General features: G+C 41.7%; 49 protein-coding genes and 1 pseudogene (1 of these 50 running past the window's edge). 31 read left to right on the forward strand and 19 right to left on the reverse strand.

The features are described 5' to 3' along the window. Nucleotides 1–3679: acyl-CoA dehydratase activase-related protein (locus NTX75_05030; GenBank protein MCX5815593.1), on the forward strand; the 3679-nt coding region annotated here is incomplete at its 5' end. Here NTX75_05030 and NTX75_05035 read toward each other — a convergent pair. From NTX75_05035 to guaB, 4 genes are all read right to left on the reverse strand, one after another. Further along, complete coding sequence (locus NTX75_05035) at nucleotides 3676–4635, reverse strand: acetyl-CoA carboxylase carboxyltransferase subunit alpha (GenBank protein MCX5815594.1); 960 nt, start codon at nucleotides 4633–4635, stop codon at nucleotides 3676–3678. The genes NTX75_05030 and NTX75_05035 overlap by 4 nt on opposite strands. Beyond that, nucleotides 4619–8077, reverse strand: coding sequence for a DNA polymerase III subunit alpha (gene dnaE, locus NTX75_05040; protein MCX5815595.1), 3459 nt, complete (start codon nucleotides 8075–8077; stop codon nucleotides 4619–4621). Before dnaE ends, NTX75_05035 begins: the two co-directional genes overlap by 17 nt. Next, the gene (gene guaA / locus NTX75_05045; GenBank protein ID MCX5815596.1) at nucleotides 8078–9622 is read right to left on the reverse strand and encodes a glutamine-hydrolyzing GMP synthase; all 1545 of its coding nucleotides are present in this window, start codon (nucleotides 9620–9622) and stop codon (nucleotides 8078–8080) included. 76 nt (nucleotides 9623–9698) lie between these two features. After that, entirely contained in the window at nucleotides 9699–11165 is a 1467-nt protein-coding gene (gene guaB / locus NTX75_05050) for an IMP dehydrogenase (protein MCX5815597.1), read from the reverse strand. A gap of 160 nt (nucleotides 11166–11325) precedes the next feature. Between guaB and NTX75_05055 the strand changes: the two genes are divergently transcribed. Both NTX75_05055 and NTX75_05060 read left to right on the forward strand, forming a co-directional pair. Further along, the gene (locus tag NTX75_05055) at nucleotides 11326–12294 is read left to right on the forward strand and encodes an ABC transporter ATP-binding protein (protein ID MCX5815598.1); all 969 of its coding nucleotides are present in this window, start codon (nucleotides 11326–11328) and stop codon (nucleotides 12292–12294) included. Further along, a complete protein-coding gene (locus NTX75_05060; protein ID MCX5815599.1) occupies nucleotides 12264–13190 on the forward strand; it encodes an ATP-binding cassette domain-containing protein in 927 nt (308 codons plus the stop codon). The genes NTX75_05055 and NTX75_05060 overlap by 31 nt, the downstream gene beginning before the upstream one ends. On the opposite strand, the gene NTX75_05065 is transcribed toward NTX75_05060, so the two are convergent. After that, the gene (locus NTX75_05065) at nucleotides 13187–14917 is read right to left on the reverse strand and encodes a GspE/PulE family protein (protein MCX5815600.1); all 1731 of its coding nucleotides are present in this window, start codon (nucleotides 14915–14917) and stop codon (nucleotides 13187–13189) included. The two genes, NTX75_05060 and NTX75_05065, sit on opposite strands and share 4 nt — an antisense overlap. Before the next feature lie 313 nt (nucleotides 14918–15230). On the opposite strand from NTX75_05065, the gene NTX75_05070 reads away from it, so the two are divergent. The 11 genes and pseudogenes from NTX75_05070 to NTX75_05120 all read left to right on the forward strand — a co-directional run bounded on the left by NTX75_05070 (nucleotide 15231) and on the right by NTX75_05120 (nucleotide 28648). Next, nucleotides 15231–17375, forward strand: coding sequence for a tetratricopeptide repeat protein (locus NTX75_05070; protein ID MCX5815601.1), 2145 nt, complete (start codon nucleotides 15231–15233; stop codon nucleotides 17373–17375). Nucleotides 17376–17546: 171 nt separating this feature from the next. Next, nucleotides 17547–17672: pseudogene (locus NTX75_05075) on the forward strand (prepilin-type N-terminal cleavage/methylation domain-containing protein). 438 nt (nucleotides 17673–18110) lie between these two features. Beyond that, nucleotides 18111–18878, forward strand: a complete 768-nt coding sequence (locus NTX75_05080) for a prepilin peptidase (protein MCX5815602.1) — start codon at nucleotides 18111–18113, stop codon at nucleotides 18876–18878. 22 nt (nucleotides 18879–18900) lie between these two features. Next, nucleotides 18901–22689, forward strand: coding sequence for a PilC/PilY family type IV pilus protein (locus NTX75_05085; protein MCX5815603.1), 3789 nt, complete (start codon nucleotides 18901–18903; stop codon nucleotides 22687–22689). 10 nt (nucleotides 22690–22699) lie between these two features. Further along, nucleotides 22700–23203, forward strand: coding sequence for a prepilin-type N-terminal cleavage/methylation domain-containing protein (locus NTX75_05090; protein MCX5815604.1), 504 nt, complete (start codon nucleotides 22700–22702; stop codon nucleotides 23201–23203). Beyond that, entirely contained in the window at nucleotides 23178–23576 is a 399-nt protein-coding gene (locus tag NTX75_05095) for a prepilin-type N-terminal cleavage/methylation domain-containing protein (GenBank protein ID MCX5815605.1), read from the forward strand. Before NTX75_05090 ends, NTX75_05095 begins: the two co-directional genes overlap by 26 nt. Nucleotides 23577–23584: 8 nt before the next feature. Then, the gene (locus tag NTX75_05100) at nucleotides 23585–24676 is read left to right on the forward strand and encodes a prepilin-type N-terminal cleavage/methylation domain-containing protein (protein ID MCX5815606.1); all 1092 of its coding nucleotides are present in this window, start codon (nucleotides 23585–23587) and stop codon (nucleotides 24674–24676) included. A 15-nt stretch (nucleotides 24677–24691) separates the two neighbouring features. Beyond that, entirely contained in the window at nucleotides 24692–25333 is a 642-nt protein-coding gene (locus tag NTX75_05105) for a hypothetical protein (GenBank protein ID MCX5815607.1), read from the forward strand. An 88-nt stretch (nucleotides 25334–25421) separates the two neighbouring features. Continuing rightward, complete coding sequence (locus NTX75_05110) at nucleotides 25422–26114, forward strand: hypothetical protein (protein MCX5815608.1); 693 nt, start codon at nucleotides 25422–25424, stop codon at nucleotides 26112–26114. 63 nt (nucleotides 26115–26177) lie between these two features. Next, complete coding sequence (locus NTX75_05115; protein MCX5815609.1) at nucleotides 26178–26579, forward strand: four helix bundle protein; 402 nt, start codon at nucleotides 26178–26180, stop codon at nucleotides 26577–26579. Continuing rightward, on the forward strand, nucleotides 26576–28648 hold the full coding sequence (locus tag NTX75_05120) for an O-antigen ligase family protein (GenBank protein MCX5815610.1): 2073 nt from the start codon (nucleotides 26576–26578) through the stop codon (nucleotides 28646–28648). Before NTX75_05115 ends, NTX75_05120 begins: the two co-directional genes overlap by 4 nt. A 33-nt stretch (nucleotides 28649–28681) precedes the next feature. Here the strand turns inward: NTX75_05120 and NTX75_05125 are convergent, their stop codons facing one another. Beyond that, the gene (locus NTX75_05125; protein ID MCX5815611.1) at nucleotides 28682–29017 is read right to left on the reverse strand and encodes a type II toxin-antitoxin system PemK/MazF family toxin; all 336 of its coding nucleotides are present in this window, start codon (nucleotides 29015–29017) and stop codon (nucleotides 28682–28684) included. After that, nucleotides 29002–29244, reverse strand: coding sequence for a ribbon-helix-helix domain-containing protein (locus tag NTX75_05130; protein ID MCX5815612.1), 243 nt, complete (start codon nucleotides 29242–29244; stop codon nucleotides 29002–29004). Before NTX75_05130 ends, NTX75_05125 begins: the two co-directional genes overlap by 16 nt. A 300-nt stretch (nucleotides 29245–29544) precedes the next feature. Between NTX75_05130 and NTX75_05135 the strand changes: the two genes are divergently transcribed. The 16 genes from NTX75_05135 to NTX75_05210 all read left to right on the forward strand — a co-directional run bounded on the left by NTX75_05135 (nucleotide 29545) and on the right by NTX75_05210 (nucleotide 43818). Beyond that, on the forward strand, nucleotides 29545–29733 hold the full coding sequence (locus NTX75_05135; GenBank protein ID MCX5815613.1) for a hypothetical protein: 189 nt from the start codon (nucleotides 29545–29547) through the stop codon (nucleotides 29731–29733). 18 nt (nucleotides 29734–29751) lie between these two features. Next, nucleotides 29752–30687: a glycosyltransferase gene (locus tag NTX75_05140; GenBank protein MCX5815614.1), complete on the forward strand. Its 936-nt coding sequence runs from the start codon at nucleotides 29752–29754 to the stop codon at nucleotides 30685–30687. Between the two features lie 17 nt (nucleotides 30688–30704). Continuing rightward, on the forward strand, nucleotides 30705–31958 hold the full coding sequence (locus NTX75_05145; GenBank protein ID MCX5815615.1) for a glycosyltransferase family 4 protein: 1254 nt from the start codon (nucleotides 30705–30707) through the stop codon (nucleotides 31956–31958). Then, the gene (locus NTX75_05150) at nucleotides 31924–32952 is read left to right on the forward strand and encodes a class I SAM-dependent methyltransferase (GenBank protein ID MCX5815616.1); all 1029 of its coding nucleotides are present in this window, start codon (nucleotides 31924–31926) and stop codon (nucleotides 32950–32952) included. Before NTX75_05145 ends, NTX75_05150 begins: the two co-directional genes overlap by 35 nt. Further along, entirely contained in the window at nucleotides 32949–33695 is a 747-nt protein-coding gene (locus NTX75_05155) for a hypothetical protein (GenBank protein ID MCX5815617.1), read from the forward strand. The genes NTX75_05150 and NTX75_05155 overlap by 4 nt, the downstream gene beginning before the upstream one ends. Before the next feature lie 8 nt (nucleotides 33696–33703). Next, complete coding sequence (locus tag NTX75_05160) at nucleotides 33704–34702, forward strand: glycosyltransferase family 2 protein (protein MCX5815618.1); 999 nt, start codon at nucleotides 33704–33706, stop codon at nucleotides 34700–34702. Beyond that, nucleotides 34695–35582 carry a glycosyltransferase gene (locus tag NTX75_05165; GenBank protein MCX5815619.1) on the forward strand — a complete coding sequence of 296 codons (888 nt, stop codon included), beginning with the start codon at nucleotides 34695–34697 and terminating at the stop codon, nucleotides 35580–35582. The genes NTX75_05160 and NTX75_05165 overlap by 8 nt, the downstream gene beginning before the upstream one ends. After that, nucleotides 35575–36933: an exopolysaccharide biosynthesis polyprenyl glycosylphosphotransferase gene (locus NTX75_05170; protein MCX5815620.1), complete on the forward strand. Its 1359-nt coding sequence runs from the start codon at nucleotides 35575–35577 to the stop codon at nucleotides 36931–36933. Before NTX75_05165 ends, NTX75_05170 begins: the two co-directional genes overlap by 8 nt. A 128-nt stretch (nucleotides 36934–37061) precedes the next feature. After that, nucleotides 37062–38210 (forward strand): type IV pilus assembly protein PilM, encoded by a 1149-nt coding sequence (gene pilM, locus NTX75_05175; GenBank protein MCX5815621.1) that lies wholly within the window; start codon nucleotides 37062–37064, stop codon nucleotides 38208–38210. Then, nucleotides 38207–38740: a PilN domain-containing protein gene (locus tag NTX75_05180; GenBank protein ID MCX5815622.1), complete on the forward strand. Its 534-nt coding sequence runs from the start codon at nucleotides 38207–38209 to the stop codon at nucleotides 38738–38740. The genes pilM and NTX75_05180 overlap by 4 nt, the downstream gene beginning before the upstream one ends. After that, nucleotides 38737–39402 (forward strand): type 4a pilus biogenesis protein PilO, encoded by a 666-nt coding sequence (pilO, locus tag NTX75_05185; GenBank protein MCX5815623.1) that lies wholly within the window; start codon nucleotides 38737–38739, stop codon nucleotides 39400–39402. Before NTX75_05180 ends, pilO begins: the two co-directional genes overlap by 4 nt. Continuing rightward, a complete protein-coding gene (locus NTX75_05190; GenBank protein MCX5815624.1) occupies nucleotides 39374–39940 on the forward strand; it encodes a pilus assembly protein PilP in 567 nt (188 codons plus the stop codon). Before pilO ends, NTX75_05190 begins: the two co-directional genes overlap by 29 nt. 2 nt (nucleotides 39941–39942) lie before the next feature. Beyond that, a complete protein-coding gene (gene pilQ / locus NTX75_05195) occupies nucleotides 39943–41301 on the forward strand; it encodes a type IV pilus secretin PilQ (GenBank protein ID MCX5815625.1) in 1359 nt (452 codons plus the stop codon). Nucleotides 41302–41305: 4 nt separating this feature from the next. Beyond that, a complete protein-coding gene (locus NTX75_05200) occupies nucleotides 41306–42631 on the forward strand; it encodes a hypothetical protein (GenBank protein MCX5815626.1) in 1326 nt (441 codons plus the stop codon). 16 nt (nucleotides 42632–42647) lie between these two features. Next, nucleotides 42648–43088, forward strand: a complete 441-nt coding sequence (locus tag NTX75_05205; GenBank protein MCX5815627.1) for a hypothetical protein — start codon at nucleotides 42648–42650, stop codon at nucleotides 43086–43088. Between the two features lie 4 nt (nucleotides 43089–43092). Then, nucleotides 43093–43818 (forward strand): pseudouridine synthase, encoded by a 726-nt coding sequence (locus NTX75_05210; protein ID MCX5815628.1) that lies wholly within the window; start codon nucleotides 43093–43095, stop codon nucleotides 43816–43818. Between the two features lie 251 nt (nucleotides 43819–44069). Here NTX75_05210 and NTX75_05215 read toward each other — a convergent pair whose 3' ends face one another. The 11 genes from NTX75_05215 to NTX75_05265 form a co-directional block, all read right to left on the reverse strand. After that, a complete protein-coding gene (locus NTX75_05215; protein ID MCX5815629.1) occupies nucleotides 44070–45842 on the reverse strand; it encodes an FAD-dependent oxidoreductase in 1773 nt (590 codons plus the stop codon). After that, nucleotides 45839–46519: a heterodisulfide reductase-related iron-sulfur binding cluster gene (locus NTX75_05220; GenBank protein ID MCX5815630.1), complete on the reverse strand. Its 681-nt coding sequence runs from the start codon at nucleotides 46517–46519 to the stop codon at nucleotides 45839–45841. Before NTX75_05220 ends, NTX75_05215 begins: the two co-directional genes overlap by 4 nt. Then, the gene (locus NTX75_05225) at nucleotides 46519–47034 is read right to left on the reverse strand and encodes a 4Fe-4S dicluster domain-containing protein (protein MCX5815631.1); all 516 of its coding nucleotides are present in this window, start codon (nucleotides 47032–47034) and stop codon (nucleotides 46519–46521) included. Before NTX75_05225 ends, NTX75_05220 begins: the two co-directional genes overlap by 1 nt. 88 nt (nucleotides 47035–47122) lie before the next feature. After that, nucleotides 47123–48133: a 4Fe-4S binding protein gene (locus tag NTX75_05230; GenBank protein MCX5815632.1), complete on the reverse strand. Its 1011-nt coding sequence runs from the start codon at nucleotides 48131–48133 to the stop codon at nucleotides 47123–47125. Then, nucleotides 48114–48533 carry a hydrogenase iron-sulfur subunit gene (locus tag NTX75_05235; protein MCX5815633.1) on the reverse strand — a complete coding sequence of 140 codons (420 nt, stop codon included), beginning with the start codon at nucleotides 48531–48533 and terminating at the stop codon, nucleotides 48114–48116. Before NTX75_05235 ends, NTX75_05230 begins: the two co-directional genes overlap by 20 nt. 88 nt (nucleotides 48534–48621) lie before the next feature. Continuing rightward, nucleotides 48622–50295, reverse strand: a complete 1674-nt coding sequence (locus NTX75_05240; GenBank protein ID MCX5815634.1) for a CoB--CoM heterodisulfide reductase iron-sulfur subunit A family protein — start codon at nucleotides 50293–50295, stop codon at nucleotides 48622–48624. A gap of 94 nt (nucleotides 50296–50389) precedes the next feature. After that, nucleotides 50390–53164, reverse strand: coding sequence for an FAD-dependent oxidoreductase (locus tag NTX75_05245; protein MCX5815635.1), 2775 nt, complete (start codon nucleotides 53162–53164; stop codon nucleotides 50390–50392). Between the two features lie 54 nt (nucleotides 53165–53218). Then, entirely contained in the window at nucleotides 53219–53380 is a 162-nt protein-coding gene (locus NTX75_05250) for a hypothetical protein (protein ID MCX5815636.1), read from the reverse strand. Nucleotides 53381–53419: 39 nt separating this feature from the next. Further along, complete coding sequence (locus tag NTX75_05255; GenBank protein MCX5815637.1) at nucleotides 53420–54361, reverse strand: electron transfer flavoprotein subunit alpha/FixB family protein; 942 nt, start codon at nucleotides 54359–54361, stop codon at nucleotides 53420–53422. Next, nucleotides 54361–55137, reverse strand: a complete 777-nt coding sequence (locus tag NTX75_05260) for an electron transfer flavoprotein subunit beta/FixA family protein (protein MCX5815638.1) — start codon at nucleotides 55135–55137, stop codon at nucleotides 54361–54363. Before NTX75_05260 ends, NTX75_05255 begins: the two co-directional genes overlap by 1 nt. Before the next feature lies 1 nt (nucleotide 55138). After that, nucleotides 55139–56233 carry a (Fe-S)-binding protein gene (locus NTX75_05265; protein ID MCX5815639.1) on the reverse strand — a complete coding sequence of 365 codons (1095 nt, stop codon included), beginning with the start codon at nucleotides 56231–56233 and terminating at the stop codon, nucleotides 55139–55141. Between the two features lie 237 nt (nucleotides 56234–56470). Here NTX75_05265 and NTX75_05270 point away from each other — a divergent pair, with 237 nt between their 5' ends. After that, nucleotides 56471–56728, forward strand: coding sequence for a hypothetical protein (locus NTX75_05270; GenBank protein ID MCX5815640.1), 258 nt, complete (start codon nucleotides 56471–56473; stop codon nucleotides 56726–56728). Nucleotides 56729–56825: 97 nt separating this feature from the next. Here NTX75_05270 and NTX75_05275 read toward each other — a convergent pair whose 3' ends face one another. Beyond that, on the reverse strand, nucleotides 56826–57671 hold the 3' portion of the coding sequence (locus NTX75_05275) for a TRAP transporter large permease (protein ID MCX5815641.1). 456 nt of this gene lie beyond the right edge of the window; the window shows 846 of its 1302 coding nt (coding positions 457–1302); its start codon lies beyond the right edge, outside the window; its stop codon occupies nucleotides 56826–56828.

Genomic DNA, 57671 nt, shown 5'->3' on the forward strand with positions numbered 1-57671 from the left:
AAATCCGCCAAGGATTGCAGGAAGATGTACGGTATTTGCCAAGTCCGATATGATTCATCTCCAGCAGATTGCAACCCCTGATTATGAGATTGTAGCAGGTCTGTGCTATGCGCTTGCGAGAAATTTCAAGAGTAATATTGCCAAAGGCAAGGACATCCAAAACCCTGTGGCATTCGTAGGAGGTGTTGCGGCAAATGCAGGCATGAAAAGGGCAATCAGAGACGTTTTTGCCTTGCAGGATGGGGAATTTATCGTTCCTGAATATTTTACCTCTATGGGGGCTGTCGGGGCTATATACACAGTGCTCGATGATCCGACACTGAAACACACATTTACCGGATTCGAAAAACTGAATGACTTCCTGGCAAAGAAAGAAGCCGAAGAAGGGCATGAACCTTTATCGCTTTCAAAAGAAAACCTCCATGTTTCCTATGAAATGGTGAGCGTCTATACAAAAACAAGGGCATATCTCGGTGTTGATGTGGGATCTATCAGTACAAACCTTGTTTTGATCGATGAAAACAAAAATGTCCTTGCAAAAAGGTACCTTATGACTGAAGGAAGGCCCCTTGAGGCAGTGAAGAGGGGCTTTGCCGAACTTGGAGAAGAGATAGGCGATTGTGTAGAGATCATCGGCGCCGGAACAACAGGGTCAGGAAGATACCTCACCGCCGATTTTATTGGCGCCGATATCGTGAGGAATGAAATAACTGCCCAGGCAGAGGCAGCAATAAATATTGACCCTGAAGTGGATACGATTTTCGAGATCGGTGGTCAGGATTCAAAATATATAAGCATTGACAACGGTGTTATTATCGATTTCGAGATGAACAAGGCCTGCGCAGCGGGAACAGGCTCATTCCTCGAGGAACAGGCTGAAAAACTCGGTATTTCAATTAAGGAAGAATTTGGGGAACTTGCCCTCTCATCAAAGAAACCTGTGAAAATGGGTGAGAGATGTACAGTCTTCATAGAGTCAGACCTCGTTCACCACCAGCAAAAGGGTGCAAGGACCGATGACCTTGTGAGCGGTCTTTCGTATTCCATCGTAACGAACTATTTAAATAAGGTAGTCGGGGACAGGAGGGTAGGGCGGAGGATATTTTTTCAGGGAGGTACTGCCTTTAACAAAGGGGTTATAGCGGCGTTTGAAAAGGTGCTCAAAAAACCGATAAAAATCCCTCCTCACCATGACGTGACCGGGGCAATAGGCGTTGCAATCCTTGCAATGAAAGAAAAAAACTGGGACAAGAGCAGTTTTAAGGGTTTTGATTTAAGTAAACGGCAATATGAGATCAATACATTTGAATGCAAGGGGTGCGAAAACCTTTGCGAAATAAGGAAAGTAACGGTCGAGGATGAGTCGCCGCTCTTTTACGGAAGCAGATGCGAAAAGTATGATGTTGTGAGAAGGGTAGAGAAAAAAGGCATACAGGATCTTTTTAAAATCAGGGACGAAATCCTTCACAGCGTATACGACAAAGAGGTTACAGGCGGTGAGCCTATAGGCATACCAAGAATTTTGAATATGCTTGATTTTCTCCCTTTCTGGAAGGCATTCCTTTCTGAACTCGGTTTTACTGTAGTTCTTTCTGATGCAACTAACAACAAGACGATCAAGGAAGGCGTAGAAAATATCATCGTTGAGTCGTGTTTCCCTATCAAGCTTGCCCATGGACACATTCTCAACCTTATGCGCAAAGGTGTCAAAAGGATTTTTATCCCCAGCGTAATAAATCTCAAAAGTCCTTCTAAGCATGTTTCGAATACATTTTCGTGCCCTTATGCCCAAACCATCCCTTATACGGTCAAGGCATCCATTGACTTTGAATCCTCGGGGGTCAAAATAGATTCTCCTATCGTCTATTTCGGAAGGAGCACCGAAGAGGTCTTGAAGAACCTCACCAAATACGGCAAGACCCTGAAGAAAAACAAAAAAGAGGTTGAAAAGGCCTTCGACATTGCCATGAAGTGCCAGGAGATGTTTTATGAAAAATGCCAGGAGGCGGGCCTACAGTACCTTTCAAACCTTACTGAAAATGATAAAGTGATGGTCATAATCGGGAGACCATACAACAGTGTTGATCCTGGTGCCAATCTGAACATTCACAAAAAATTGATGGACCTCGGTGTAAAACCGATACCATTAGATATGTTGCCCTTAATGGAGGATGTAGAAACCGATGAAGACTTAAAGGATATGTACTGGGGTTATGGGCAGAAGATTTTAAGGGCAGCAAAGCTTTCAAAGAATCGTGATAATTTTTATGGTATATATATTACAAACTTCGGCTGCGGCCCCGATTCATTCATTACCCACTTCTTCAAAAAGATTATAAAAGGTAAGCCATTCCTCCAGCTTGAGATTGATGAACATAGCGCTGACGCAGGCGTTGTTACAAGGCTGGAGGCATTTCTTGACAGCATAAAAAATGCAAAAAACCAAACAATATCCATACGGAAAAAGGTAATAAAATTCAGTACCGATGGTATAGGGAGAAAAATATACATCCCCCCCATGTGTGATCACTCCCTTACCCTTGCAAGCGCCTTCAGAGCTTGCGGGGTGGATGCCGAGGTTATGGAGGAATCAGATGAGTCGACCGTCTATTGGGGCAGAAAATTCACAACAGGCAAAGAGTGCTACCCCTGTATACTTACAACAGGTGATATGCTGAAAACCGTTAAGAAAGAGGGTTTTGACCCTGACAAGAGCGCATTCTTTATGCCATCAGGAGGGGGACCGTGCAGGTTCGGCCAATATCATAGATTCCACAGGTTGGTCCTTGATGAAATGGGTTTTGAAGGTGTTCCCATATATGCGCCAAATCAGGACTACAGATTCTACAATGAACTCAATATCCTTGGAAATAAATTTCCCAGATTAGCGTGGAGGGCTATCGTAGCTACCGATCTCGTTATGAAGATGCTCCATGAAATAAGGCCATGTGAAGAGATTAAAGGAGAAACGGACAGGGTATACAAGGAAGCGCTTGCACAGATCACAGAGTCCATAGAGAAAAATGGCAATAGTCTTTTCGAAGTTCTCGAAGGCACAATGAACACATTTATCAACATAAAAAGAGACGATGTGGAAAAACCTGTAGTTGGTGTAGTTGGCGAGATTTACATACGATCTAATCGTTTCAGCAACGATGACCTGGTGAGAAAAATTGAGGAATTCGGCGGGCAGGTATGGCTTGCACCGTTTACCGAATGGATAACCTACGTAAATTATATACACAGGTCAAGGGGCTTGAAGCTTGACAGTTTTAAAAACGTTTTAAAATTTTTCCTTACAGAGCATATTCAGAGGAAAGATGAACACAGGATGGAAAAGGTCTTCGAAAAATATTTGAAGTACGGCGAAGAGCCAATGGTAAAAGATATTATTAAAAAGGCAAGTCCTTACCTCCACGTAAGTTTTGAGGGAGAGGCCATATTAAGTGTTGGAAAATCAGTCGATTTTTTTGATAAAGGTGTTTCAGGCATTGTAAATGCAATGCCCTTTACCTGTATGCCGGGAACAATATCAAGCGCTCTCATGAAACTGATTCAAAAGAAATATGATGTGCCGGTTATTAATGTGGCCTATGATGGTCAGGGCACCACAAACATAACTACACGTATAGAGGCATTTATGTATCAGGTAAAAGAACATTTCCAGAAGATGCGTTAATTTTTATCCTGGAAAATACCCATATTCCTGAATTTATCGTATCTTTGCTGCTTTAACTCATCTTGTGAAAAACGCATAAGTTCTTTCAAATGCCTTGATAAAGGCTCTCTTATGTTTGAAAAAGTCTGTTGCCAGTTCCTGTGGGCTCCCCCAAAAGGTTCTTTGATGACCTCATCTATTACTTTAAGCTTGTGGAGGTCATGTGAAGTCGGTTTAAGCGCATCAGCAGCAAGGGACCCCTTTGAACCGTCTCTCCAGAGGATTGCCGCACAGCCTTCGGGTGATATGACCGAATAGGTAGCATTCTCCAACATGAGGATTTTGTTTCCCACACCTATTGCCAGCGCTCCCCCGCTCCCGCCTTCTCCGATAACAACAGTAATAACAGGAACGGCCAGAGAAAACATAAAAAGAATGCTTGAGGCAATCGCCTCTGCCTGACCTCTCTCCTCAGCGCCTACACCTGGAAAAGCGCCTGGTGTATCAATGAAGGTTATTACGGGTTTCCCCCATCTGTTGGCCATATCCATAACCCTCACGGCCTTTCTATAGCCGTCCGGATGGGCCATGCCAAAGTTTCTGTATGCCATTTCCCTTACATTTTTACCCTTCTGTTGTCCCACAACGGCAAAGCTTATATCTTCGTAACTCGCAAAACCGGCGACAAGGGCAGGATCATCCTTAAACTTTCTATCCCCGTGAAATTCTGTAAAATCCGTAAATATATTAGTGATATAGTCAAGTGTGTGCGGCCTGTCCAGATGTCTTGATACCTGCAATCTTTGCCAGTTTGTCAGATCGCCATATATCTCCTTTTCGAGTTTGGAGATTCTTTTTGACAATGTGGCAATTTCCTTAGCATAGCGGGGATCGTTGATGCCGTAAAACCTTTCTATCTCAAGCATCCTTCTTTCTAAAGGTTCAAGTTTCTTCTCAAAATCAAGATAGTATCTCATCCGTTACCTCATCATATTCGATTCCTTCAGGGAAATGTTTCAGCAGAATATGCAACTTATTGTGATCGATTCTTATATCGTGAACGTGTATCAGACGTTTTTCTCCGTTGAGCCGAAGTTCAATCGATACCTTTGATTTTCCCTTGATACTGAAAAGTACGTCTTTCAGCTTTTTCAGGTCATCTTTTTTGAAGATTTCGCAGTTGACTTTGATTGTCACCATCTTATCCATTTCACGGGTTATGTCTTCAAGGAGCGTTATATTTTTTGTCCTTATCTTGGCTGTTCCATCCTCTAATTTTTCCACCGATCCATTCACCACAAGAGGCTTATCGCTTTTGAGAATAGAAATATTTTTAGATAACTGGTCAGGAAAAACAATGGCTTCAATAATCCCTTTCGTATCTTCAAGGGTGATATAGGCCATGCGGTCACCCCTTTTTGTGGTAAGCTCCCTGTAGCCGTTCACTATCCCTACAAAATCAATGTCATCAATTATATCAGACTCTTTAATCTTCTGGCTGTCATAACGGGTTATCTGTCTTATAATACGTTCATAAGGTTTCAGGGGGTGCTGGCTGAAATAAAAACCGAAGGCCTCTTTTTCGCCTTTAAGTATTTCATCGTGCGTGAGTTCTTCCATATCAGGTATATTGATTGTATTGTTGATGGCAAACTGTTCACCGAACATGTCCATCTGATCATAACCATTTTTCCCATCCTTTTTCTGGGGCTTATCAGTTTTTTCACGTATTACATGAAGAGCCTGGGATCTTTTCAGCCCCATAGCATCAAAACAACCTGACTTTGCAAGGCTTTCAAGCACCTTCTTATTCGCCTTTCTTGAATCGATTACGCTTAAAAACTGTGCGAAAGAGCTGAATCCCCCCAACTCTTCCCTTACAGAGAGCATCAGGTCGATAGCTGCATCTCCAACGTTCTTGATACCCGACAAGCCATACCGTATCTTTTTGTTACCCAGAATAGAGAATGGTTTATCGCTTTCGTTAATATCCGGCGGCAGTATTTCCACTCCTGATTCCCTGCATTCCGTAATATATTTAATCAGTTTGTCGGTGTCATTTACTTCGCCCGTGAGCATTGCAGAGGTATAGTGAGTATAATAATGTGCCTTCAGATAGGCCGTTTGATAGGCGATGAGACCGTATGCCGTGCTGTGTGATTTGTTAAAGCCATACTCACCAAACCGTAAAATGACACTATAAATCTTTTCAGCCACATTCGGGGCAACATCGTTAGAAACGGCGCCGCTTACGAACTGTTCCTTGTATTTCTGAAGCACTTCCGGGGTCTTTTTACTCATTGCCTTTCTCAGGGCATCGGCATCTTTTAAAGAGAAGCCGGCAAGTTTTGATGCAATTTTCATAATCTGTTCCTGGTAAATAATGACACCATAGGTATCTTTCAATATTTCCTCAAGCATCGGGGTTTCGTATTTTACCAGAGAGGGATTATCCTTTCTCTTTATAAAGTCTTCTACCATCCCGCTCTTTAACGGTCCAGGCCTGTAAAGTGCTATGAGGGGCATGATATCTTCAAACTTTGATGGTTTGAGTTTTGTGAGCAAATCTTTCATCCCTCTGCTTTCAAGCTGGAATACACCTGATGTATCGCCCGAAGAAAGCAGCTCGTATGTTTTCGTGTCGTCTAAGGGGATATTTGTGATATCAATATCTATACCTTCAGATTTTAACAGTTTGTGCACATTGTCTATAAGTGTAAGGGTTTCCAATCCAAGAAAGTCAATCTTAATAAGCCCTATTTTTTCAATGGTCTTCATTGGATACTGGGTGACTGTTTCACCCTTCTGCCCTTTGTATAAAGGAAGGTACTCGGTGAGGGGTTTGTTTGAAATGACTATCCCTGCTGCATGGGTTGATGCGTGACGCGCAAGACCTTCGAGTACGATGGCATTATCGAGAAGTTCTTTGATTTTATCATCATTCAGGTATAGTTCTTTGAGTTGCGGTTCTTCTTCTATAGAGCTTTTGATCCCCGTATTTGCATCAGGGATCAGTTTTGCAATCTTGTCTACCTCGGCATAAGGCATTCCCAGCGCCCTTCCTACATCTCTTACAGCGGCCTTCGATTTCATAGTTCCAAAGGTAATGATCTGGGCCACATTGTCTTTCCCGTATTTTTCTGTCACATACCTGATTACATCATCTCTGCCGTCCTTACAGAAATCAATGTCAATGTCGGGCATGCTGATTCTCTCCGGATTCAGGAACCTCTCGAAGATCAGGTCATATTTTATGGGGTCAATATCGGTTATGCAGAGGCAATATGCTATAAGGCTCCCGGCAGCAGAACCCCGTCCAGGTCCCACAGGGACACCGTGCGTTTTCGCATAGTTGATAAAATCTGCCACAATCAAAAAATAGCCGGCAAAGCCTGTCTTTTTGATTACATCAATCTCGTAATGGAGCCTCTCCCTGTACTTTTCAGATAAATCCCCGGAAAAACCAGGATAGGATGCTTTGATGGTATCGATTCTCTTATTGAAACCATCTACACATAACTCCTCAAAATAGTCATTCAATTCCAAGTTATTTGGTGGCGTAAATTCAGGGAAATGATATGTGCCTGTACTCATACTAACGTTACACATCTCTGCAATTTTTACCGTGTTGGAGAGGGCTTCGGGATATTGTGAAAAGGCACGTTCAAATTCATCGGGTGATTTAAAATAAAATTCTTCAGTCTTGAAGCTGAGCCTGTTCTGATCGTTTATCGTTTTCCCTGTTTGTATGCAAAGGAGCAGTTCGTGTGCCTTTGCTTCTTCCTTCCTCAAATAATGGCAATCATTCGTAGCTACGATTGGGATTCCGTAATGCTTCGATAAGCCGATAAGACCCTCATTTATCTTTTTCTGTTCAACAAGACCGTTGTCCTGGAGTTCAAAGAAGAGGCGGTCTCCAAACATGGAATAGTATTCCTCTATTGTATCTCTTGTTTTCTTCTCATCACCCTTAAGGATCGAGTTTGGAATCTCACCTTTGATGCAGGCAGTCAAACAGATAAGACCCTCGTTATATGTTCTCAACAACTCCTTATCAATCCTTGGAACATAGTAAAAACCTTCAAGCTGGGCAAGGCTCATAAGTTTTATCAGGTTTTTGTATCCCTGGTTGTTCATGGAAAGGAGTATCACGTGATAGGCATTATCCACGCCTCTTATTCCTTTTTTATCAAAACGGGATTTTGGTGCAATATAGGCTTCACAACCAAGTATGGGCTTCATACCGAATTCTTTAGCTGCAAAGTAAAAATCAGCAACACCGAACATGTTGCCATGGTCTGTAATGGCACAGGCATTCATCTTATAAGAACTGGCAAGGTCAAAAAGCTGATCGAACCGTATAGCGCCGTCTAAAAGGCTGAACTGTGTATGTAAATGCAAATGGACAAATTCTTTCATCTATTCCCACTCGATTGTGCTTGGTGGTTTTGAGGATATATCATAGACTACCCTGTTGACCCCCGGCACCTCGTTAATGATCCTCCGTGCTACCGTATCAAGCACTTCATAAGGGATTCTTGCCCAGTCAGCGGTCATTGCATCTTCACTCTCAACGATCCTCAATGCAACCACATTGGCATATGTCCGTTCGTCACCCATGACCCCAACGGTATTTACCGGTATCAATATGGCGAACGATTGCCAGATATGACGGAATTTCTCGTTTCTTTCCACTTCTTCTCTTACAATATTGTCAGCATCTTTCAGGATAGCAAGCCTCTCCCTGGTCACGTCACCGATAATCCTGATAGCAAGTCCCGGACCCGGGAAAGGTTGTCTGTAAACGATATTGTCGGTCAACCCAAGCTCTTTTCCCACGATTCTCACTTCATCTTTAAAGAGTTCCCTTAAAGGTTCCAGAAGTTTCATCTTCATCTTCTTGGGAAGTCCGCCAACATTGTGATGGCTCTTGATTGTTGCAGAGGGACCCTTAAAAGAGGTACTTTCAATAACATCGGGGTATAAAGTCCCCTGGGCAAGGTATTGCATGTTTCCGATTCCAGACGCCTCTTGTTCGAATATTTTGATAAAGAGTCTTCCGATGATCTTTCTTTTCTTTTCCGGGTCTCTCACCCCTTTGAGGGTTGCAAGAAATTTTTCTTCTGCATCTACATATTTTAAATTGATATGAAGCTTACCTTTAAAGATATCAAGGACCTCTTCGGCCTCATTCTTCCTCAGTACCCCGTTATTCACAAAGACGCAGAGAAGATTGTCTCCAATCGCCTTGTGGATGAGGGTTGCAACAACAGAGGAATCCACGCCGCCGCTCAATGCACAGAGCACCTTATTATTTCCGACTTCTGCACGGATTTTCTCAATGGCCAATTCCACAAAAGACCTGGGTGAAAATAGCCCCTTTACCTTACAAATGTTATACAGGAAATTTTTTAATATCCGCTTTCCCTTCAGGGTATGATGTACTTCCGGATGGAACTGGACACCGTAAATTTTACTATCTGTTTTTTTGATTGCAGCATAGGGAGAATTATCTGAATGTGCCAGGATCTTAAACCCTTCAGGCATGTGGAAGATCCTGTCCTGATGGCTCATCCATATAATATCGCCATCCTTGACACCTTTAAAAAGCCCGTCCGGATCATCGAGGAAAATGTGTGCCTTCCCGTACTCCCTCTTTATTGATTTGTCGATCTCACCGCCGAAAAACTTTGTCATCAATTGCAAGCCATAGCATATACCGAGAATAGGTACCCTTAAAGCAAATATCTCCTCTTCACAGACGGGTGCATCCATTTCGGTGACGCTTCGCGGCCCGCCGGAAAGGATAATGCCTTTGGGGTTGAAAGCGTTTATCTTTTCAAGACTCATATTGTATGGATATATTTCACAATAAACACCGAGTTCACGCACCTTTCTTGCTATTAATTGCGTATATTGTGAGCCGAAATCCAGAATAAGAACCGTTTCCTTATGGTAATCCATTATAAGAACCCCCGATAATTAAATTACAATAACCAAATTACAAATTCCAAACAGTCGGATTAGCGGTATGAATATTTCATTCAATTCTGTAATTAGGCGCTTCCTTGGTGATGATAACATCGTGGACATGGCTTTCCCTTAAACCGGCAGATGTTATCCTGATAAACCGGCCATTCTCCTGAAGCTCTTTGAGGTTCTGACAGCCCACATATCCCATTCCAGCCTTAATCCCGCCTATAAGCTGGTTGATGCATATCGAGAGGGAGCCCCTGTATGGAACCCTGCCTTCTATGCCCTCCGGCACAATCTTTGATTCAATTTCGTTTTCATCAATGCAATATCTGTCTCTTGTTTTGCCTTCCTTCATTGCCTCAAGAGAACCCATCCCTCTGTAAACTTTATATGTCCTGCCCTGATACAGAACCATTTCACCGGGTGATTCATCGGCGCCTGCAAAGAGGTTTCCTATCATGACCGTGTCAGCGCCTGCAGCAAGGGCCTTTGTTATATCGCCGGAAAATTTTATGCCGCCGTCGGCAATGATAGGGATTCCATGTTTTTTAGCAGATTTTGAAACTTCAAATATTGCGGTTATCTGGGGCACTCCGATTCCTGCAATGATCCTGGTGGTGCATATTGAGCCTGGTCCAACCCCGATCTTCACCCCGTCACATCCGGCCTTTATGAGGGCCTCGCAACCCTCTTTTGTTGCAATATTTCCAGCAATTAATTGCACATCTTTAAAGTTTTTCTTTATCTCTCTCACAGATTCAATCACATTTTCTGAATGACCATGCGCCGTGTCAATGGCAATCACATCACAACCGGCTCTCAACAGTGCTTCAACCCTTGCATCCCTGTCTTTCGCTACACCAACCGCTGCACCAACACGGAGTCTACCAAAATGATCTTTACACGAGTAAGGGAATTTTCTCATCTTTTCAATATCTTTGATTGTTATTAATCCCCTGAGATTAAAGTCTTCGTCAACTACGAGCAGTTTCTCTATCTTGTGTTTATGGAGCATCTTTTTTGATTCTTCGAGACTGATTCCTTCTTTAACGGTGACAAGATTTTCCTTTGTCATCACATTCTCGACTTTCTCTTCAAAATTCGTCTCAAACCGTAAATCCCTGTTTGTTATGATACCTGCAAGCTTTTTCCCCCTTGTTACCGGTATACCTGAAATCCTGTATCTCGCCATCAGGTCAAGCACATCCTTTATCTTGCGATCAGGAGATATTGTTATGGGATCAACAATCATACCGCTCTCAGATTTTTTAACCTTTTCCACCTCCTGGGCCTGCTCCTCAATGCCCATATTCCTGTGGATAATCCCTATGCCTCCCTCCTGGGCGATGCATATTGCAGTTTTAGCCTCGGTGACCGTATCCATAGCTGCGCTGAGAAGGGGTATATTCAATTTTATGCTGTTCGTAAGGTATGTCGATACATCGATATCCTTAGGCATTATCCTGCTGAGGGATGGAAGCAGAAGAACATCATCAAATGTAAGTCCTTCCCCAATATTGTTCTCTACCATAGTATACTCCTTTTAATGTTCTAAAATATTAAATGTAGACCTCTTTTTTTACACGCGGATTCAGGTAGTTATAATAAATTCATTGCTTGTATACTGTTGGCTTGCCATTTTATATTGGATTAGTATAATGCATAGGGTTAAAATAATCAAAGAGATTTTCATGGATGAACCAACAGTCATAGTAAGCAGCCTTAGCACCTCAATTGCTACAGATACCGGTACCATTCATGCAGTCTGCGACGTCGATTTTGACATTAAAAAAGGTGAAATATTTGGTCTTGTCGGGGAGAGCGGTTGCGGAAAGACAATGACAGCCCTCTCGATAATGAGGCTTGTTCCGCCTCCGGGTAGAATTATGAATGGGGAGATAATCTTTGAAGGCCATAATCTCGTCGGGTTCTCTGAAGAAAAGATGGAACAGGTCAGGGGCAACAAGATAGGAATGATATTTCAGGAACCCATGACTGCGTTGAATCCCGTTATAAGGGTAGGGGAACAGATTGCTGAAACAATAAGAATCCACCGCGATATAAGTAATAAGGAAGTAAAGGACAGGACGTTAAAGCTTTTAAAACAGGTCGGGTTTGACGAGCCGGAAAAGAAATACACCCAGTATCCTCATCAGTTGAGTGGCGGCCAACGACAAAGGGTGCTCATTGCCATAGCGATATCGTGTAATCCTTCGCTGGTTATTGCCGATGAACCCACAACAGCCCTGGATGTTGCTACAGAGTCGCAGATACTTTGTCTGCTCAATGAATTGATCGCCCAATATGGTATGTCCATGCTTTTTATTACCCACAACCTTAATATTATCAAAAAATTAGCCCGGAGGATCGGTATCATGTATGCGGGGAGGTTGTTGGAGCAAAATTGTGTAGATGACTTCTTTGAGAAGCCCCTCCACCCCTACAGTAAGGGACTGGTAGATGCTATATTCGGACTTTCGGGGACGGAAAAACGACTCAAGACTATACCGGGCTTTGTTCCGAGATTATCGGAAATGCCGGAGGGATGTAAATTTCACCCGCGATGTACTCAGGTGATGCCTCAATGTAAGGAAAATGAACCGCCAATGTTTAATACAGGAAATGAGAAATGGGTGAAGTGCTTTCTGTATCAGGGCTGAAGAAGATATATGAAGTAAAGAAATCGGCCTTTTCGTACAAAAAAGAGGTTGTCAATGCGGTAAACGGTGTCTCTTTTACATTAGAGCGGGGGCAGACACTGGGTATTGTAGGTGAAAGCGGCTCAGGGAAGAGCACGCTTGCGAGGTGTATACTGCTCCTCGAAAAACCCGACTATGGCAATATTGTTTTTTCAGGTGTCAATCTCGCCGAGATAACTCACAAACAGTTGAAGAAACTGAGGAAGGATATGCAGATAATCTTTCAGGACCCTTATTCGTCACTGAATCCAAGGATAAAAGTCTACGATGCCATAGCCGAACCCGTTTTATTCCATAAAATTGCTGAGAATAATCAGGCAGAAGACCTTGTTACAGAAATCTTAAAAAGTGTCGGTATCAGTGAAGACTTCTTTCATAAATATCCCCATGAAATGAGCGGCGGTCAAAGACAGAGAGTAGCCATCGGGAGGGCCCTTGCCGTAAATCCTGCACTTATCGTAGCTGACGAGCCCGTGTCTTCCCTTGATGTATCTATTCAGGCCCAGATTATCAATCTTTTCATGGACATTAAGGAGAGCACAAAAATCTCAATGCTCTTCGTGTCCCATGACCTTAATGTGGTGAGGTTCATATCAGATGAAATCATTGTCATGTATAAAGGGAGAGTGGTTGAAGCCGGAAAAACGGATGAAGTCTTTTACCAACCTGTGCATCCTTACACACAGATGCTCATTGATTCAATAAAGGGAGGGTTTTTAAACAGGGCAGGGGACGATGCACAGGCAACAGGGGGGTGTGCGTATTACCCAAGATGCGACAAAAGACAAAGCATATGTTCAGGAGAGATGCCTGAACTGAGGGGCGACACAGAGCATATGGTTGCCTGCCTGTTTTAAATACCTTTTATTATTTTGGCTGTCTCTTCAATGGTTGTTATGCCGTTGAATAGTTTCTTCAGCGCATTTTCGCGAAGTGTAACCATGCCGGCCCTTATTGCTGCATTGTGGATTTCGACAGAAGACGCCTTGTTTTTTGTTAATTCACGTATCTCATCATTAATTTTCATAATTTCAAAAACAGCCGTTCTACCGAAGTAGCCGGTTCCCCTGCATTCCAAACAGCCTTCCCCTCTTTGCAAAGCAATATGCTTTTTCTTGCTCAAATCAATTTCCAATTCCTTCTTCAGGTCTTCTTCTTTTACTTCAAATGATGTTTTGCAATGCGGACATATTTTACGGACAAGACGTTGAGCCACTACCCCTATTAAAGTAGAAGCGATTAAAAAAGGTTGTCCGCCCATATCAATGAGGCGTGTAATTGCCGTGGGGGCGTCATTTGTGTGAAGCGTGCTGAGCACAAGATGGCCGGTAAGCGCTGCCTGTATTGCGTTCTGAACAGTTTCTGTATCGCGGATTTCACCGACCATAATGATATCAGGATCCTGACGTAACATTGTTCGCAAAACTTTGCCAAAAGTCAAATCAATCTGAGGGTTTACAGCAACCTGGTTAAACATATCATGTACAAGCTCAATCGGGTCTTCAATAGTGCATATATTCAACTCTGTGCTGCTGATTTTATTTAAAGCCGAATACAACGTTGTTGTTTTGCCGCTGCCGGTAGGTCCCGTTACAAGGATTATCCCATAGGGGTGTCGGATAAATTCATTGAATAATGCAGAATCGTTATGTGAAAAGCCCAATGCGTCAATGTCTTGCAGGAGAATGTCAGGATCGAATATTCTCAGGACTACCTTTTCACCAAAGGCCGTAGAGACGGTAGAAACACGAAGTTCTATTTCCTGTTCCTTATGAATAATCTTTATCCTGCCGTCCTGCGGGCGTCGTTTTTCTGCGATATTCATGCCTGCCATTGTTTTAATCCTGGAAACAATCGCGTTGTAAACCACTTTTTTCAGTATATATACATTATGTAAAATTCCGTCTATTCTGAAACGAACAATACTGATATCCCTTTTCGGTTCAAGGTGAATGTCGCTCGCCCTTTGGTCAAACGCATAATAGAAAAGATTATTTACCGATTGAACGATTGGCCGCGAGGCATGATCCTGAGTCCCTGAAATTTGCAGTCCCTTATGCAGGCGCTCTAAATTACCCAGGTCTACGGTACTGATTTTTCCATGAAGAATCATTTCCTGTTCTGCGGCGGACAATGAATCCATCAGGCCGTAAGTCATATTGAAAACACTGTTTATATTCTGTTTTGTGCAAAGCACTATTTCGACCTTCAATCCTGTCATTTTTGCGATATCATCAAAGGGATAATGCGAAAACGGGTTAGAGATGGCAAGGGTCAGGGTATCGTTCTGTTTTTTTATAGGGATTAATCCATAGGCTTTGGCAAATTTACCGGGTATCATTTCTGTGATCGCGCGCGAATCAAGTTCCAAAGGATCGATTTTAATAAATTCAATCTTCATATGGTCTGCTAAAGCTTTTAAAAATACCTCTTCCTGTAAAATATGCATATCCAGTATTATATCTTCTATCTCCTTTTTGGAAGAGGTTCTGGCTTGTTCGATTTCAATGTTTTGTTTTTCAGAGATGAGGTGATTTTTGGCTAAAATTGTGTATAAATCTTTTCTATTGATGTTTTTTAACATGGTATAATGGCCTTCATACTTATAGTTTTACAATGTCACTTCAGGATATTTAAAACATAATTATATCACATGAGCCTCTTGAAAAAGTACAAAATAAGGTAGTATTTACTGAAGGCAAGGAAGGCTGAAGGAGGGAAGGCTGAAGGGAGCGCAGAGCAGAGGGCGGAGGGCGGAATCCGCATTCTTTCCGGGTTTTCATTCCGTACGGTTTAATCCCGACAGCGGAGGGACAATCCGATATCCGATATCCGAAATGGAATCTCCTTGAACAAACAAGATGAGTTATAGTAGTGTTTAATGCCATTCAACAATCATGAAGAGATTCAACTACAAAGAGTTCTTTAAGGATCAGAATAATTATTATCTCCTCTACATTCTATTTCTTTACGCTTGTGTCATGTACTACCTTGTTCAGTGGCCTATTTTTGCAGGAGACACCGATTTATGGTACCACCTGAATGGAGGCAGGTACATCCTCGAACACGGCGTCATACCGAAAGACAGCAGCTTTTTTTCCTTTATGTTGCCGCCGCGTGAATGGGTTGATTATTACTGGTTGTTTCAGGTCATTGTATATAAGATATATTCCTTCTCAGGTTATTATGGCCTTGTTTTTTTGAGGGCTTTATTGTTCCTTGCCCTGGTATCGCTGATACTTGCATTTTTGCTGAAAAAGAACCAGGGCAATAAACCATACCTGTATATTATGGTTTTATTTTCTCTCTTTGTTCTGTTACTTTTGCCCAGGTATTTCCTTATCAGACCGCATATATTCTCTTATCTCTTCATATGCCTTTTTATATATATTATTGAGTTAAAACCGGAAAAAGCAATCTACCTGCCCGTGTTTGCTGTCTTATGGACAAATATACACGGGATTGAATATCCTGTGATGCTCTTGATAGCATTATCCTATTTGACTGAATTCTTCATCAACCATATAAGAAACAAAACACATGTTAACAAGAAAGAGCTATTTTTTATTGTTCCACTAATTCTGTCAGTAGCTGCCGTTTTTTGTACGCCCCACGGTGCCCAACTTACGTGGGTTCCCTTTCTCCCCACAGGGTTTGCAGCGCTATACATTCAGGAAATTAAGCATATAAAACCGGAGGAATTCTTTTCATTTCAAATTATAAAAATGACCATATCGTACGGAACGGTATTTAATCTCCTGTTTTTCGCTTCATGTATAGCCGCCATAGTTACCCTTTTCAGCAAGAATAAAAGAATAGGGCACCTGCTCATGTTCGCAGGGGGGATTGTCCTTCTTGCAAAGGCAAACCGTCTCCGGTATGAATGTGCATTGCTTTCACTGCCTGTTCTCAAGGATTTCCTGGCACTACTTCCGACAGTTTCTATTAAAAGGAAAATCCTCAAACTACTCGGGATAATCCTGATTGCTTTAATCATGATGATTCCCGCTATAAGCATAAAAGACTCATTTATCAATCTCCCGCGATATCCATTTTCTCATAAAAACCTTCCGGAAGGAATCTGTACCTTTTTAAATAAGATACCTGCTGGTGGCACAGTTTTTAATCATCCCAATCACGGCGGTTACCTCCAATGGATGCTCTATCCAAAGTACAAGATATTTATGGATATGGAGATACCATTTCTTTTTTTAAATGAGGATATTTTTACTGCAAATAATGTTTTTTCTATAGGGAAAGGGTTGAGTGACATTATTGAAACATATCATCCCTCCTTTATCATCGTGCCTCTCGGAAATCGCGGTTTCAAAGGGTTGATCACAAAACATCCTGAATACAGGGTCGTATTTTTCGACGAAACCGGCGTTTTGTATGTCGATAAAAAACAGTTTCCTGAGGTTGCAGATGCGTATGAATTGAAAGAGATGGACCCCTATACAATCATGCATATGAACATTAACACAATCATATCTGAAAAAAGAGATGGACCTGTATTGCAGGAATTATTAAAACTGACCGAAATATATCCCGGATGTGGTCTTACAAACCAGTTAATGGCACACCTATACAAGAAAAAAGGGGATTATAATAAATCGATACAATATACTGAAAATATTATAAAAAATTATCCGGAGACGCCGGTTGGTTATAAACTAAAAGGTGATGCGCTAAAAGACCTGGGGGAATATGAGAATGCCCTTTCAGAATATAATAAGGCATTAGACAGGGCGGTCAATAAGGTTGAGATATACAGGGAAATCGGTAATATCTACATGAAGCAGCAAAAATATGCCAAGGCTTACAAAACCTTTAAGATAATTACGGATCCATTTTCTGGAACAGATTATAAATATATGTATGATGTCTGTCTTTCTGCAGCTTTATCAGGTAACCGCAGGGATGCGGAAATTCTCTTCAGATATGCGTATGCACTTGTTCCGCCGGAAGATAAGGAATGGAACGCAAAGTATGCCAAACTCGCGGAGATGGTGAAGGAAAAGAGGCAGGCTGAAGGTAGATAGGCTGAAGGCATAGCCCACACAGTGGGCGAGAAGGGGAGGCTCCGGCAACTTGGTTGCCGGAGGGGGCGACGCAAGCCCCAATAAAAGTGTGACAAATATCATTGACAAAAAAATATATTAAGACTATAAAGTAGATTGCAATACATATTAAAATATTTCAGGAGGTGTTTTATGATTAAGGTTCACAGAAATAGTAAAGGTTTTACATTAATTGAGTTGTTGATCGTTATCGCGATCATCGGTATCCTCGCTGCAATTGCAATCCCTGCATACACTGGATACACGAAAAAGGCAAAGATGGCAGGTGTGACAAGTGCACTGGGCGCGCTTAAAAATGGCATAATGGCATATTATACGGAAAAGGGAAGTATACCAGCTGGACCGATTGCTATGGCCGATATTAATGCCAATTTTGGCATTGCGCTGCCCGGACAGTATATTAGTGACGCAAATGTTACCAATGCTTCCGACATTGTTACTGTCAATGTCGTGCTCGCTAATATAGGTGGTGACGTTAATGGTGGTGTTGCGAATTTAGTGTCAACCAATGTTACAGGGACTCCTACATGGACATTCGGATCGGCTAACGCTAATGTTTCTCCTCTTCTTCCCAAATAACAGCATATAACAGTCAAAAATGGGGGGCGTTTGTTGCCTCCCATTTTTTTGTAAAAAATTGTAAAAATATTGATAATTATCACAGATTTATTTTGAGTTAGGGTTTATAATGCATTTATGGGATATGTAATTTTTATTTTTGGTTTGATTGTCGGCAGTTTTATTAATGTATGCATCTACCGCCTTCCGAGAAGCAAATCAATTATATTGCCCCGGTCGTTTTGCCCCTCCTGTGAAAAATCCATTAAATTTTATGACAATATACCCATTGTAAGCTACATATTCCTCAGAGGCAAATGTCGTCACTGCGGCGCAAAAATATCCATTAAGTATCCGGTTGTGGAGTTTATAACGGCCTTTTTATTCCTATTATTTTATAAAAAGTATGGCCTTTCTTATGAGTTTTTGATCAATATACTTTTCGTCTCCCTTATTATTACCATTTCCTTTATTGATTTAGAATTTCAGATTATCCCTGATGTTTTAAGCATAGGGGGGCTGTTTGCCGGTTTTGCTTTAGCTTTTTTTAGAAAACCCATTTTCTTTTACCATGACGCATTGTATGGGATTTTGATAGGTGGAGGGATCCTTTTCGCCATAGCCTATGGCTACCAGCTAATCACAAAGAGAGAAGGCATGGGCGGCGGAGACATTAAGCTGCTTGGCATGATAGGGGCTTTTTGCGGGCTTAAAGGTGTTATATTCAGCCTCATGTCCGGTTCTGTCATCGGCACTCTCGTTGGCATACCGCTTATGCTTATTAAAGGAAAAGATACAAAGTATGCCATTCCATTCGGCCCGTTTTTGTCCCTGGGGGCATTGCTTTTTTTGATCATGGGAGATAGATTTATATATGGTTTTATCAACATTATATCGGGAAGATAATATAAAGGATGGTGTTTGTGCCATGAAAAAAATAATTTTACTTTTTCTATTCATTTTCATCTGCCGGTTCGGGGTTGCAGGGGCGGCAATGAATGATTATTGTGTTACCCCCACATTCACCTCAACCACAACAAAGCCGAACATACTGATTCTTATGGATTATTCCGGCAGCATGCAGTTCCCCGCTAATATAACATGCGATTATAACACAAGCGATCCTTATGACGGCCAGGTTGTAAATTGCCAGACGCCCAGTTCATCTACCACGGATAACTACAGTACAACTAAAACCTATTATGGATATTTCGATACATCCAAATATTATCAATATACATCGGGCTTATTTAGAGTCAATACCACCTGCACGAATACCGACAAGATCGGAAACAGCAATACCTGCATATCCGGCAATCTTTTGAACTGGATCGCCTCGACAAGGATAGACGTTTCGAGAAAGGTATTGACAGGCGGCAGGACAAGCACCGGCGCTTCGGATATTTATCAAAGCGAAGGGGCGAGGGTAGTTTACACGGATACGGGCATAAACTGTAAATTTACTATTACCACTACAAGCACTTCAGGCGCCGGGAGCACCAAAGCAAGGACGCTTGCAATCGCCAATCGAAGCGGCTATACATGTCCATTGGGCACCTTAAGCGCCAGCGATATTGATGTCGAACCGCAAAACCCCAGCGCCGATACAGGGATAGTTCAGGATTTTTACGACAAGGTTACTTTTGAATTCATGATTTTTAATACGGCATATAAGGGGAAGTTGCTCTCGGCTAAAGATGCGACACAAAGCTCCCTGATTGCCGCAACAATCAATGAACAGCCATATGACGGAACCCCCACGGGAGAAGGGCTCTGGGAGGCATATGATTTTTTTAAGCAGAGCAACGACCATTCATATTCTTCCAATACAAGCGATATCAATGCAGGCAACGGCAACAAAGATCCTTATTATGACGGGAGCGGCGCCAGTTCAACGGCAGTCCCATGCAGGAAATCTTTTGTTTTGCTCATATCCGACGGTGTCTGGAACGATAGCATTGACCCTGTCACGCCTGCGAGGACGATGCGCACGACTGACATGAGAAGCGATCTTACGGGAACGCAAAATGTTATAACATACGTGGTCTATGCATTCGGTGATAAGGATCCAACGACGAAGCTGCAGGGACGGCAGGCCATGAAAACGACTGCCATGTTCGGGGGTTTTGACGACAGCGACTCCAACACCTGGCCTTACCCCTTCACGGCTTATCCTTCCAGCAGCAAAACCGTAACCTACCCGATAACCGGATGCAATCCGGCTACGGGTGGCACATGGAGTTCCAGTTGTAAGGAATGGGATAAAAACAAAACCGGTGAGCCCTATAATTTTTTTGAAGCCGACGACGGCGATGCATTGGCTACAGCATTGATAAATGCCTTAAATGACATGCTGCGCCGGGCATCATCAGGAACTGCCGCATCGGTCCTTGCTTCGAGTGAAGGCAGTGGCGCAAACCTTCTGCAGTCTGTTTTTTATCCAAAAAGGCTCTTCACCGATACTGAAATTGAATGGACAGGCGAAATCCAGAATCTCTGGTATTATATCGACCCCTACCTTCAGAGTACATCAATACGGGAAGACACAAACATTGCAGGTACAAGCGGTGCAAGCATACTCAATCTCGCGGATGACTACCAGATAGAATTTTATTTTGACACAACCGATAACAAAACAAAAGCAAAAAGGTATTCTACCGCCGCTGATGGCACAAGTAAAACATATGTTGATACGGTATTTCTTGAGGATATAAAAAACCTCTGGGAGGCAGGCACAGTGCTATTTCAAAGAAACCTTACAACCTCGCCCAGAACAATTTACACAACCATAAATGGAAGTTCCTTTTTAGCGAATAACTTTTCAATTACAAACAAAACCACTTTGAGCACATACTTACAGGCTGCTGATGCTACCGAAGCTGAGAAGATTATAAACTATGTGCACGGTACGGATCAGACAGGATATCGAAGCAGAACCGTAACAGTATCAGGCACAACAGGGGTGTGGAAGTTGGGAGACATAGTAGCATCAACACCGCGCCTGCAATCTTCAATACCGGCGGCCAGCTTTAATAAACCCCCGCCGGATGGCTATTCGGATTCAACATATCTTGCATATACTCAGACCAGCAGTTACCTGAGTCGCGGGATGGCATACACCGGTGCCAATGACGGGATGCTCCATGCCTTCAAACTTGGCAAACTGGAGCAAACCTGGAGCGGCCAGGGAACCAGCGATAAAGCGAAGCTGACAAATCTTGATACAGCTACCGCCCTCGGGTCGGAGGTCTGGTCTTTTATTCCCAAAAACTCCCTGCCTTACCTTAAATATACGGCTGATACAAACTACTGCCATCTATATTTTGTGGATTTACCTCCATCAATAATTGATACGAGCGCTCCATCGGGAACGGGAAGCGAAATCTCAACCGCAACAAAAACAACAGCCAGTTGGAAGACGATTCTGGTAGGCGGTATGGGGTTAGGAGGCGCAAACAAGATTACAAGTTATTCCTGTACAACCGGCGCTTCCGGCACCTGCGTTAAAACCCCGATCACAGACCCGTCGGATACAACAAAAGGTCTGGGCTATTCTTCTTACTTTGCCCTTAACATTACCGACCCGAGCAGCCCTTCATTGCTATGGGAATTTTCGGACCCTGCCCTCGGTTTTTCCACATCAGGGCCTGCTATTATCCGTATCGGAGCTGCCGACAAAAACGGAAAATGGTTTGCTGTCTTCGCATCAGGTCCGACAGGCTCTATAGATACAACAAATCACCAGTTTCTGGGCAAGTCGGATCAAAACCTGAAGCTCTTTGTCCTTGATCTGTATACAGGCTCTCTTCTCAGGACAATTGATACGGGCGTCAGCAATGCCTTTGGCGGTTCTCTCTATGGTGCAGTCATTGACACCGATAAGGGAGATGCCGCTTCTTCCGGCCACTACAGCGATGATGCGTTTTACCTTGGTTATACAAAGAAAGATACAGCAACATCCACATGGACAAAGGGAGGGGTGTTAAGGATCATAACAAAGGAGGATGCGGATCCTGCAAACTGGGTTGCAAGCACCGTGATTGATAATATCGGTCCGATTACAAGCGCTGTTGCGAAACTTCAGGACAGAACAAATAAGAATTTATGGCTCTATTTCGGAACGGGCAGATTTTTTTACAGATATGGCACTACAATAGATGATGCAAGCGGGCAGCAGGCGCTTTATGGACTGAAAGACCCCTGTTACAGCAATACAACTGCTATACCGCCCGGACCAATTAATGACATTGACAATGCCTGTACAAGCACCTTGACAACTACAGGGCTCGATAATCAGTCCGGCAATACTCCAAGCTCTTCACTTTCCTCGGGGGCAACGGGCTGGTATATCAATCTTGACGCTGCAAGCGGAAATGTTGGAGCGGAAAGGGTTATCACGGACCCTCTCGCTGCATTTTTCGGCACTGTTTTCTTTACCACGTATACCCCCTCAATCGATATATGTTCATTGGGCGGGAACACGAATATCTGGGCTGTAAAATATGATGTGGGGGGTGCAGTTGGAGGGCTACAGGGCCAAGCGCTTACACAGGTGTCCACCGGGGCTATTCATGAATTGCCCCTGGCAACGGCATTCACAGAAAAAGGAGGCAGGAGGACTGCTGCTATAACGGGTATGCCTCCTAAAGGACAGGGCCTTGCGATTCTTGTCGGCCCTAAACCACTGAGGAAAATTTTACACATAAAAGAACGATGAAAAAAGAACGATGAAACGGAAGAACGGGTTCACACTCATTGAAATACTTGTTGCCATCGCCATTATCGGGATACTTGCCGCTATTGGCACTGCCAGCTTTACGGGATTAGTAGGAAAATATAATGTAAATAACCAGATAAAAACAATGTATACAGATATAATGACTGCACGGGCAATGGCGGCAATGAAAAACAGGGCGCATTTTGTAAGCTTGTCGGCAAATCAATACAGTATCTACGACGACACCAACACATCGCCGAACGGAAACGGAACGCTGGAAACTTCAAGCGATACGCTGATATTACAAAAAACTCTGGACTATGCCATTACCTGGAACAGTACGGCCACAATAGAATTCAATGTGAGGGGCCTTTGCAATACACCCAGGACAATCTGTATTTATTCCACCGTAAGTCCTGAATATGATTGTATAAAAGCCTCACGTACACGGATTACGCTTGGAAAATTAATAACACAGGGGACGTGCAGTGAAAGTAATTGTGCAACGAAATAAAAAGGGCTTTACGCTTATAGAAACCCTCATCGCTGTCTCCATATTAACGATAGCAATGTTAGCGATGCTGAATACCATAGTCATATCCTTCCAATACGGCTTGAGAAACAGTATAAGAAATGAGGCAGTAAAGATGGCCGAAAAGAAGATGAATGAGCTGAGAAACACCACATTCTCTTCTCTGGTAAGCAGCACTTCCACAGAGACACGGACTTTTAGAAATTTAACCGTAACGTATACACAGCAATGGACGGTAAGCACTTTGTCAACTACCAGCGTGGCTATTGATGTAAAGGTTTCATGGTTCTATCCGCCGGATTCGGGAAAACAGTACGACCATAGCACAGCGTCGATTGTGAGTCAGGATACTTGAGGTATATTTTGATTAAATACAACAAACAGCATGGATTTTCCTTGATCGAACTTCTGATAGTCATGGGCTTGCTTGCGATTGTGGCTGTTATGACTATGGACGCCTTTAATATGGTTTTAAAACAATCCGGCCAAACGATGAAGACTGTGACAACGGAGATCGACCAAACCATCGGCCTTGATATACTCCGTTCTGATATCGAGCAGGCAGGTTTCGGTTTGCCATGGACTTTTAAGAATTCAATCACGTATAACGAAGCTGCCTCATCGCCTGGCTCCACCTATAATGATTCGCCATCGAACGCCCCGCGTGCCATTTTAAGCGGCAACAATGTGGGATATAACAGCTCAGATTATCTTGTAATCAAGTCTACCGTGGTTGCCGGGAGTGATACAGCCAATAAATGGACTTATATTTCAAAGGATACAAGCGCCGCACCAACCCCGAAGTCCTGGACGTCAACGTCAAGCAATCTTAATACCAATGACAAGGTAATAGTAATTAAGCCGCGGTACGATGCAACGGGGAATAACGAGCTGGTGATGAATTCGGGAACGTTTTATACAACATATAGCAGCAGTAGCTTTGCCTCTGCCTTTTCTCCGGCGACTATAGGAGAGAGATTTCTCATTTACGGTGTTAGTGCCGTTGATACCAGCCTGGCCAACTTGCGGATGCCCTTCAACAGGGCAGACTATTACATTGCCAGACCATCAACCGGTATGCCTTCGGATTGTGCACCCAATACGGGAATCCTTTATAAATCTACCGTTAATCACAGCGATGGCGCACTCACCGAGATGCCCGTACTTGACTGTGTTGCGGATATGCAGGTTGTATTTCGTCTCGGCACAGATAGCAACGACATAACCGCTCTCACGGCACAGCAGATCCGTGAACAGGTGAAAGAGGTGAGGGTATATATACTTTTTCATGAAGGCTCAATGGACAGAAATTACACGCATGAGACTTCGACGGTAACGGTCGGTGAATTCAGCCTTGGAAGCACCTTTAATTTAGCGACTACTATCGGGACAAACTGGAACAGGTACCGGTGGAGGACCATCACTCTGGCCGTAAAGCCAAAAAATATTTTATGATATCGGGGAAATCTTATGTCCTGTTTTGACAGAGAAAAAGGTATGGCGCTCCTGGTTGTTTTGGCAATAATTGTGATTACTTCCGGTTTGGCTGTGACTGTTTTGTATTTTATAACAAAACAGACAGAGGTTTCAGGGCTTCAAAAAAGATATCAGACTGCAAAAGAAGCCTCTCTGGGGGCCGTTGAAGTCTTCACGAAAGAGGTTATTCCTGCCACAATTTCCGGCACTACCCTGTCGGCAAAAGTTACGGGCTTTAGTACAATATCAACTGCTTCTGTCACCGTTGCTCTACCATCCACCTGTGATTTCAGTAGTGACAAATTAAAAAAATCAACTGCAAACTGGAGCAGCAACTGTTCCACTGCACCAGTCAGTGCGCCAGTCGGTTCGACACCAGCCGATGCCGATTTGAAATTCACCTTAAAAAGCGCCTCAGGACAACCTTTTGATGTCTATGCCAAGATAGTTGACACAGTTGCTGGCAATTCAAGTACCGGCGGGGTATCTCTTGAAGGCGGCGGAGGTTCAGGAGATGCCGGATCGGGAGTAATATCGACTCAACATTTTCCCTATATGTACACGATTGAAGTACTGGGACAGCGACAGCAAAACCCAAGCGAGAGAGCATATTTTGAAGTCCTTTACGCCTATTAATAAGAAGGGCGTCAAAAAGAAAAGAATTTCAGAAGCCGTTAAACGTAATAAAGAAATACCGTTTTTGCTGCTTGGCGCCGTCATTACAATGCTTCTGTTCATATTCCTGAGCATTAAAGCATGCAGGCATACCCAAGACATAACACCAGCATGGCAGCATATTATGCAAGGGATAGTGTCAAAACCAACAATTGAGGACAAGGTTGGCCGAATGCCCGAAATGGTGAAGGCCAGATTACAGCTTGAATCAATAAACAACACGGATGTTTTAAAAGTCATCCCCGAAGGAAGCGAAAAGAAAGGCAGTGCCATTACATACATATATGAGTGGATAAAAAATGATGAACCTTTGGGGGGGAATACTAACAGCATTAGCGGCTTCAAAAAAGGGGATAAGATAGAAGTAATAATTACACCGTTCGATGGTAAAAAATACGGGCAACCCAGGACTCTATCAACAGAAATTATGAAAACAACCCCTAAGATCATTGAAAATAAAGAAATAAAATTTGATGGTAATGTATTATCGCATAAAGTTAAAGCAATTGATCCTGACAACGGCACACTTTCATATTCATTAATAGAAGCACCAAAAGATATGACTATTGATAAGACGAATGGGACGATCAACTGGCAGGTAAAACCGGATGAATTCGGGGTATTCAATATAAGGGTTAAGATTTCAAACGACCAGGGAGGAGAAATTGTCTATCAGTTAAATATCAATCTTAACAAAGCCGAAGGCGAACCCAAAAAAGATGCGACCATACTTCCACAATGATATAGGATAAGAGTTGGGATAAGAGTCCGATTGGTTTTATTGGTTGGGGGAAGAGGATAAGAGTTGAGAGAAGAGTTTGATTGGTTAAATTCAATGGCTACTATTAATAGGTTTGAAGAACTTGAATGCTGGCAAGAGGCAAGAAAATTAGTGCGTTTAATTTATGTTCTCATAAAAAAAGATAAATTCAGAATGGATAAAGATTTAATCGGGCAGATAAAGCGTAGCTTGATATCTTCTATGGCAAATATTGCTGAAGGCTTTCACAGAAGTAGCAATAAAGATTTTATGAAGTTTCTCGATTACTCAAGATCATCAGTTGCAGAAACAGTAAGCCATGGTTATGTCGCTCTTGATCAGGGATATATTACCGGCAGTGAGATGGAACAGGTAAACGATCAGGCAAATATTGTATGGAAAAAAGTAAATAATTTCATTACATATCTAAACAAATCCAACCAATGAAACAGTTTGAACCGTTTAAGCTGTTTTCCCTCACCCCCTTTCAACCAATTAAACCAATTAAACTCTTATACCTATTCCCCTTCTTCCTCATACCCTTCCTCGGCGGTAATCATCTTTCCCTTTTTTATGTAACGATTGATAAGTTTTGGATAGAAACAACATTTATCCTGTTTTTGATTATTGCCATTGCCATAAACCATCTAAGTAAAAAGGGAAGCTCCCCGCAAGGCTTTTCAAGGTTTCTTGTCTTTTTTATGCCATTTGCAGCAGTGAATGCCATCAGCCTTGTCTATACATGGAACAGGTTCAGCACGTTAAATGAATTGAATATTCTGGTTTGGATTCTTGGATCGGTCTATCTTTTTTCGATCACAGACAAAAATGAGGCGCTTCTCAAGGCGCTCGTGATTGGTGCTGCTTTATCTGCTATTTGTGCAGTGGTGCAGTCCAAAGTGTTATTTCCCAATTTTATCGAAGTTTTTCAAGGCGGAAGATATGCTGAGATAGCAAAGGGGCAGGCAATACCATTTTCTTCTTTCCTTTACCACAATGTTTTTGGTGGTTACATGTGTTTTGTTCTCCCTTTGGCGATATATTTCGGCGTGTACCAGGGGAAATGGTTATATAAGATTGCAACTCCCTGTATTATCGCCGGAATTATCCTCTCTACATCACGAATTGCCATGGGAATTTCCTTTTTGTTTGTGCTGTGCTTTATCGCTGTAATGATAAAAAGAAGGGACATAAAAAGCGCTTTGATTATGGTGGCAATTGCTGCTACCAGTATAGTCATGATCTTTACGCTTTTGCACACAGGGAAGGGGGGCGAATTTAAAGGATTGACAGCCGAACTTGGGAAGAAGACACAGATAACAAAGTCTGAAGTTACTACGCTGAATACAAGGACTGAAATATGGAATAACGGTATTAATGCCTTTGTTGCAAAACCGGTGATTGGATATGGAGCAGGGGCATTTGAATATGGCTATAGAAAATATTTTGATGGCGGGATTTACACAAGATATGCCCATAGTACATTGCTGAAGATAGGTGTAGAGCTTGGTTTAATTGGCATATTGTGTTTTTTGTTTTACATTGCAGGATTCTTTTCCTGTCTGAAGGGCAGATTAAAGGAACCGGAATATCTGTTCATCTTAGCCTCAACCGGCTGCGGTCTACTTTTTGGACTACTGGATTTTTCCTTTGATATGCCTGCCCATATCATAACCTTCTTTGTCTTATCTTCCGCTGTTTTTGTTAATGAGGAAAGCAAGGCCAGGGTAGCCGCAGGCTTCCCCGCCTGTCTCATGGCCCTGGCGGACAGGAGCCTGCGCATTGTGTCATATATAATAATTATATGTCTTTTAGGTTCGTTCCTCTTTACCGTAAAGGCAAATTTGTCGGGTAAATCCATAGAAAATGGCATCGCATGTGAGGATGGCGGATTTATGTTTAACGCCTACAATTCATACGTTGACGCAATTTACGATATGCCTATAGATAATGATGGATATATAAAGGTTGTCGGTGTTTTAAAAAGGCTTTATGAAGGGGAGGGTGACCCAGGGAAAAAGGAGAATATTAAAAGTAGTTTAAAAATGTATCTCAACAATATAGAGGAGAAGGAGGATTTAGACTCCGGTCTGTTTTTTGTTGCCGGCATGAGCTATACAACATTAAAAGAAACACATAAGGCTGAAAGCTACCTGTTGAAGGCGATATCCTACTACCCTTCATCGGCGTACTATATCTATGAAATTGTCAGGTTTTATATATCAATTGGTGATTTGCAAAAGGCACTTCTCTGGACTCACGCAATTGATCCTTATCTGGATAAATACCGGACTTCAAAAAACCCTAAAGGATTCTACGTATACAAAATTAGGGATATGGAAGCAGAAATGGAGTATAAGCAAGGCAATGTTGCCACTGCATTATCAATAGCCAAAAATAACCTGAAGGATGCAAAAGAAGGGAAATTTATAATAACAAGCGTTAAGACAGGTGAATATATCTCAACGGAACCTTTTTTGAATTATTTGAAGGATAGAGTAAATTTCTTCGAATAAGACCCCTTTTGCCATCATATAAGAACTTCCAGGTTAAGAAATAATTTCGTTTAGTCCCTCAACCACTTGATCTAACTCCTCCAGAGATGCCCTACCAATCAATTTCCCAATCCTCTCCACCGAGAGTGTCCGAATTTGGCTGATCTTTACCCATGATTGTTTTGGCAAATCCTTTGTCTTTAATTCGAGTGTCAAGGGAAATCCCGCCTTCTGCGGTTGGCTCGTAATTACCACAGCTATGACCGTACCTGAGCGTTCATTAAAAACATCATGACTCAGAATCAAAACAGGACGCAATCCCGACTGTTCGCGGCCCTTGGTGGGGTTAAGGTCCGCCCATCGGATCTCCCCCCTCAGTATTGCGGCCATTGGCTCACGTCCTCAACTAATCCTTCATCGGCCATTGCCTTTTCAAACGCCGGTTCAAGTTTCGCACACTCTATTGTCAGCCTGCTTCGCTTCATGCGTAGCAGTTTCTCACTCACAGCTTCCTGGATTGCCTGACTCCGGTTTTGAAAAATATGATTATTGACAAGTCTGTCCAGTTCGCCAACGAATTCCTCATCCAGTGTAATTGCTATTTTTTCTTTGCCCATTGTATCCTCCTAAGTATTACATTATATCATACCAATTACGGGTAATGCGAGTTTTTTTCGCTTTAAGGAAACTTGGTCTTTTGCATAAACAAAAGTTCCGAAGCCGAACGCGAGTGAATGAAGCCGCCGGAGCGTAATGAGTGTGTTTGCGGGGAATAGCCCGACACAGATGCTCATCCTAATGGAAAATCTGGGATGAACACTTTTTGTTTATGCTGTGTTTCATTGTTGTCATGTTGAAAAAAGGCTCTCATAGCAAAGTCTGAATACGTTGAATTACTTGACGATATGCTGGTAAACATGGTGGAGTATAGACAGGACAATATTGCCGATGCATTATCAATAGCCAAAAATAACCTGCGTGACGCAAGGGAAGAGAGGTTTGTTATTTCAAGCATCAGATTGGGGAAAAACGTCTCCAAATCATCAATGGTTAATTATCTGAAAACAAAACATGAATACTACGAACACCTTTCAACAGGAAAATAAATCAAAGGCTGGGATCTTATGTCTAACGTAAGCGTGATAATGAATTGTTATAATGGAGAGAGATTTTTACGTGAAGCAATTGATAGTGTTTATGCACAAACATACAGAGACTGGGAAATAATTCTTTGGGATGATGAATCGATGGATAATACCCAGGAAATCGCCATTAGCTATGATGATAGACTGAAATATTTTAGGGGCAAGAAGAGTGTTTCGCTTGGGCAAGCGAGGAATTGGGCATTAGATAAGGCGTCGTGCGAATATATTGCTTTCTTGGATCAAGATGATATTTGGCTGCCACAGAAACTTGAAAAACAGATTTATGTTATAGAAAACACGCCCGATATAGATTTTGTCTATTCAAATTACTTTACAAGAAAAAACAACAGGGAATGGTTGAATTTCAGAACAAGACAACCAACTGGTTATGTCTTTGAACAATTTCTACATTTCTATCCCGTTGGAATCTTAACAGCACTTGTAAGAAAAAACGTTCTCAACCGTCTGGAATCGTATTTTGACGAAAATCTCCATATTTGTGAAGAGTTTGATTTATTTATGCGAATCCTGTATAAATCGAAGGCTATGTATATAGAAGAACCCTTAGCGATATACAGAATACATCATGACATGAGCAGCATTAAAATTATAGACAGATATTATGATGAATGGAATTATTCAATGGAAAAGCTGAAGAGATCATATCCGTTTTTAGAAAACGAATATAGCAATGCAATGAATCATTTTTATATTAATATTGCCTATCATCAAGCAAAGATTGCGATGTTTACAAATAACCCGAAATCAGCAAGGAAATATCTGGATCAATATAAATTTGTTCGTTTTAAAGTTTTCATATATTATCTGTTAACCTTTTTTCCGGCAAGGGTTCTTAATTTTTTAGTTAGTGTAAAAGATAAATTTCGTCCGGAACCCCTGTTTGTAAAGCCATAAGTGAGATACTAATATTTGTGAAAGATAAAAATATAATGCGTGAAAATAATTGCAAATCTATTCGTGTAGCCTTCGTATCCCATCGTTCCGATCTTACCGGTGCTCCAAGATGCCTTTTGCTTATACTAAAATTACTCGACCGTGATCACTTTGAACCAATTGTCATATGTCCTGGCCCGGGAACTTTAGTAAAAAAAATAATGGATTTAGGCATACCGGTTATAATGATAAACAAATTTCCTCCTGTTCATCGGCTGGCTGCAACCCTTAACCCTCTTCGCCTTTTATTGAAGGCTCTATACCGAACATCTTACATGGTTCGTCTTTTCTTTGTTTTAAAAAAGTCTGATGTCGATGTTGTGTTTTTAAACACATTGCTCAGCAGTGGAGCAACAATCGCCGCGTGGTTGAATGGTTTACCTGTAATCACATATATACATGAATATTATGAGCGATTTCTGCTCACTTCGCCAATCAGGAGATGGGCGGTCCTCCACAATGCTCAACAGATTGTCGCGGTTTCAAAAGCTACTCAGGGTATGGCTATACAATATGGTGCAAACCCTAATAACACTTCTGTGGTCTATCCAAGCATAGACGAAACAGAACTAATGTCTAATGGGCCCTTCAATATTGAGGCGATCAAGGAAAGTTGGGGGGCAAAACAAAATGATGTTGTGTTTGGAGCTGTCGGTGTTTTGGTTGAAGGTAAGGGTTTTCTTGACCTTGTGAACGCTATACCAAAAGTTCTACTAGAAATTGATAACTGTTTTTTTGCAATAGCCGGGGGATTGCCATCGCCCGAAGATAAATCCCCAGATTACCTGGCTAAGCTCATGGATTGTGTGATAAAACTGGGAATAGAAAAAAGGATAAAGTTTTTGGGCTATATGGAAGATATGTCTATATTTTATCAGGTTATCGATGTGCTCGTCATACCTTCTCACGAAGAATCGTTTTCTCTTGTTGCATTAGAAGGGATGTATATGAGAAAACCGATAATTGCTTCTATGGTAGGTGGGTTACAGGAAATTATCAATCCTGGAATGAACGGAATTTTAATTCATTCTCAAAGTATAGGCGAGCTTGCAAGTGCAGTGATAAAATTGGGAAGCGAAGAAGATTTACGCAGATCCATGGGGACAGACGGAAAAAAACGTATGGAAGAGTCCTTCTCAAAGACAGTGTTTGTCTCAAAGATTCAAGAGATAATACGATCAACCGTAAAAGAATATCATGATGACATTTTTAAAATCACAATATCACGTTAACGAAGAGGGTATATTTTTTTCTGATAACAATGGTTATTGGTCTAATTTAAATAAAGAAGAAAACAAAGTCTTGATTGAATCATTGCAACATAGCTCAGCAAGAGAAGCATTGGTAAAGCATCAAGCATGGTTAGAGGACGTGATCTATTCTCCTAAACGGCAAGCAGGGCTTGAGCTTCTTCAATTGAGTGGTGATGAATTTTGTATTGATTATGGATGTATGTGGGGGGCATTAACCATTCCCTTAGCCAAAAGAGCTAAATTTGTTCTTGGGATAGATCAAACTTTAAACTCTTTGAGGTTTTTAAAGGCACGAACGATAGAAGAAGGGTTGTCCAATATTGCATTATTATGTCATGATATCAGGAAAATGCCAGTGTTGCAATATAATGCAAGAGCTGATATAGCAATTGTTAATGGAGTACTTGAATGGGTACCAGAGGAAGGACCAATTGAATTAAAAAACTACTACGGGAAATATAATAATAAAAAATATTCAAATCACCCTGGTTCTCAACAGGAAATGTTTTTAAGACAGATTTACCTGAATCTTCAAAGTAATGGCAAACTATATCTTGCTATAGAAAATAGATTTGATTTTAAAATGTTTTTGGGCGTTAAAGACCCTCATGTGAATATTCCATTTGTGTCTATTCTCCCAAGAAAATTAGCTAATTTGGTATCTTGGCTCAGATTGGGCAGGCCTTATATAAACTGGCTTTATTCGTTTAATGGAATTAATTCTCTATTAAAAAAGATAGGGTTTTCAAAGATAGACTTGTATATGTGTTTTCCAGATTATCGTTTCACTGAAAGGATAATACCTTATGAAAATTCATTGGATAATGATTCTGCTTTAATAATTTCAACAAGAAATGCTAAGGGGAAAAGGACTTTTAAAAGAGTTTTGGGAAGAATGTTGCAAATAATGACTTATATGTTATTAAAGAAGAATTTTTTTTCACCGTCAATCATTGCTATAGGTCACAAATGATTGAATTACTAAACAATTGTTTACACGGCAGCGAAATTGCTACATATTTAGTGAATGATGGAGTTTTGGGAAAATGCATAGTAAAAGCTTCAACAACGCCAAGCGGTATTAAGAATTTATACAATGAAATAGCTGGATGGCATTGGTATCAAAAGATTAGATACCCCCAAAAGAAAATGGATGTTTGTAATATAATTCAAAAGAAGGATAGCTATCTTAAAATAAGTATAGAATTTATAGAAGGTTTCAAGGATGATTACAATAAAGGATTAGAAGAAAATGCCGATGTAATAACAAAAGTCATAGATCATTATTGCAAGGTATGGCCATATTATTCAAACAATACATCACCAATACATGGTGATCTGTCAATAGACAATATTATTTATAATCCTGATGGTATTCATATTATTGACTGGGAGCATTTTAGCAGGACTGGAGGGTTTTGGGGATTTGATGCAATTTATATAATATTCGAAACTTTGTGGTTTAGTCTAAGAGGAAAACGCCTTCCGACGGAAAATGAGATAAATATTATTAGGAAAAATATGCAAATATTAAATACTGATACTAAATTGGATAGTAAATTACTTAAGCATCCTCTCAGAAGTATAATAAATTTTATAGTTGAAAATGAAAAAATATGGGGGGCACAACTGTTGAAATATCCAGATAAATTTCCAGTTTTGAAATTTAGCGATGAACAAATATTATATATAGAGCCGTTGCTTAGGTTTATTTAACAAAACATATGGTTAGCGTAATTATTGTTAATTATAATGGGATTGATGTTATTCAGGATTGTATGCGTGCCCTTGAAAGACAGACCTTTAAGGATTTTGAAACTATTATTGTGGATAACGGCTCCACAGATGGTTCTCTTGAGCAATTAAACAGTTTTTTAACCGGCAATTCATTTTCCTACCCTGTTAAAGTAATCCCCCTTTCAAATAACGTAGGTTTTTCAGATGGAAATCGACAGGGATTAAGGCACGTAAATGGTGAATTTGTAGCGCTTCTTAACAACGACACAGAACCCGATAAGAGTTGGCTTGAAGAACTTGTAAAAGGAATAAACGGCAACCCGGAAATAGGGATATGCGCATCCAAACTTATTGCATATCATTCCGATATAATTGACAGTGCAGGAGATGGATACTCAATGGTTCTCAGGGGATTCAAAAGGGGAGAAGGGGAAAATAAAAACGCATATAGCAATAAGGAATTTGTTTTTGGAGCATGTGCGGGGGCCGCAATGTATCGAAAAAAGATGCTCGATGAAACAGGTTTTTTTGATGAAAACTTTTTTCTGATATATGAGGATACTGATCTCAATTTCAGGGCACAACTTGCAGGATGGAAAGTCCTGTATGTTTCCACAGCCATAGTTCACCACAAAGTTCGTTCATCAATAGGCAATATGAGTGATACAGCAATATATTATTCTCTCAGAAACAGCGAATTGGTGCGTATTAAAAATGTCCCTGCGGGTATATTTTTCAGGTGCCTGCCTGAATACATAATAAGTGTTTTTGCCGAATTCGTTTATTTTGCAATCAAACATAAAAAAATCAGGCTATATTTCAAGGCAAAACGTGATGCACTGAGGATGTTTCCGCTAATGTTGAAAAAGCGTAAGGCGACAATGAAGGCAAAAAAGGTAAGCAATGAACATTTATTGGGTATGATGACGCCGGTATGGCAGAAAGATTTTTTTAAAACAAAAGCAAAGAAGTTTTTCCATGGTTAGCGGAATTAGTGTTGTAATCCCAACCTTCAATGCAGACAGGTATATCCATAAACTTCTCGCATCAATTAAGTCACAGACGATCCCCTGCGAGGTTGTTGTTATAGATTCATCTTCTACAGACAATACCGTATCTATTTCAAAATCCTTTGGGGTAAAAATCATATCCATAAAAAAGGAGGACTTTAACCACGGCAGAGCAAGAAATTTGGCAGCCCTGCAAACCAACGGGGACATTATTGTTTTCCTGACGCAGGATGCATTGCCTTTTGATGCTTACTCCATCGAAAGGGTTGTGGCACCAATAGAAAACGATGTGGCAGCAAGTTACGGGAAACAGATCCCTGAAGACATTGCAAAACCCACTGAAAAGTTTGCAAGATACTTCAATTATCCTGAAACGCCGGTTGTCAGAGGGATTGAAGATGCAACAAAGTCCGGCATTAAGACGTTTTTTTTCAGCAATGTGTTTTCAGCTGTGAGAAGACATGAGTTTGAAATGATGGGTGGGTTTCCTGAGGATTTAATCATGTTTGAGGATATGATTTTTGCTGCTAAGTTAATGCTGAAAGGTTACAGAATAGCATACACTCCGGATGCAAAAGTTATTCATTCGCACGATTATTCGTGGGGTGAACAGTTTCAGAGGTATCTCCGGGCAGGAGTTTCTTTTAAGAAAAATTCATGGTTTTTGGAATTTGCCAGGTCTGACAGCGAAGGGATTAAATTTTTAATGGAAGAAGTTAAATACCTGCTGCAAAGTAATTCTTACCGCTGGGCTATGTACGCTATGATTGAGGCTATGTTTAAATATTCAGGATATAAGATTGGTTTAAATTACGATAAAATTCCATATCTAAGAAAAAAACATCGAAATGAATAAAAAAAACCATTTGCAGAACATATTAATATTGTTAACAGACGTATCAGCAATATATCTGTCAATTATTCTTGCCTTTTATACGAGGCCGCTAATAGGTAGTTTTTTTTCATTAGTCCAACTCAGTCATGGACTATCCATATACCTTTATAAATGGTGGGCAATATGTATAATTATTGCTTTTATCGCCTACTATAGGGGCTATAGCATGGTAATAAATGCATGGGATGAGCTTTTAGTTCTTTCAAAGAGCTTATTTATATCTTTTTTAATAGTATGGGTGATTATTTCACTTCAAAAGGAAGGGGAAACGGTATCGAGAATTATAATAACCTTAAGTTTTGCCTACATGCTTTTTTTTATGTTTTTATTCAGGTTTATTTTAAAATATATCCTCTATAAGTTGGTGGATGTACGCAGGCCTGCATATATAATAAATTCAAAAAATAATGAGGAAACAAAAGAGATAGAGTTCTTGTTAAACAGCGAGTGGTACACTGGTTACAAAATAGTTGGTTATTTAGGTCGGGAACCTGCAACAAAGGAAGAACAAATAGACATTTGTTTTGTCCCCATTGAATACACAGATGAAGATACCATTAAATCAATAAAGCCTTATGTTCAAAATCTTATCATAGTTTCTAAAATGCCCGGCCTTTCTTTTATGAATACAGAAATTAAAACCTTTTTAAGTAAAAATATTGCATTAATAACTGCATCTAATGGTTTATTGACTACACAAAAAATCTATATAAAAAGGATTTTTGATATTTTGCTTTCGATTTGCGGGTTAATTGTTTTCTCGCCCTTATTTTTAATAATACCCCTTAGTATAAAGATTGATTCGAGAGGGCCTGCTATTTTTAAACATAGGAGGTGCGGTAAAACCCTTATTGAATTTGACATGTTTAAGTTTAGAACCATGCATACAGACGGCGGCTCGTTGCTTGATAATTACTTGAATGAAAACCCGGAGGCCCTTGCTGACCTGGAAGAAAGAAATAAAATTGAAAATGATCCAAGGGTTACAAGAATAGGATGGATATTAAGGAAAACCTCTCTTGATGAACTGCCTCAACTCTTTAATGTTATAAGGGGAGATATGTCTATCACCGGTCCAAGGCCGGATTCAAGAAATGTGATTGAAAAGTATTACAAAGAGTATAAAGAAATTTACGAACATGTGCGGCCCGGGATAACCGGACTATGGCAGGTAAGCGGGAGAAGCGAGATCAAATACGATGAAAGGGTCAAATTGGACTATTTTTACACTTTAAATTGGTCAATGTGGCTCGATATTGTGATAATCATCAAAACCTTTAAAGCACTGCTAAGCGGCAAAGGCGCATATTGATGGTCAATCAATTGCTCCAATGGAAAATAAATTAAATTTTTTAGTTAATATTTTAAATAATGAATTGACATAAATTCGCATTTTTGCTAAAGTTTTTTACTAATGAGGGGGTTTGACCATAGTCAATAATGTTTGATAAATTAATCGAAAAAATCGGTTATCAAAGCATTAATGAACTGGTAGGGGTGGATATAGGGACAGCCTCAATCAAAATCTGCGTGTTAGAAAAAACAAAAAAAGGTCTTAAATTATCACATCTTGCAAAGAAAACTTATACAGAGAGCCTGCTCAGCGATGGCCATATCATAGACAATGATTTAGTTGCCCATGAATTGAAAAATTTACTGATCGAAAACAAAATCAAAAGTAAATATGCAGCATGTGCATTATCAAGCTACTGCGTTATTACAAAAAAGGTTACCATGCCTCTGTTAGAAGAAAAGGCATCGGAAAGATCAGTTAAAGTCAGCTCCAACGAAAGCCTTATCACAAAAAAGTCTTCATTGCCTTTGTTTGAGGATGAAAAAATTATCGAGGCTGAAGTAGAAAATATCATTCCCTTTCCCCTGAAAGAAATTAATTATAGCTATCAGATGATGGGGTTAGGCGAAGAAGACGAAAACACTGTAAATGTTATTATAGTCGCTGCGAAAAAGGAAATTGTCGATGGATTTGTTAATACATTTCAGGCTGCCGGCTTGAATCTGGTGATTCTTGATGTCGATATTTTTGCCCTTACAAACATTGTTGAACAGATAAATAACCCGGAAGATTCATCTGTTGTGGTTGTCGATATAGGTGCATCTGTAACTAATATGGCAATTGTCAAAGGAGAGAATATAGGATTTACACGAGAGATACTTCTGGGAGGCAGATACTTAACAAACCAGATTGAAAAATCTTTAAAACTTTCCTTTGAAGATGCTGAACAAAAAAAGATCAAGGGGGATGATGAGGTCTTGTATCTGTTCGAGGATTTTATATTCAATATAGCCTCGGAAATAAATAAGACCATTAATTTCTATATATCCACAAACCCCAATGAAATATTAGGAAAAGTATATCTTTCAGGCGGCACATCATTACTTCGTGGATTAAAGGAAAAGATTGGAGAATATACAAATATTGAGGTTGAATACCTCAATCCTTTTGCTATGCTCAGTGGGAACCCACAATTTTTTAATGAGGATTTGAGCCAGTTCGATATCTATGAAGATTATAAAGAATTCAATGCTATTGCATTGCAACTGTCTTCAAGGATTTTGGAATTAGAATGATAAGGATAAACTTACTACCCGCAAAGGCAAAAAAAGATTTATTCAAGTATGATTTATTTATGTTTTTTTCTGTTATGGCAATAGCACTTCTGGCTTTTGGAGGGTTCTATTACTACAACATGAATGAAATAGCAAAACGCAAAACCATGATAGAAAATACAAAAAAGGAGATTCAGAATTTACAGCATATTTATAAAGAATACCTCGCCATGGAGCAGGAGAAAAAGGAGATTCAACGAAGAATCAAGGCGATAGACAGCATTAAAGAGGGTAGGGGGCTTGCAGCCAGAACCCTTTATGACTTTTCAGGCATTATTAAGGATAATGTCTGGATTAAAAACTTTAAGAAAACAGAAGATAAATTTGAGTTAGAAGGACGCTCTCTGGAAAACGAATCAATTTCAATGTTTGTTGAGGCGCTGTCTAAAGTTCCGTACATCAGAAATGTCGAATTAAAAGAGGTGAAAGATGTTAAGGAACAAAATGTTGATGTAAAAATGTTTGTAGTTTCCGGTGATATATCCTTATGATGAAATTATCGCTTGACCCGACAGAGATAAAAAATAAAATTATCAAGATTCCAATGACTTACAAGCTTATCTTTTGCTTGTTTTTTAATGGTTTAATCTTTGCTGCACTTTTCTATTATTTTGTTATGCCTCAGCTTGAAACGAAAAGACTATTGAATGAAGAGCATGCAAAGCTGAAACAGGAACTCGTTAATATGGTGGCAATAAAAAACAATATGGAAAAATTTCGTAAGGAATATGCTCAATTGCAGGAACTTTTGCAACAGATGTTGAAACAGTTGCCTGAGACAAAAGATATCCCCAACCTGCTGAGAAATGTATCAACCGTTGGCACGGAAACACGGTTAAAAATCACCGGTTTTGAACCTAAGGCAGTGCAAAATAAGGAATTTTATGCGGAATTGCCTTTTGTGATTAAATATAGCGGTCCCTTTCACCATATAGGGTATTTCTTTGATGGTATCAGAAAATTGGAGAGAATTATAAATGTGACAAGTTTTTCTCTTGCTCCGGACTCAAAAATCGTACCGGGAAAACTGAACCTTACCGGGGAATGCACAGCAAAAACATATGTATACTTAAAACAGCAACCAAAACAGGATAAAAAAGAAGGCAAAAAAGAAGAAAAGAAGGATGGCAAAAGTGAAGCGCCTAAGAAGTAAATGGGGTCAGGGGTCAGAAGTCAGAAGTCAGAAGGTAATTTCAGACCTGCCTTTCCATAATGCAGGGCTTGCTTATATTGTATGCATTTTAGCGGCATTTTTATTGATTACTGTATGTCAGGGTGTTGCCTTTGCACAGGCAAAGCCGGAACAGAAAAAGCCTGAAGCGAAAAAGGCCGAGCCCGCACCGCCGAAATTTAACGTAGGTGATTTTACTTATACCTCTTCTAACAGGAGAGACCCTTTTGAACCGATATTTCTGACAAATCCAAAGCAGCCGGGCCAGGCTAATGCTTTAAGGAAAGGTTATGAACTGGAGGAGCTAAAGCTTGTAGGGATTATGAAGACCGGTAATAAGAATCTTGCCATGATGGAGGATATGCAGGGTAGGGGTATGCTTTTTAAAAAGAACGATTATCTGAACAAGAATCTTTGGATTGTTGATATTCTTACAGAAAAGGTTGAGTTTGGCTATAAAATAAAAGGGGAGATCAAGACGTTTACCATAGATATCCCAAGAAAAAAGGAAGGGATGTGATTATGATTAAAAAAACATTGATTCTATTGTTTATGGTCTTTGCAATCCCGCTTCTGTGTTTCAGCCAAACCCAGGGGAAGAAGGTCCAGAAGATGTCTTTTGATTTTGTTGATGCGGATGTTCGGAATGTCCTCAGGGGGTTGGCCGATGTAATGGGGAAAAATATCATAATAGGAGATGATGTTAAAGAACTGAAAGACAAGACAATAACTATGAAGCTTGATAATGTCTCTATGGAAGAGGCTCTGGATGTTATTATTAAAAGCAAGGACCTGTCAAAATTTGAAGAAGGGGACCTCATCAGGGTAATTACTATTAAGAAGTTTGATGATGAAAAAAAACGTGATGTCGAAAATAAGGCAGCCTTTCAGAGGGAAATACTTGAAAAACTGAAACAGGGCGAGGAGTTTGTTACAGAGACATTCTTCGTGAATTATACAAAAGCGGATAATGTCGCTAAAGTAATAAAAGGCGATACCACTGCTGGCGCAACCCCTGGGGGGAAAAAGGGCTTGCTGTCTGAATACGGTGTGGTTACAGTGGTTGAATGGACCAATGCTATAATAGTTAAAGATACAAGGGATAATATTGCAACGATTAAGAAGATTATCGGTGAACACGATTTCCCTCCTGCTCAGATTCAGATTCATGCAAGGATCGTTATAGCTGACTCTGAGTTTGCAAGAGACCTTGGCATCAAATGGAATGCTGTCATGGCAGGGTCAAGTAACTTTTTAAACAGGGACATGACCGTAGCGCCAGGCGTCTCCGCACTTCCCGCTTCTCAAGCCGGCGCACTTCAGCTCCTTGTAGGAAATGCTGCGGCAAGTTTCTTCCTTGATGCGACCATCGCAGCAGCAGAAAAGGATAATGTTGCAAAAACAATAGCCAGTCCGAAGGTAGTAACATCTGACAATATGGTAGCAAAAATATCAAAAGGTGATGAAATACCATATCAGATTATTGCAATGGCTGGTGCTACACCAAGTATTGATTTTAAAAAGGCCGAATTAAGTCTTGAGGTCACTCCCCATGTAACGAAAGATGGAAGAATAAAGATGAAAATCATTGCAACTAAAGACGAACCCTATACCTATCTTATACCAGGCGGGACAAGCCAGATAGCAATGAGAAGAAAAGGGGCAACTACAGATGTTATTATCAAAGACGGGGAGACGGTTGTTATAGGGGGCATCTATGAGACAACAAACACAGACAATGAGACCGGTATACCCCTGCTCATGAAGATACCCATACTGGGCTGGCTCTTTAAACAAGAGTACAAACAGGATAAAAAAAGTGAACTTCTTATATTTGTAACACCCACAGTTCTAAAAACTATTTATAAAGATGAGGGATAGATAAATGAAGATTAAAATTATTCATCTGTTTTTGATGGTTTTTTGTTTAATCTTTGCCACCGAGTCTTTCAGCAAAGAGATGGTTAAAGGAGCTATTATTGCAACACCTCAGAATGTTATCAGTGTTGGGACGGGTGAAAAGGTAATTATAAATCTTGGGAAGAATGATGGCGTTATAGTGGGTGATATTTTAAAAGTTTTTGAAAGTGATGACGATTTCTTAATTGGAGAAATTGGAAGGTGTGCTGTAACAAAGATAGAAGACTCAACAAGCGTGTGTGAGGTTATAAAATTAAGCGCTGAGGCAGGGAAGGGCGACTACGTGGAGATCAATAAATTAGAATATACGGACCCTCGGATTTATCCTCTGGTTTTTACGCTTTTAAATGAGATAGTTACACCATATGAACCTCAAAAGGACATCAGGGTCTATGTTCATAATATATATGACGAAAAGTATAACATAACAGGTCTTTCTGAAAAAATAAGGTCAGAGATAATAAACATATTTTCGCAGAAAAACAGGATTATCGTTAATCCCTATGACCTGTCAGGTTATATTACATATCCTGATAAATATTTCTATATTGATACGGGCAGATCAAGAAAAGAGACGATAGGTATTGTTAAAGAGGTTATGAAAAGGACAGATACTAATGTTGTAATAATGGGCATATACAACACAAATGGAGCGAATATTAATGTAACACTCTATATAGTTGACAAGAACCGGCTTGATAAAGAAATGAATTTAACCTTAAACGCAAAAGAATATTCAAATATTATGAATGATATAGTTGTTCCGTATAAACCCATTAAAGAAAAGGAATATGTTACATATAATATTACATATATTAAAAAGGATTATTTTCCTTCAAGGGATGAAAAGAGAGACATAATCAAATCTGAGTCGGGAAAAGATTTAAACTTTAGATACAAAGTATCGGAAAAGAAGATGGATTTCAACAGGATAGGTGTAGGAAACTTCACATTAAAGATAAATGGGGAGCCTATAAGCGTTGTTCCTGGCAAGGTCTATAGCATAAAATTTGAAAAAGGCATGAAGAGAATATGGTTATCTTTTCAGACGAGCTTTTTTATGAATGAAGAACATTTATACTCATCACAGGCAAAGCCCATTGAGAAAGAGATAATTTTAGATTTAACCCGTGAAGACAACCTTAATATTGAATTGACACTTGACCCTACCTATGGCAAAGAGAAGGCGGATATCAGAGTTTTCAGAAAAATATCTGATGACCCGTTTATTGCAAAGCCGATTTTTACAGAGGTCGATAAAAGACCTGCCGTAGACGTATATAAAGATTGATTGACCGGAGGTTAGCATGAATTATTTTCTTTATGCGCTGGCTTTTTTAATTTTATTACCATTTTATGCTTTTACACAGGACAGACAAGGCACTATATCTGGAAGTGATGCGGCTAAGTATAGAAGTTTTTTAAATGAGCAGAGAGGCAGTGAAAAAAGCGATACCGGTAATATTCAGGGTTATGGAGATGACAGGAATACAAAGGTTCGGAAGTTGTCCGAATCGATCCAATACCAGGAAAAAGAGGCAAGGATCGCAAAACAACAGGCCAGAGACGAAAGGGCAATAGAGAGGGAAGACCTTAAAATTTCAAGAGAAAGAAAGATTAATGAACTGGTTGATAAAGGTGTAAGCGCCGAAACCGATAAAGAAGCAGACAGGTATTACAAGGGCGCCAGACAATTAAAGGAACCGTCAACAAAATCAAAGTCTAACGTAGGGGTTAGTTACAGATAAAGCCATGCCTGTTGCTTCACAAAGGCTGTCCAAGTTTCTTTCACATTCAGGGATAGATTCAAGGCGAAAATCTGAGGAAATAATAAAATCAGGTAGGGTTTTTGTTAATAATATCAATATCTTAGAGCCTCAATATCAGGTTAATCCAAATGACGATATTGTAACCGTAGACAACAAAGTTATAACCAATGTAAAACGCTATGACTATATTGCATTATATAAACCTGTTGGATACATGTCTGACTTAAAAGACCCGGCAGGCCGAAAATTAGCGCGCGATCTAATTAAAACCAAGACAAAAATTTATCCAGTCGGCAGATTGGATTATAATTCGGAAGGATTAATAATTTTTACGAATGATGGTTATGTTGCAAATTGTATTATGCATCCGAAATTTGATGTTGAAAAAGAATATCACGTAAAATTTAAAGGCAGATTAGATGAAGAGGATTTTATAAAGATAAAAAAGGGGTTGCTTATAGACGGAGTTCTCTGCAGAATAAAAGCAATCAAATTTCTAAAGTCATCCATTAAAAATAATTGGTACAGAATTATTATTTCAGAAGGTCGTAACAGGATTATCAGAAAAATTGGCGAGCACATTGACCATAATGTTCTCAAATTGAAGAGAGTCAGGATAGGAAATATCAAATTGGGTGATCTTGAGCCAGGGCAATACAGATTCCTTACTGAGAGCGAAATCAGACCCTTTAAAATGCGCTCAGATTGATTTCAAGGGTTGAAGTAAGGGTTTTATACGTCTCAATGCATTTAAAACGATTGTATGGCAATATTGACCTGTTTTATTTGTTTGATTTGTTTAATTGGTTTTATTAGTTAAACCAATAAGACTAATGAGACAAATAGGACACATGTAGTTAGAAACTGGTCTTAATAGTTAACATAATATCTCTTATCAGTACTAATAGATTTTACCTATATCATATGGTGATTGCCCCGCGTGGCTTACCGCAGGGTATCTCATTTCCCGGAAGCTACTCCCCCACTTAGTAAAGCTGCCGGAAAGCTGATTACATCAGACGGGCAAACCGATGCGCATAAACCGCAACTTACACACGTATCATCTTTCACATGTGCTATCGGCGTACCAGATGAATCGATGGGACCAAAGACTGAAATTTGTTTATCAATTATTTTTATCTCAATTGCGCTTTGCGGACAAGCATCTTTACATGAGCCGCAACCGCTGCATCTCTCTTCATTGACTTCCGGTAATACGCGCTCTTCTTCCGCATCAAGAAGTATTTCACCAAGGGCTCCAAGTAATTCTCTTGCTTCCCATCTTGGGTCTCTCGGATGGCGAATAAAACCAACATGAAATTTTTTCCTGCCCCATTTTGTTGGTGACCATCTAAGCTGTGGCTCAGAGCGGTAAAGAGAAAGAAACTCCCTGTCTTTCAAGAGTTCTATGTAATCATCAAAACGTATTATTTTACCTGTATCAATAAAAGATTCTTTCTTTGGCCCGGAAATACAAGCTTGTTTATCACTAAAGCTAACCGTCTCATCTTCTTCCAGATGAATAAACACGATTCCTTCGCGGCGTGCCTTTTCATACACAAGCTCAGCATATGAAGGCATCACCATATTTTTCGTGAGCACATAGACTGTCTTGCCTGCCTTTTTCAGCTCTCTTGCCAGTGAAATAAATTTTGATGAAATATATTCGTAAAATACTCTTGCCACTGCATCTTCAGTTCCGAGGTAAAAAAGACATGAATCAAAACTACCGTTTACAGAATCCATTTCGGGCTCTGGCTCCACATAAAGTCTTGCATCATTTTTTATCGCTATATTAGAAAAACCATCATTTTTTATTGCGAGAAGACCTGCGCCAAAGCCAGTCAGTATAGAATCTTTAATGTTCATGGGTTCAAGGGCGCCACCTGACACGTATACCCCTTTTACATCGGTTGTTAATGGTTCAGATTCTTTCACAAAACCAAATTCATTAAGTGAAAATCCAAAAGATTTACTTAAAGCAAGGAGTTGTGGATTTGGACGCAAACCTGTAGCAAGCACAACATAGTTAAAACGTTCTTCCTGCAACTCACCATTGACAAAATATCGTACTGAGACGCCTGTTTCGTCTTCTTCAAAATATCGTGAATTGGCTCGGACAAAAGTAACGCCAGCGTCTCGGTATAGCTTCTCCATGAAAAATTCCTGACCAAAAAATCTGAGGTCGTTATAAAAAACCTTGATCTCTGGTTTGGCTCGTTGCAAGGTCCACTTTATCTCGCGCAAGCTATAAGAACAACAGACAGACGAACAGAGCGGATATTCCTTCGATCGCGACCCAACACACAATACAAATGCTATCTTATTGAAATCACTCGGAAGTTCTCCGTTTCGCTGATCTATGATAGCATCATACTCAAGGCTCGCGAGAACCCTCTTCCCCTTATATTCGATTGGGTCATACGGTGATAGGCCTGTTGCGATTACTATTTTATCTGCCGTTAATGACTGTCCGTCTTTAAGGGTGAGATAAAACTGACTGTTGCTCTTGTCAACAGAAACAATTTTTGTATCTTTTACCACAACGAGACGGGGGTTACCTGCAATTTCATCAAAAAAAGTTTTAAAGCCTACCCTGCAGTTTGCAATACGAGCCATGAGGCCACCCGGCTCAGCAGCAGATTCAAGGATTGTCACACTGTGGCCTTCTTTAAGGGCAACCTTTGCTGCAGATATTCCACTTATGCCGCCGCCGATGATCAATATATTCATAAAGATTTGTTTTCTCCCATGACGTAAAGTAGAAGATCCGTCAGATAGATAACCTTCCTGCCCACAGCAAAGGTTTTCATTGCCATGTGGCAGAAGGGGCAGAAGACGACGACGGTTCCTTTGGATTTGCCAAGAATCAGGGTTGAAAGCTTCTCGGTTACCCATTTGTTCAGGAAAAGCTGGTTACCTCCACAGCAACGGTCCTTCATTTTCTCACCGTCAACATCGCCACCGAAGGCGCTTATGGTATCTTCCATAATGTTCTTGTTCTTTATGGCGCTTCCCTCAGGCCTCATAAGCAGACAGCCATAATAGGGAAAGAAAACCTTATCCTTGAGATCTCTTTTTTGTTCTATTTGTGAAAGATTTTCGGCATTGAGGAGCTCCAGGGGGCTCAGGATATTAAAAGACTTGTCCGAATCTGCATCTTTCAGGTTTTTATAACAGGCGGGACAGGGCACAACGATCTCTTTACACATAGCTTGGGCTTTTGTCAGGTTCTCCCCGGAAATGCTCAGCAGCTCATTTCTGTTTCCGTATTCCAACGCACCACAGCAGTTCCAGTCAGGTATTTCCGTGAGGCTATGGCCAAGTTTTTTACAAACCTGTCTCACTCCACGATCGAGTCTCTTTGCTGAACCGGTGAGAGAACACCCCGGATAATATCCGTATTCCATTACGACCTGCCTTCTTCGGTAGGGTTCAAACCCTTTGAAGTCTTCGATGAACTCACTCTTTTGACTTTATGCGGGAGGTGAAAACCTGCATACTCCATCCATTTTGGCATGTACTTTATATAACCGCCCTTCAGCAGATCAGGCGCTGCCATGACCACCACGAAAGGCTCGTACACCCTGCCCCAGATGTTGATGCACTTCTTGAATGCCTTTTCAAAGCGGGCCTCTATGCCAAGCGATTCCTTGAGGGCTCGAACCACTTCAGGGATCCTGATCTGCCAGGGACAGGCACTGGCGCAGCGATAGCAACTCGTGCAGTAACGCACGAGAGGATGATCACCTTCGATTATTTCTCCGACAAAGAGCTTCATAAGGAGTTCCTGGGGGTTGACATTGAGCTCGAGGTCGTTGACAGTACAGACTGACGCACAGATCTTGCAACCCAGACAGACTGAAAAATCAGCCCGCCGATAACCGGTATACTTGAAAATTATTTCATGATCTATTTCATTCATTTTTCATCACTTCTTCTAATTTTTTTAAGCATCTTATGCCCTACGTCAAGGCCCCGGAGAGATGTACATCCTTTGCCCTACGTTTTTTTCAATCTTCTGCATTTTTCAGCTCATCCTCGAGAAATGTGAGATACGGTATAGTTTCATCAAAACTCTTGCCCGACATATAGGAGTACATGCCCTGGAGCCTCTCGGATACGCCTTTAAAATATTTTGTGAGCGGGATACCCTGGGGGCATGCTTCTTCACAGGCTCCGCACCCGACGCAGGTCTGTGAAACATGGTACATCCGTATAAAATGAAAGAGTTCTTTTCCCTGCGGTAATTGCACAGGACCTGATCGTAGTATTTTATTCAATAGGGCATCACCTTTGGGAAGATACTCGTCACCGTTAAAAACACAATCAATACAATAACATACAGGACACATGTCCCTGCAGTTCATGCACATGATACATTTTGTGAAGTCTTTTGCAAACGTTTTCATATCGTTCTGGAACTTATCTGTTTTTTCGCTTCCGCTCATGAGCATTTCCGTTTTGTTTTCTTCTGATTCACCCTCTATGAGCGTAAGGAATGTTTCTCCCTTTTCGGTGTAAGGAAACGCCCAGAAAAGGCCGTCCTTATCAATCCTGATACCAGCATCTCCCACAACCCCTCTTTTTTCCCTACATACTTTACAAGCCCAGCGCATTGTATCGGAGTTTTTAAAATAATCCTTTAATTGACCTGCCTCTACTGGTATATCGTCAGCCTTTTCTTTTGAAGATACAGTCCCGAGACAATCAATCGATACAGCGATTATATCTTCGCGCTCAATCTGGTTTAACTTGATCAATTCAATATATGCCCTTATCTCGCAGGGCCTCAGCATAAGAATAATCTTTGTCCCCTTTGAAAATAAACGGCGTAAATGCAATGCCCCGTTTGTGCTGAATATGGGATTCAAAAATGAATAATGATCAAGATGATTTTTGAATGCCCGGAGGCTGACACCATTTTCATCCTTTTCAAACCCTAAAACAAGATGCTGATCATCTTTTAAAAAACGGTTGAGGGTATCTTCGATACTGCCATTTTTAATTTTCTTTCCTAACATTTTTCCTTTCCTTTATCTCGTTATACATGCCTGTGACTTTTTCTACAAAACGCCGCGCCTCGGCGGCACTCACCCAGAAAAGTCGGAGCTTGTCATTCATTGAAAATGCATCGAACATTTCTTTCAAGGCAGCAATCTTTCTCCGTGTAAAGTAATTTCCTTTTATAAAATGGCAATCGCCCGGATGGCATCCGGCGACAAAGACCCCGTCCGCTCCTTCGAATATTGCTTTAATAACAAAGGCAGGATCGACTCTGCTTGAACAGGGCACCTGAACCAGCTTCACTCCGTCAGGGTATTTCAGCCTCAAGCTTCCTGCCATTTCAGAAGCTTTAAATGTACAGTAAGAACAGGCAAACCCGATTATTTCCGGGTTCTTTTCAGCTTTATCTTGTGACATATTACCTCCAGCACTTCAGTAAATAGTTGTTTAAAATCAGTCGTTATTAGTTTTGCCTTTGCTATTCACTATCGACTATTCACTGTCTTTATATTGCCTCCAATAGCGCGCCGATCTCATCATCGATGATCGCATCGACATATCCTCTCAGACTTATAGCAGACGAGGGGCAGGTAGCGTTACAGAGTCCGCAACCCATACAAGCTGCCTCCTCCACATGGACTACCCTTTTCTCCTCATTAAACTTTATGGCATTTGCAACACACGCCGTTTCACACATTCTGCATCCGCTGCATCTCTTCGGATCAACAGAGGAGACGAAGGGATCTACGATGGCATACCCCAGGTTCAGGAACGCATAGAGCTTGAGCGCCGATGCCCTGCCGTGGTTGATGGACTCCTCTACATCCTTCGGCCCCGAACAGGACCCTGCGATAAGTATCCCCTTTACCGCCGTATCAAAAGGTCTCAGCTTGATGTGGGCTTCAAGAAAGAACTTATCCTTATCGAGGGTAATCTTGAGGAGTGATGCGATTAACTTGCTGTCCTCAGGGGAAGACATGCCTATGGAAAGGACGGCAAGATCAAACTCCCGCTCAAAGGTCTCGCCGAAAAGCGTATCCTCGCCCCGTATGATCAGTCCTTTAGGTGTCGGTATAATCTCGGCGATGTTACTCCTCGTAAAGAGTACACCTTTTTCCTGGGTATCCTCATAGAACTCCTCTCCGCCTTTCGGATGAGCCCTCACGTCCATATAAAAGGATTCCACGTATGAATCCTTGTACTTATCCTTTATCGCATCCCCCACACGGAGTGCATTGATACAGCAGACCCTTGAACAGTATGCCTTTCCAATTTGCTCATCCCTCGAACCCACGCAATGAAGGATAGCAATTCTCGGTTTCTCAGGCAGGACCAAAATATCTTTACTTTGCTCAAATTCGAGGGTCGTCACGATCCTCTCATCCTTACCATAGTTAAGCTCAGGCTTAAGTCGGGGATCAAAAGGCGAAAAACCTATGGCTGCAACAACCCCGCCTACAATGATCTTTGTCTCACCTGCCGGCGTTTTGAGCATTGCTTCATAATTTCCAAAGAACCCTACAAACGATTCGATCGTCGCTGAGGTAAATATTTCCACATTTTCCGATGACTCAAGGTCCTTTACCATGTTCGCCACGATCGTCGAACCGTCTTGCCCGATGGGCCACACATTCTTTAAACTTCTTACGTGACCGCCCAGCTCCGCCTCCTTCTCCACCAGATAGACATGCATGCCCATCCTGGAGAGAAATGTTGCTGCGCTGAGACCTGAAACGCCACCTCCTATGATAAGGGCCGACTTGGTTACATCGACAACTTTCTCCTCGAGTGGCACATAGTGCGACGCACCGTATAGGGCCGAAAGAATAAGTCTTCTTGCCTTCTCCGTATTCTCCTCTATATCATCACCGACCCACGAGCAATGCTCTCTGATGCTCACCCTCCTCAGGAGAAAGGGATTGAGATTCGATTTCCTGAGCACGTCTTTAAAGAGCTCTCCATGAAGCCCAGGGGTGCATGACGCGACAACAACTCTATTGAGGTCATGCTTTTCTATGCTCTCCTTGATCAGGTCCTGACCCGGTTCTGAACAGACAAAAGCATAATCCTCAGAAACGGTGACTCCTGAGATTTTCCTGAAATAGGCACTTAGTTTCTTTACGTCTACTGTATGTTTGATATTGTGACCGCAATGACAGATAAAGATGCCCGTCTTCATAAACTGACCCCAGTGGGACGTGGGACGTGGGACGTGGGACGAAGAATTAGGGGGAACTGTATGCTCTTACTATTCACTATTCACCATCCGCTATTCACTGGTTTATATACTCCATGCATCTCGATGCCGCTTCCCCGCTGGACGCGACGGTATCAGGCACGTCTTTCGGTCCTGACCCCATGCCACAGACGAATATACCGTCCACATTTGTAATCGATTGGGCCACTGAATTTGCTTTGATAAATCCATATTCATCTCTGTCGATGGACATGATCTTGCAGAGCTCTTCCGTTCCTTTCCGCGGTCTCACCCCTGTGGCAAGGATGACAAGATCTACCTCAACCTCCCGCATCTCTCCGCTCAGCATATCCTCAACCCTTACGAGGAGCCCGTTCTCCCCCTGCACTACCTCTCCGGGAATACCTCTCATATAAAGAATCCCGTTCTCCTGGGTACTCTTATAAAACTCCTCGTAGTTCTTGCCGTAAGCCCTTACATCGATATAGGAAATATAAATCTGTGCGTCCCGTATCCTGTCCTTCACAATGCTCGCATGTTTTGCCGTATACATACAGCAGACTCGCGAGCAATAACGGGCACCGCTCTGTCTGTCCCTCGACCCGACGCACTGAATAAAGTAGAACCGTTTCGGCACCCGCCCGTTTAGCAGTATATCACCAGCGGTAGGCCCCGTCACCGAGCAAATCCTCTCAAACTCAATGCCCGTTATCACCCCTTCCAAGGTGCCATACCCATATTCCCGTTTCTCTGTGGGGTCATAGAGGTCAAATCCCGGGGCGAGAACTATGCTATCAACGTCCAAATCAACGATTTCATCTTTCAGACTATGATCAACAGCCCCCACCTCACAACGCCTCTCACATTCCCCGCACTGGATACATCCCTCAATCTGACCGGCCAAACACCGGCCGGCTTCAGTCATGGCCTCTTCTGCGCTGTAACCAAGGGCTACTTCACGAAAATTGGTCACTCTCTGATTAATCTCTTCCTCAGGCATGGGAATACGGTCTGCCTTAGTTACCCATGTCGAAAGTTTTTTCACTTCATCTTCGGATAATTTTTCCGGCTTCGCATCTATGCTCTCAGCGACTATTGCCTCTCCCTTCAGAAACTTAATAATGGAGCGAGCCGCTTTCTTGCCTGCTGCAATAGCGTCAACCACATAGGCGGGCCCTGTCGTAACATCACCACCGGCAAATACGCCTTCTACGCTGGTTGTACAGGTAACAGGATCAGCCTCAACCGTTCCGTTCTTCCTCAATTTGACCCCAAGGGGATTAAGGAAATCGGTCTCTGTTGCCTGCCCGAGAGCAGTAATTACCGTATCAACAGGCACTGAAAATTCAGAACCTTTTATCTCTACCGGCCGTCTCCGTCCGCTTGCATCAGGTTCGCCAAGCTCCATACGGATACACTCTGCTGCCGATACTTTTCCGTTGCTGCCATTAAACCGCACGGGTGTTGCAAGAAACTCTATTATAATCCCTTCATGTATAAGTGCCTCAACTTCTTCATCGGCCGCTGGCATCTCCTGACGGGTTCTACGATAGATCAACGTCACCTCTTCACTTCCAAGACGTTTGGCCGTTCTCGCACAATCAACCGCCGTATTGCCGCCCCCTATCACAGCCACCTTTTTTCCAATTAAAGGGACTCGCGTCGCCCCCTCCACCAGCAAAGCTGGCAGAGCCACCCCCTCTCGCTCGCCGTGCGATCTAAGAGATTCCTTTTCAAGGGATTCCCCCTTATTGACAGCCCGCAGAAACCTGAGTCCGTCCATAATGCCGGAAAGGTCTTCCCCTTCCACACCAAGCCGAATTCCTACGGGGGCACCGGTACCGACAAAAATGGCCTCATACTCATTCTTCAGAGTTTCGGCATCCATATTTTTGCCGATCTCAATACCGCACTCAATTTTTACACCCATCCGCCTTATATATCCGATCTCTTTATCAAGCTCCGCCTTCGGCAAACGGTATTCCGGTATTGCATACCGCAACATGCCGCCCGGCTCGGGAAGGGTCTCAAAGACCGTCACAGCGTGCCCCTCCATGGCAAGATCATGGGCACAGGAAAGCCCTGCCGGTCCGGCGCCGATGACCGCCACTTTCCTCTCCGTCGTCTGTACCTGGGGCGGCTCAAGGGTATCGAGATCAAAACGGTCAACAGCAGACCGCTTCAGATCACGGATCGCCAGAGGAGAATCAAGTTGTCCTCTGTTACAGACACCCTCGCAGGGCGCGTAACAGACCCTCCCGCATGAGGAGGGAAACGGGTTCGTCTCCCTGATGAGCATGTAGGCATCCTCAAACCTCCCCTCGCTGATATGCTTCAGGTAGCCGAGCACGTTCGTGTGAATCGGACATGCGTCAACACATGCCGCCTTACAGGGACGGTCCGCCCGTTTATCGATGCTTGCCTTATTCGGTATTGCCTGGGGAAATGGTATGTATATGGCCTTCCGAGGTCCGGTACCCATATTGAATTCGCTCTTCATCACTACAGGACAGCCGGGGGAGCAACTCCCACAGGCCGTACATTTTTTAATATCCACGTAACGGGTTTTCTTTAATATGGTAACAGTGAAACCCGTCCCGTTCTTCTTAATTGCCACGGGTTTTGCCCATGAGAGAAGGTCAATCCTCTTCTCAAGGGCCACCTCCACCATCTTGGGCGAAAGGGTGCACGTTGAACAATCGAGAGTAGGGAAGGTTTTGTCCAATTGAATCATCCTTCCCCCGATGGAAGGACCCTCTTCGAGCATAGTTACCTTCACCCCGCATGAAGCGAGTTCAAGGCCCGCTGTAATGCCGCCTATACCTCCACCAACGACAAGAACGTGTTTCATTTAAAAGCCTCAAAGATATTTTCGTAATGTCTAACACGTAACACGTAACAGAATTTAACCTTCATTGCTCGAATCTTCTTTCTGCTTCTCGTCTGTCTGATATATTATTTTGGTACAGTTATAAGCAACTCTACCGCAGCATATCCCGACCCATCCACTACCATACCGGACGGGCTTCACTTCTTTGCCGCAGTAAGGACACTTGATCATATCCATAGTTCATTTATTCCCAATACCATATGATACCATGATGTATTAACCCTTAATAATGTTTCTCAGTTTATCCCTTACCTTATGGATGTCTGCAATGATACCGAAATGTGCATACTGAAAAATGGGTGCTTCCGGGTCTTTATTCACCGCAATTATGCAATCTGAGTCTTTCATGCCTGCAATGTGCTGAAATGCACCGCTTATGCCCATAGCGAGGTATACCTTAGGCTTGACTGTTTTCCCAGAAGTACCAACCTGTCGCGGCTTGGGAAGCCACTGCTTGTCAATTACCGGTCTTGAACCGGAAAGGACTGCCTTCAGCATTCCAGCAAGTTCTTCATAGTCAGGTATCTCATCCTTATTCCCGACCCCTCTTCCTACCGAGAGGAGGAATTCTGCCTTCGTAATATCTATCTCTGCCGTCTCTTCTTCCACATATTCTATGAAACTTCTCCCTTCAGCGGCAGGGGTACCTTCAATTGTCTCAGTAATAGGAGACGATGCCTTTTCAACAGCATACTCTTTAAAACTGCCGCTTCGTACCGTGATGACGCAAGTCCCCTCCCCTGTCTGTCTAAATTCTCCAAAAAGCTTATCCGAATAATAGCTTTTGTAGAAAAAATTCTTCTCTTTATTGAACCCGCTTACGTCGGTAATGAGGGGCAAATTGAAATATCCCGCCACATACGAAGCAAGCTCTGTTCCTGAAGATGAGTGAGTAAATACTATCGTATCGGGATTACCCCTGTAATCAATCACTGCCTGTACCACCTTTACCATATTTAAGGGGTTGAGGAAAGTTGCTTCTTCCAGTTTTACTTTTATAATGGTATTGACCAGTTTTTCATTTATTAAATATGAGTTGTCATCAGGAACGAGAAGCGAAACATCCTTTCCCATGAGAGCGCAGATACCTATGGAATCGAGGTTTCTCTCCTCAAAAACACCTCGTCTTACTTCAGCCACAACCAGTGCGTAACTCATTAATATACCCCCTTTTCTTTTAAGATTCCAAGAAGGTCTTTGCATACGCCTTCGAGCTCACCGGAGAGTATTGTTGCCCCTCCCTTCTTTGGCGGATAGACCCATTTTACAACCTCTATCATGCTGTTCAGATTTTCGTCGTATGCTTTCGCTTTAAAAAGCTTACGTTCCACCTTGGAAGCCTTTCTTATACCCATAATGGATACATATCTGGGCTCATTGATTCCACTCTGTATAGAAAGAACACAGGGCAATATTATCTTTATCCTTTCCTGGAGACCACCCTCGAGCTCTCTTTGAACAATCATATGGCCTTGTTCGAGACTATCTATGCCTATTATCATCGATGCATAGGGAAGACCCAATTTTGCAGCAAGGATACCACCAACTGCAGCAAACTGGTCATCCTCGGACTGCACGCCTGTAAAGATTGCATCATATGGAATACCTTCTTTTTTTAAGAAATTGAATATAAGTGTGGCCCGCGCATTGGGGTCGTGGAGAATTTGCTCAGTCTCGATAAGGAAACCGTCCTTTATGCCCATGGCAATGGCCCTTCTCAAGACCTCGTCAGATTCTGCATCTCCAATGGAAATTGCCGTTGCAGACCCGCCGGTTTTCTCGGCAATTTGCACCGCTTCTTCAACGGCATAATTATCCCAGTCATTCACTTTGAAAGGCACTTTTGAGAAGTCAATCCCCTGCCCTTCATCAATAATGCGTAATTCTTCTTCCTGTGTTGCAGGTACCCTTTTCGTGAAAACCAATATATTCATCTTATAACACCTCCATCAAAATCTCGGATAGCTCTTTCACCGTTATCCCTTTTTCCGTTGCAGGGTCTTCAAGGGTCATAACGCAAAAAGGACAGCTCGTCGCAATCACTTCTGCTTTTTTTTCAACTGCCTCCCGGACTCGCACCTCGGCATTTCTCTGATATGTAGCCTCCACCTCAAAAAGCATTCTTCCGCCACCGCCTTCGCAACACATCGAGTTCTCTCTGGACCTCGAAAATTCCAGAAGCTCAAGACCATCTATAGAATTGAGTATGCTTCTTGGTTCATCAAAGATGCCATTTTGTTTCCCCAAGAAACACGGATCATGGTAGATAACCTTTTTGTTGAACGACCCTTTTGGGACGATAGAGCTTTCTTTGATCATTGCCGCTAAAACCTCTGTGTAATGTACAATCTTAATACCAAGGTCACCATACTCCTTCTTGAGTGCATTCATGCAATGGGGGGAGAGCGCGATAATCTCCTTTACCCCATATTCTTCGAATGCAGCCTTGTTCTCTTCCTGGAGCTCCTCAAAAAGACCCGACTCCCCTATCCTTCGTATTTCATTACCGCAACAAGCCTCTTCTTCACCGAGCACACCAAACTCTATACCGCCCTTATTAAGTATCTTCGCCACGTTTTGCGGTATAACCATACATCTGGGATCATAAGCCTGGATGCAGCAGGTGAAAAGCAGCCTCTTCGATTCTGTTTCGCTTACATGTGGAACCTCAATATCGAGCTTTTCAAACCATGCCCCTCTCTTTGCTCGCGAACGGCCCCACGGGTTCTTCTGAACAAACGTGTTCTCAAGGGCTTTCTGGATAGCCAAAGGGATCGCTCCGTTTTCCACTAAAGCAGACCTCATTTCGATGATCACTTCGGAAGGCTTTACATCCCGTGGACATCTGAGGGTACAGGCACCGCATGACGTGCAGTACCAAGGAATTGATTCTTCGACCACGCTCTGGAATTGTTTTTTTCTCATGAGCATGCGGATATTGAAGGGGGTTCTCCCTGCTTCAGGGCAACTTCCTGTACATTTACCGCATTGGATACAGGTTAATACCCTGGTCTGGGTCTGACTAACCATATATGTATACCTCGCTGTTCATTCTCATCATATAATATTTTTGCAATTTATGTACCATGAAAAAATCTATAAAAACAAAGCATATTCAAGGGAATACCGAACCTTCCTTTTTCATTGTGTGTATAATTATGATACATCTGGTTCTTTTCAGTACATCATTGTACTGCCGGCTGTAGAGCAAATACTGAACGCTACACGGCGATTCTCTCTGGCATGGCAATTGCTAAATAAGGATACATGATCATAAGCGGAGGAAAAAAGATTAATCCCCGGGAGATAGAAAAAGTCCTCTATACGTTCCCAGGCGTCATCAAGGCCACAGTGATTGGGATACCTGACGATCGCCTGGGAGAGACAGTAAAAGCCCTCGTTGTTATGAGAGAAGGGATAACCGTCTCTGAGGCTGATATTGTAAATTTTTGCGGCGACTATCTTGCAGATTACAAAAAACCTAAATTAATTGAGTTCTGTAAAGAGTATCCCGAAAATCAATAACAGGATATCCCGGGAGAAAAACCCGTCCTGTCCCCTCTCAGGATGGGGGTATGAGGGAAAAACATATGGGAACAGGACAGGTTTTGGAGGGTTATTATTACTTCATGAACACAGAAGGCAGGTATAATACCAAGTCAGGGAATATGAAAAGCAGTACAACGCAGAGCACCAAAGCAATCAGGAACGGGTATACACCACTGTAAATCACACTCATGGGCACTTTGGTGATATTTTTCACTACAAAGACACACATGGCAACAGGAGGGATAACAGAGCCGATACACACAGTAAGAGAAACCATTATACAGGCCCATATGGGATCATAACCTAACTTTACGATTGCCGGAAAAAATATCGGCGTTGCAAGTATCATGAATGCAAGGTCATCAATGAATGATCCGCCTATGAGATACACGATAAATATAATGCTCATGGTAAAATGACGATGTATAGGCAGACTTACTATCCATGAAGCCGCATCGTCAGGTATATTTGTTACCGCAATAAAATGACCAAGGACTGTAGAGGAAGCAACAATAAGGAGAACCATGCAGGAAGTTCGCAAGGCTTCTTTAATTGACTGTTTTATCCCGCCGAACTTTATGTCTCCTTTTACGACACATAATACAAGCACAGCAAATGTTCCCACACTACCCGCTTCCGTGGGCGTAAAGAACCCATTCATCAATCCGCCTATGATGATAAAAAAGATTATTATGGGCCACATGACATCGGGAAGAGATTTTGCGCGGGCCTTCCATGAATATTTTTCGCTTGCCGGCCCTATCTCTGGATTTATACGAGCCCACCCGAAGATAATAACCGCAAAAAAGAAGGAAATCATAAGTCCGGGGATGATTCCCGCCATAAACAGCTTGCCTATGGATTGCTGTGTAATGAGTCCGAGAAGGATGAGTGTTACACTCGGCGGGATGAGCACTCC

This window comes from Pseudomonadota bacterium, assembly GCA_026388315.1.
Taxonomy (GTDB): Bacteria; Desulfobacterota; Syntrophorhabdia; order Syntrophorhabdales; family Syntrophorhabdaceae; genus MWEV01.

Coding starts and splice junctions, on each gene's coding strand:
- NTX75_05265 (MCX5815639.1), bottom strand. CDS start 56,233: ATGGTTAGTCAGACCCAGACCAGGGTATTAACCTGTATCCAATGCGGT.
- NTX75_05245 (MCX5815635.1), bottom strand. CDS start 53,164: ATGAAACACGTTCTTGTCGTTGGTGGAGGTATAGGCGGCATTACAGCG.
- NTX75_05090 (MCX5815604.1), top strand. CDS start 22,700: ATGAAACGGAAGAACGGGTTCACACTCATTGAAATACTTGTTGCCATC.
- NTX75_05225 (MCX5815631.1), bottom strand. CDS start 47,034: ATGAATGAAATAGATCATGAAATAATTTTCAAGTATACCGGTTATCGG.
- NTX75_05070 (MCX5815601.1), top strand. CDS start 15,231: ATGAAGAGATTCAACTACAAAGAGTTCTTTAAGGATCAGAATAATTAT.
- NTX75_05165 (MCX5815619.1), top strand. CDS start 34,695: ATGGTTAGCGGAATTAGTGTTGTAATCCCAACCTTCAATGCAGACAGG.
- NTX75_05255 (MCX5815637.1), bottom strand. CDS start 54,361: ATGAGTTACGCACTGGTTGTGGCTGAAGTAAGACGAGGTGTTTTTGAG.
- NTX75_05035 (MCX5815594.1), bottom strand. CDS start 4,635: ATGAGATACTATCTTGATTTTGAGAAGAAACTTGAACCTTTAGAAAGA.
- NTX75_05135 (MCX5815613.1), top strand. CDS start 29,545: ATGGTGGAGTATAGACAGGACAATATTGCCGATGCATTATCAATAGCC.
- NTX75_05150 (MCX5815616.1), top strand. CDS start 31,924: ATGATGACATTTTTAAAATCACAATATCACGTTAACGAAGAGGGTATA.
- NTX75_05250 (MCX5815636.1), bottom strand. CDS start 53,380: ATGGATATGATCAAGTGTCCTTACTGCGGCAAAGAAGTGAAGCCCGTC.
- NTX75_05130 (MCX5815612.1), bottom strand. CDS start 29,244: ATGGGCAAAGAAAAAATAGCAATTACACTGGATGAGGAATTCGTTGGC.
- NTX75_05210 (MCX5815628.1), top strand. CDS start 43,093: ATGCCTGTTGCTTCACAAAGGCTGTCCAAGTTTCTTTCACATTCAGGG.
- NTX75_05120 (MCX5815610.1), top strand. CDS start 26,576: ATGAAACAGTTTGAACCGTTTAAGCTGTTTTCCCTCACCCCCTTTCAA.
- NTX75_05170 (MCX5815620.1), top strand. CDS start 35,575: ATGAATAAAAAAAACCATTTGCAGAACATATTAATATTGTTAACAGAC.
- NTX75_05105 (MCX5815607.1), top strand. CDS start 24,692: ATGTCCTGTTTTGACAGAGAAAAAGGTATGGCGCTCCTGGTTGTTTTG.
- NTX75_05200 (MCX5815626.1), top strand. CDS start 41,306: ATGAAGATTAAAATTATTCATCTGTTTTTGATGGTTTTTTGTTTAATC.
- NTX75_05110 (MCX5815608.1), top strand. CDS start 25,422: ATGCTTCTGTTCATATTCCTGAGCATTAAAGCATGCAGGCATACCCAA.
- NTX75_05215 (MCX5815629.1), bottom strand. CDS start 45,842: ATGAATATATTGATCATCGGCGGCGGCATAAGTGGAATATCTGCAGCA.
- NTX75_05055 (MCX5815598.1), top strand. CDS start 11,326: ATGGATGAACCAACAGTCATAGTAAGCAGCCTTAGCACCTCAATTGCT.
- pilO (MCX5815623.1), top strand. CDS start 38,737: ATGATGAAATTATCGCTTGACCCGACAGAGATAAAAAATAAAATTATC.
- pilM (MCX5815621.1), top strand. CDS start 37,062: ATGTTTGATAAATTAATCGAAAAAATCGGTTATCAAAGCATTAATGAA.
- NTX75_05190 (MCX5815624.1), top strand. CDS start 39,374: ATGGCAAAAGTGAAGCGCCTAAGAAGTAAATGGGGTCAGGGGTCAGAA.
- NTX75_05080 (MCX5815602.1), top strand. CDS start 18,111: ATGGGATATGTAATTTTTATTTTTGGTTTGATTGTCGGCAGTTTTATT.
- NTX75_05060 (MCX5815599.1), top strand. CDS start 12,264: ATGGGTGAAGTGCTTTCTGTATCAGGGCTGAAGAAGATATATGAAGTA.
- NTX75_05260 (MCX5815638.1), bottom strand. CDS start 55,137: ATGAATATATTGGTTTTCACGAAAAGGGTACCTGCAACACAGGAAGAA.
- NTX75_05205 (MCX5815627.1), top strand. CDS start 42,648: ATGAATTATTTTCTTTATGCGCTGGCTTTTTTAATTTTATTACCATTT.
- NTX75_05230 (MCX5815632.1), bottom strand. CDS start 48,133: ATGTTAGGAAAGAAAATTAAAAATGGCAGTATCGAAGATACCCTCAAC.
- guaB (MCX5815597.1), bottom strand. CDS start 11,165: ATGGTAGAGAACAATATTGGGGAAGGACTTACATTTGATGATGTTCTT.
- guaA (MCX5815596.1), bottom strand. CDS start 9,622: ATGGATTACCATAAGGAAACGGTTCTTATTCTGGATTTCGGCTCACAA.
- NTX75_05180 (MCX5815622.1), top strand. CDS start 38,207: ATGATAAGGATAAACTTACTACCCGCAAAGGCAAAAAAAGATTTATTC.
- dnaE (MCX5815595.1), bottom strand. CDS start 8,077: ATGAAAGAATTTGTCCATTTGCATTTACATACACAGTTCAGCCTTTTA.
- NTX75_05065 (MCX5815600.1), bottom strand. CDS start 14,917: ATGTTAAAAAACATCAATAGAAAAGATTTATACACAATTTTAGCCAAA.
- NTX75_05085 (MCX5815603.1), top strand. CDS start 18,901: ATGAAAAAAATAATTTTACTTTTTCTATTCATTTTCATCTGCCGGTTC.
- NTX75_05270 (MCX5815640.1), top strand. CDS start 56,471: ATGATCATAAGCGGAGGAAAAAAGATTAATCCCCGGGAGATAGAAAAA.
- NTX75_05220 (MCX5815630.1), bottom strand. CDS start 46,519: ATGGAATACGGATATTATCCGGGGTGTTCTCTCACCGGTTCAGCAAAG.
- NTX75_05155 (MCX5815617.1), top strand. CDS start 32,949: ATGATTGAATTACTAAACAATTGTTTACACGGCAGCGAAATTGCTACA.
- NTX75_05160 (MCX5815618.1), top strand. CDS start 33,704: ATGGTTAGCGTAATTATTGTTAATTATAATGGGATTGATGTTATTCAG.
- NTX75_05125 (MCX5815611.1), bottom strand. CDS start 29,017: ATGGCCGCAATACTGAGGGGGGAGATCCGATGGGCGGACCTTAACCCC.
- NTX75_05240 (MCX5815634.1), bottom strand. CDS start 50,295: ATGAAGACGGGCATCTTTATCTGTCATTGCGGTCACAATATCAAACAT.
- pilQ (MCX5815625.1), top strand. CDS start 39,943: ATGATTAAAAAAACATTGATTCTATTGTTTATGGTCTTTGCAATCCCG.
- NTX75_05235 (MCX5815633.1), bottom strand. CDS start 48,533: ATGTCACAAGATAAAGCTGAAAAGAACCCGGAAATAATCGGGTTTGCC.
- NTX75_05140 (MCX5815614.1), top strand. CDS start 29,752: ATGTCTAACGTAAGCGTGATAATGAATTGTTATAATGGAGAGAGATTT.